The organism is Streptomyces sp. NRRL S-1813, from assembly GCF_000719605.1.
GTDB classification, from domain to species: domain Bacteria; phylum Actinomycetota; class Actinomycetes; order Streptomycetales; family Streptomycetaceae; genus Streptomyces; species Streptomyces decoyicus.
In genome coordinates, this window is record NZ_JOHB01000011.1 from 114168 (window position 1) to 164706 (window position 50539).

49 protein-coding genes, 1 tRNA gene, 1 pseudogene and 1 riboswitch (1 of these 52 running past the window's edge) are annotated in these 50539 nt (G+C 71.3%); of the genes and pseudogenes, 33 read left to right on the plus strand and 18 right to left on the minus strand.

Annotated features, from left to right (window positions below):
- A protein-coding gene (locus IF67_RS0118260) for an MBL fold metallo-hydrolase (RefSeq protein ID WP_030986909.1) crosses the window boundary here: on the plus strand, window positions 1–707 show its 3' portion. 46 nt of this gene lie to the left of the window's left edge; 707 of the gene's 753 nt are visible here — the last part of the coding sequence; its start codon lies off the left edge, out of view; it ends in the stop codon at window positions 705–707.
- A gap of 76 nt (window positions 708–783) precedes the next feature.
- Here IF67_RS0118260 and IF67_RS0118265 read toward each other — a convergent pair whose 3' ends face one another.
- Window positions 784–2055, minus strand: coding sequence for a PTS transporter subunit EIIC (locus IF67_RS0118265; protein ID WP_030986911.1), 1272 nt, complete (start codon window positions 2053–2055; stop codon window positions 784–786).
- 264 nt (window positions 2056–2319) lie between these two features.
- On the minus strand, window positions 2320–3633 hold the full coding sequence (locus IF67_RS0118270) for a PTS transporter subunit EIIC (RefSeq protein ID WP_030986912.1): 1314 nt from the start codon (window positions 3631–3633) through the stop codon (window positions 2320–2322).
- Window positions 3634–3848: 215 nt separating this feature from the next.
- Here IF67_RS0118270 and IF67_RS0118275 point away from each other — a divergent pair, with 215 nt between their 5' ends.
- The 5 genes from IF67_RS0118275 to rdgB all read left to right on the plus strand — a co-directional run bounded on the left by IF67_RS0118275 (window position 3849) and on the right by rdgB (window position 6524).
- Complete coding sequence (locus tag IF67_RS0118275; protein ID WP_208683897.1) at window positions 3849–4088, plus strand: glucose PTS transporter subunit EIIB; 240 nt, start codon at window positions 3849–3851, stop codon at window positions 4086–4088.
- 98 nt (window positions 4089–4186) lie between these two features.
- Window positions 4187–4918, plus strand: a complete 732-nt coding sequence (gene rph, locus IF67_RS0118280; RefSeq protein WP_030986915.1) for a ribonuclease PH — start codon at window positions 4187–4189, stop codon at window positions 4916–4918.
- Window positions 4919–5037: 119 nt separating this feature from the next.
- Entirely contained in the window at window positions 5038–5181 is a 144-nt protein-coding gene (locus IF67_RS43050) for an SCO1431 family membrane protein (protein ID WP_107050244.1), read from the plus strand.
- Between the two features lie 290 nt (window positions 5182–5471).
- Window positions 5472–5879 (plus strand): hypothetical protein, encoded by a 408-nt coding sequence (locus IF67_RS0118290; protein ID WP_030986917.1) that lies wholly within the window; start codon window positions 5472–5474, stop codon window positions 5877–5879.
- Window positions 5880–5888: 9 nt separating this feature from the next.
- Entirely contained in the window at window positions 5889–6524 is a 636-nt protein-coding gene (gene rdgB, locus IF67_RS0118295; protein WP_030986918.1) for an RdgB/HAM1 family non-canonical purine NTP pyrophosphatase, read from the plus strand.
- 58 nt (window positions 6525–6582) lie between these two features.
- Here the strand turns inward: rdgB and IF67_RS0118300 are convergent.
- The 4 genes from IF67_RS0118300 to IF67_RS0118310 form a co-directional block, all read right to left on the minus strand.
- Window positions 6583–6666, minus strand: a tRNA-Leu gene (locus IF67_RS0118300).
- Between the two features lie 50 nt (window positions 6667–6716).
- Window positions 6717–7394: an HNH endonuclease signature motif containing protein gene (locus tag IF67_RS41630; protein ID WP_037839534.1), complete on the minus strand. Its 678-nt coding sequence runs from the start codon at window positions 7392–7394 to the stop codon at window positions 6717–6719.
- Entirely contained in the window at window positions 7391–8056 is a 666-nt protein-coding gene (locus IF67_RS0118305) for an HNH endonuclease signature motif containing protein (protein WP_107050246.1), read from the minus strand. The genes IF67_RS41630 and IF67_RS0118305 overlap by 4 nt, the downstream gene beginning before the upstream one ends.
- A gap of 153 nt (window positions 8057–8209) precedes the next feature.
- Window positions 8210–9748: an MFS transporter gene (locus IF67_RS0118310; RefSeq protein ID WP_030986922.1), complete on the minus strand. Its 1539-nt coding sequence runs from the start codon at window positions 9746–9748 to the stop codon at window positions 8210–8212.
- A 341-nt stretch (window positions 9749–10089) separates the two neighbouring features.
- Here IF67_RS0118310 and IF67_RS0118315 point away from each other — a divergent pair, with 341 nt between their 5' ends.
- Entirely contained in the window at window positions 10090–10596 is a 507-nt protein-coding gene (locus IF67_RS0118315) for a hypothetical protein (protein ID WP_030986924.1), read from the plus strand.
- Window positions 10596–11867 (plus strand): sensor histidine kinase, encoded by a 1272-nt coding sequence (locus tag IF67_RS0118320; protein ID WP_037839535.1) that lies wholly within the window; start codon window positions 10596–10598, stop codon window positions 11865–11867. Before IF67_RS0118315 ends, IF67_RS0118320 begins: the two co-directional genes overlap by 1 nt.
- On the opposite strand, the gene bcp is transcribed toward IF67_RS0118320, so the two are convergent.
- Window positions 11848–12315, minus strand: coding sequence for a thioredoxin-dependent thiol peroxidase (bcp, locus tag IF67_RS0118325; RefSeq protein ID WP_030986927.1), 468 nt, complete (start codon window positions 12313–12315; stop codon window positions 11848–11850). The two genes, IF67_RS0118320 and bcp, sit on opposite strands and share 20 nt — an antisense overlap.
- A 224-nt stretch (window positions 12316–12539) precedes the next feature.
- Between bcp and IF67_RS0118330 the strand changes: the two genes are divergently transcribed.
- From IF67_RS0118330 to IF67_RS0118340, 3 genes are all read left to right on the plus strand, one after another.
- Complete coding sequence (locus IF67_RS0118330) at window positions 12540–12860, plus strand: DUF3618 domain-containing protein (protein WP_030986929.1); 321 nt, start codon at window positions 12540–12542, stop codon at window positions 12858–12860.
- Window positions 12861–13002: 142 nt separating this feature from the next.
- Window positions 13003–13305 carry a GroES family chaperonin gene (locus IF67_RS0118335; protein ID WP_048828920.1) on the plus strand — a complete coding sequence of 101 codons (303 nt, stop codon included), beginning with the start codon at window positions 13003–13005 and terminating at the stop codon, window positions 13303–13305.
- 84 nt (window positions 13306–13389) lie between these two features.
- A riboswitch (guanidine-III (ykkC-III) riboswitch) is annotated at window positions 13390–13462 on the plus strand.
- A 33-nt stretch (window positions 13463–13495) separates the two neighbouring features.
- Complete coding sequence (locus tag IF67_RS0118340) at window positions 13496–13816, plus strand: DMT family transporter (RefSeq protein ID WP_030986932.1); 321 nt, start codon at window positions 13496–13498, stop codon at window positions 13814–13816.
- 140 nt (window positions 13817–13956) lie between these two features.
- Here IF67_RS0118340 and IF67_RS0118345 read toward each other — a convergent pair whose 3' ends face one another.
- Window positions 13957–16164: a transglycosylase domain-containing protein gene (locus IF67_RS0118345; protein ID WP_037839536.1), complete on the minus strand. Its 2208-nt coding sequence runs from the start codon at window positions 16162–16164 to the stop codon at window positions 13957–13959.
- Window positions 16165–16451: 287 nt separating this feature from the next.
- On the opposite strand from IF67_RS0118345, the gene IF67_RS0118350 reads away from it, so the two are divergent.
- The 4 genes from IF67_RS0118350 to IF67_RS0118365 all read left to right on the plus strand — a co-directional run bounded on the left by IF67_RS0118350 (window position 16452) and on the right by IF67_RS0118365 (window position 19868).
- Window positions 16452–17249 (plus strand): ABC transporter permease, encoded by a 798-nt coding sequence (locus IF67_RS0118350; RefSeq protein WP_030986935.1) that lies wholly within the window; start codon window positions 16452–16454, stop codon window positions 17247–17249.
- A gap of 79 nt (window positions 17250–17328) precedes the next feature.
- Window positions 17329–18093, plus strand: coding sequence for an ABC transporter permease (locus tag IF67_RS0118355; RefSeq protein ID WP_107050247.1), 765 nt, complete (start codon window positions 17329–17331; stop codon window positions 18091–18093).
- Between the two features lie 59 nt (window positions 18094–18152).
- On the plus strand, window positions 18153–19178 hold the full coding sequence (locus IF67_RS0118360) for an ABC transporter ATP-binding protein (protein ID WP_107050245.1): 1026 nt from the start codon (window positions 18153–18155) through the stop codon (window positions 19176–19178).
- Window positions 19179–19187: 9 nt separating this feature from the next.
- Window positions 19188–19868: a DUF1707 SHOCT-like domain-containing protein gene (locus IF67_RS0118365; RefSeq protein ID WP_030986941.1), complete on the plus strand. Its 681-nt coding sequence runs from the start codon at window positions 19188–19190 to the stop codon at window positions 19866–19868.
- A 26-nt stretch (window positions 19869–19894) separates the two neighbouring features.
- Here the strand turns inward: IF67_RS0118365 and IF67_RS0118370 are convergent, their stop codons facing one another.
- Window positions 19895–21205, minus strand: a complete 1311-nt coding sequence (locus IF67_RS0118370; RefSeq protein ID WP_030986943.1) for an SGNH/GDSL hydrolase family protein — start codon at window positions 21203–21205, stop codon at window positions 19895–19897.
- A 301-nt stretch (window positions 21206–21506) separates the two neighbouring features.
- On the opposite strand from IF67_RS0118370, the gene IF67_RS0118375 reads away from it, so the two are divergent.
- From IF67_RS0118375 to IF67_RS0118390, 4 genes are all read left to right on the plus strand, one after another.
- Window positions 21507–22859 (plus strand): DUF445 domain-containing protein, encoded by a 1353-nt coding sequence (locus tag IF67_RS0118375; protein WP_030986945.1) that lies wholly within the window; start codon window positions 21507–21509, stop codon window positions 22857–22859.
- A gap of 69 nt (window positions 22860–22928) precedes the next feature.
- Window positions 22929–23714, plus strand: a complete 786-nt coding sequence (locus tag IF67_RS0118380; protein ID WP_158713111.1) for a class E sortase — start codon at window positions 22929–22931, stop codon at window positions 23712–23714.
- A gap of 32 nt (window positions 23715–23746) precedes the next feature.
- Window positions 23747–23980, plus strand: a complete 234-nt coding sequence (locus tag IF67_RS0118385) for a DUF3311 domain-containing protein (protein WP_051818229.1) — start codon at window positions 23747–23749, stop codon at window positions 23978–23980.
- Window positions 23977–25554, plus strand: coding sequence for a sodium:solute symporter family protein (locus IF67_RS0118390; protein ID WP_037839539.1), 1578 nt, complete (start codon window positions 23977–23979; stop codon window positions 25552–25554). Before IF67_RS0118385 ends, IF67_RS0118390 begins: the two co-directional genes overlap by 4 nt.
- On the opposite strand, the gene IF67_RS0118395 is transcribed toward IF67_RS0118390, so the two are convergent.
- From IF67_RS0118395 to IF67_RS0118405, 3 genes are all read right to left on the minus strand, one after another.
- Window positions 25532–26488 carry an SCO0930 family lipoprotein gene (locus IF67_RS0118395; RefSeq protein ID WP_030986952.1) on the minus strand — a complete coding sequence of 319 codons (957 nt, stop codon included), beginning with the start codon at window positions 26486–26488 and terminating at the stop codon, window positions 25532–25534. The two genes, IF67_RS0118390 and IF67_RS0118395, sit on opposite strands and share 23 nt — an antisense overlap.
- 186 nt (window positions 26489–26674) lie before the next feature.
- Window positions 26675–28225, minus strand: a complete 1551-nt coding sequence (locus IF67_RS0118400) for an NADH-quinone oxidoreductase subunit NuoF family protein (RefSeq protein ID WP_030986954.1) — start codon at window positions 28223–28225, stop codon at window positions 26675–26677.
- Window positions 28222–28911: a hypothetical protein gene (locus tag IF67_RS0118405; RefSeq protein WP_234341181.1), complete on the minus strand. Its 690-nt coding sequence runs from the start codon at window positions 28909–28911 to the stop codon at window positions 28222–28224. The genes IF67_RS0118400 and IF67_RS0118405 overlap by 4 nt, the downstream gene beginning before the upstream one ends.
- A 637-nt stretch (window positions 28912–29548) precedes the next feature.
- On the opposite strand from IF67_RS0118405, the gene IF67_RS0118410 reads away from it, so the two are divergent.
- Entirely contained in the window at window positions 29549–30349 is an 801-nt protein-coding gene (locus IF67_RS0118410) for a PucR family transcriptional regulator (protein WP_078889493.1), read from the plus strand.
- Between the two features lie 344 nt (window positions 30350–30693).
- On the opposite strand, the gene IF67_RS0118415 is transcribed toward IF67_RS0118410, so the two are convergent.
- The 3 genes from IF67_RS0118415 to IF67_RS0118425 all read right to left on the minus strand — a co-directional run bounded on the left by IF67_RS0118415 (window position 30694) and on the right by IF67_RS0118425 (window position 35077).
- Window positions 30694–32175 (minus strand): DUF1996 domain-containing protein, encoded by a 1482-nt coding sequence (locus IF67_RS0118415; RefSeq protein WP_063754363.1) that lies wholly within the window; start codon window positions 32173–32175, stop codon window positions 30694–30696.
- Window positions 32176–32319: 144 nt separating this feature from the next.
- A complete protein-coding gene (locus tag IF67_RS0118420; protein ID WP_030986961.1) occupies window positions 32320–32967 on the minus strand; it encodes a DUF4142 domain-containing protein in 648 nt (215 codons plus the stop codon).
- 211 nt (window positions 32968–33178) lie between these two features.
- Complete coding sequence (locus IF67_RS0118425) at window positions 33179–35077, minus strand: AMP-dependent synthetase/ligase (protein WP_030986964.1); 1899 nt, start codon at window positions 35075–35077, stop codon at window positions 33179–33181.
- A 161-nt stretch (window positions 35078–35238) separates the two neighbouring features.
- Between IF67_RS0118425 and IF67_RS0118430 the strand changes: the two genes are divergently transcribed.
- The 3 genes from IF67_RS0118430 (at window position 35239) to IF67_RS0118440 (ending at window position 37731) form a co-directional block, all read left to right on the plus strand.
- Window positions 35239–35544: a DUF6412 domain-containing protein gene (locus IF67_RS0118430; protein WP_030986965.1), complete on the plus strand. Its 306-nt coding sequence runs from the start codon at window positions 35239–35241 to the stop codon at window positions 35542–35544.
- A gap of 101 nt (window positions 35545–35645) precedes the next feature.
- A complete protein-coding gene (locus IF67_RS0118435) occupies window positions 35646–36734 on the plus strand; it encodes a YidC/Oxa1 family membrane protein insertase (RefSeq protein ID WP_030986967.1) in 1089 nt (362 codons plus the stop codon).
- Between the two features lie 139 nt (window positions 36735–36873).
- Window positions 36874–37731, plus strand: a complete 858-nt coding sequence (locus IF67_RS0118440; protein WP_030986968.1) for a fumarylacetoacetate hydrolase family protein — start codon at window positions 36874–36876, stop codon at window positions 37729–37731.
- Between the two features lie 169 nt (window positions 37732–37900).
- On the opposite strand, the gene IF67_RS0118445 is transcribed toward IF67_RS0118440, so the two are convergent.
- Together IF67_RS0118445 and IF67_RS0118450 are read right to left on the minus strand one after the other, a co-directional pair.
- Window positions 37901–38389: a heme-degrading domain-containing protein gene (locus IF67_RS0118445; protein WP_030986969.1), complete on the minus strand. Its 489-nt coding sequence runs from the start codon at window positions 38387–38389 to the stop codon at window positions 37901–37903.
- Window positions 38386–39498, minus strand: a complete 1113-nt coding sequence (locus IF67_RS0118450) for a Gfo/Idh/MocA family oxidoreductase (RefSeq protein WP_030986970.1) — start codon at window positions 39496–39498, stop codon at window positions 38386–38388. The genes IF67_RS0118445 and IF67_RS0118450 overlap by 4 nt, the downstream gene beginning before the upstream one ends.
- 65 nt (window positions 39499–39563) lie before the next feature.
- Here IF67_RS0118450 and IF67_RS0118455 point away from each other — a divergent pair, with 65 nt between their 5' ends.
- The 8 genes from IF67_RS0118455 to IF67_RS0118490 all read left to right on the plus strand — a co-directional run bounded on the left by IF67_RS0118455 (window position 39564) and on the right by IF67_RS0118490 (window position 47771).
- Window positions 39564–40697, plus strand: a complete 1134-nt coding sequence (locus tag IF67_RS0118455) for an ROK family transcriptional regulator (protein WP_078889495.1) — start codon at window positions 39564–39566, stop codon at window positions 40695–40697.
- Between the two features lie 165 nt (window positions 40698–40862).
- Window positions 40863–41645 carry a GntR family transcriptional regulator gene (locus tag IF67_RS0118460; RefSeq protein WP_030986973.1) on the plus strand — a complete coding sequence of 261 codons (783 nt, stop codon included), beginning with the start codon at window positions 40863–40865 and terminating at the stop codon, window positions 41643–41645.
- Window positions 41646–41824: 179 nt separating this feature from the next.
- Complete coding sequence (locus tag IF67_RS0118465; RefSeq protein ID WP_030986975.1) at window positions 41825–42946, plus strand: TIGR03364 family FAD-dependent oxidoreductase; 1122 nt, start codon at window positions 41825–41827, stop codon at window positions 42944–42946.
- 5 nt (window positions 42947–42951) lie between these two features.
- Window positions 42952–43698 (plus strand): phosphonatase-like hydrolase, encoded by a 747-nt coding sequence (locus IF67_RS0118470; RefSeq protein WP_078889501.1) that lies wholly within the window; start codon window positions 42952–42954, stop codon window positions 43696–43698.
- 1 nt (window position 43699) lies between these two features.
- The gene (locus IF67_RS0118475) at window positions 43700–44890 is read left to right on the plus strand and encodes an ABC transporter ATP-binding protein (RefSeq protein WP_030986977.1); all 1191 of its coding nucleotides are present in this window, start codon (window positions 43700–43702) and stop codon (window positions 44888–44890) included.
- The gene (locus IF67_RS0118480) at window positions 44874–45842 is read left to right on the plus strand and encodes a 2-aminoethylphosphonate ABC transporter permease subunit (protein ID WP_420708683.1); all 969 of its coding nucleotides are present in this window, start codon (window positions 44874–44876) and stop codon (window positions 45840–45842) included. The genes IF67_RS0118475 and IF67_RS0118480 overlap by 17 nt, the downstream gene beginning before the upstream one ends.
- Entirely contained in the window at window positions 45829–46626 is a 798-nt protein-coding gene (locus IF67_RS0118485; RefSeq protein WP_030986981.1) for an ABC transporter permease, read from the plus strand. Before IF67_RS0118480 ends, IF67_RS0118485 begins: the two co-directional genes overlap by 14 nt.
- A gap of 44 nt (window positions 46627–46670) precedes the next feature.
- The gene (locus IF67_RS0118490; protein ID WP_030986983.1) at window positions 46671–47771 is read left to right on the plus strand and encodes a 2-aminoethylphosphonate ABC transporter substrate-binding protein; all 1101 of its coding nucleotides are present in this window, start codon (window positions 46671–46673) and stop codon (window positions 47769–47771) included.
- A 68-nt stretch (window positions 47772–47839) separates the two neighbouring features.
- Here IF67_RS0118490 and IF67_RS39320 read toward each other — a convergent pair.
- Window positions 47840–48315: pseudogene (locus tag IF67_RS39320) on the minus strand (GntR family transcriptional regulator); the annotation flags it as partial.
- 379 nt (window positions 48316–48694) lie between these two features.
- Between IF67_RS39320 and IF67_RS0118500 the strand changes: the two are divergent.
- Complete coding sequence (locus tag IF67_RS0118500; protein ID WP_030986985.1) at window positions 48695–49474, plus strand: HAD-IIA family hydrolase; 780 nt, start codon at window positions 48695–48697, stop codon at window positions 49472–49474.
- Between the two features lie 178 nt (window positions 49475–49652).
- Window positions 49653–50099 (plus strand): hypothetical protein, encoded by a 447-nt coding sequence (locus IF67_RS40350; RefSeq protein ID WP_030986988.1) that lies wholly within the window; start codon window positions 49653–49655, stop codon window positions 50097–50099.
- Window positions 50100–50539: the final 440 nt, after the last annotated feature.

A 50539-nucleotide genomic window follows, 5' to 3' on the forward strand; every position in this document is an offset into this window, starting at 1 on the left:
AATCGCCCTGTTCGAGCTACCTCCTGGAGGCCGACGGCTTCAGGCTGCTCCTCGACATGGGCAACGGCGCCCTGGGCGAGCTCCAGCGCCACATCGGCCTCTATGACCTGGACGCCGTACTCCTGTCGCATCTGCATGCCGATCACTGCATCGACCTGTGCGGCTATTTCGTGGTGCGCTATTACCGCCCGGACGGCGGCCGTTGCGCGCCGATGCCGGTCTACGGGCCGGCCGGCACCGAGCGCCGGCTGACCGTCGCGCACGCCGATCTGCCGTACGACGGCGCGATGAGCGAGGTCTTCGAGTTCCGCACCCTGACGCCGGGCACCTTCACCATCGGGCCGTTCACGATCCGCACGGAGCGGGTCAGCCACCCGGTGGAGTCCTTCGCCTTCCGCATCGAACACGGCGGCCGGTCCCTGACGTACTCCGGGGACACCGGCCCCTGCGACGCGCTGGAGAGCCTCGCCGCGGGTGCCGACTTCTTCCTGTGCGAGGCGTCCTTCACCTACGGCAAGGAAGACATCCCGGACCTGCACCTCAACGGCCGGGAGGCCGGCGAGATCGCCCAGCGGGCCGGTGCGGGGCGGCTGGTGCTGACCCACATCCCGCCGTGGACCGACCCGGGCATCAGCGTCCGTGACGCCCAGAAGGTCTATGACCGGCCGGTCGAGGTGGCCAAGGCGGGCGCGGTCTACGAGATCTGAGCGGGCGTCCCGTGGAACGGCGAAGGGCCCCGGAGTCTCTCGGCTCCGGGGCCCTTCGCTGTGCCGTACGGGTGGCTCAGGCCTTGAACTGCGCCTTGTCCAGCTCGGCGATCTCCTCGTCGGACTCGCGGCCCGGTGTGGGGAGGTTGAACTTCGTGATGGCGAACCGGAAGACCACGTAGTACAGCGCGGCGAAGCAGAGCCCCACCAGCGCCAGCAGCCACGGCTTGGTGGCGATGCCCAGGTTCAGCACGTAGTCGATGGCGCCGGCCGAGAAGCCGAAGCCGTCCTTCATGCCCAGGGCCCAGGTCAGCGCCATCGAGACGCCGGTCAGCACCGCGTGGATCGCGTACAGCACCGGGGCGATGAACATGAACGTGAACTCGATCGGCTCGGTGACGCCGGTGACGAAGGCGGTCAGCGCGAGCGAGAGCATCATGCCGCCGACGACCTTGCGGCGCTCGGGGCGGGCGCAGTGCACGATCGCCAGGCAGGCGGCCGGGAGCGCGAACATCATGATCGGGAAGAAGCCGGTCATGAACTGGCCGGCGTGCGGGTCGCCGGCGAGGAAGCGGGCGATGTCACCGTGCTTGCCGTCGAAGTCACCGGCCTGGAACCACGGGAAGGAGTTCAGCAGGTGGTGCATGCCGACCGGGATCAGCGCGCGGTTGGCGACACCGAAGATGCCCGCGCCGACGGCGCCGGAGCCGACCAGCCACTGGCCGAAGTCGTGCAGGGCCGTGCCCAGGACCGGCCAGATGTAGCCGAAGACGATGCCGATCACCAGGCCGGCGAACGAGGCCAGGATCGGTACGAGGCGCCGGCCGCTGAAGAAGCCCAGCCAGTCCGGGAGCTTCTTGCGGCTGTAGCGCTGGTAGAGCAGGGCGACCACGATGCCCATCACCACACCGCCGAGCACGCCCGCGTCCACCGGGGGTGCGACGTCGGCTATCTTTCCGTCGACGACCTTCTGGATCTTCGGCAGACTGGCGTCGCCGAAGGTGCCCAGCACCTTGCTGAAGACCAGGTAGCCGACGACGGCGGCCAGCGCGGTGGAGCCGTCCGCCTTCTTGGCGAAGCCGATGGCGATACCGACCGCGAACAGCAGCGGCATGTTGTCCAGGAGCGCGCCGCCGCCCGCCGCCATGAACTCGGCGATCTTGTTCAGGAAGGCGGGGAACGACTCCCGGCCGAGCATGTCCGGCTGGCCCAGGCGGACCATCAGCGCGGCGGCGGGCAGCGTGGCGATCGGCAGCATGAGGCTGCGGCCGATGCGCTGGGCCACTGCCATGGCGCCGGAGCCGCGGCCCTTCTTCTCGGGGGCCGCCGTGGCGGTGGCCGAACTCATCGGATTCCTCCTGGTGAGGCGGGCACTCGCAAGGGGGGACGGCCCGCTCGTTGGTCTACACCTTGGTCTACACCACTGGTGGTTTAGACCATTCTTAGCACGTAGAGCCGACATAAAGGAATCCATTCTTCCAAGTGGTGTGGACCACATGGAGACCGGCCCCTGGGTCACGGGACCCAGGGGCCGGCGGATGCGCCAACAAAGGCTGAGGTGGGGGCCGGTACGGCTGCCCCGGCGGGGGATTCCCGCGGAGTGCGCGCCGTCCTACTTCACGTTCTCCCGCTCCATCGCGTCCCCCACTTCATCCGGCTCGCGGCCGGGCGTCGCCAGCTTGAATTTCGTGATGACGAAACGGAAGAGGGCGTAGTAGACCACCGCGAAACACAAACCGATGGGAATGATCAGCCAGGGCTTGGTCGCCAGCCCCCAGTTGATGACGTAGTCGATCAGACCCGCCGAGAAGCTGAAGCTGTCGTGCACCCCCAGCGCCCAGCTCACCGCCATCGACACACCCGTCAGCACGGCATGGATCGCGTACAGCGCCGGCGCCACGAACATGAACGAATACTCGATCGGCTCGGTCACACCCGTCACGAACGACGTCAGACCGACCGACAGCATCATGCCCGCGATCTCCTTGCGGCGGTGCGGCTTGGCGCAGTGCGCGATCGCCAGCGCCGCGGCCGGCAGCGCGAACATCATGATCGGGAAGAAGCCGGTGGTGAACTGCCCCGCATCCGGGTCGCCCGCCAGGAACCGGTTGATGTCACCGTGGACGACCGTGCCGTCCGGTTTGGTGAAACTGCCGAACTGGAACCAGACGAAGGTGTTCAGGAACTGATGCAGGCCGATCACCAGCAGCGCACGGTTGGCGACACCGAAGATTCCTGAACCCCCCGCGCCCAGCCCTGACAGCCACTCGCTGAAGCTCGTCAGCCCGTCACCGACCGGCTGCCAGACGAACAGGCACAGCACCGCGAACACCAGGCCCACGAAGGCCATGATGATCGGGACCAGCCGGCGGCCGTTGAAGAACCCCAGCCAGTCCACCAGCTTCACCCGGTGAAAGCGCTGCCAGAGCCAGGCCGTCAGGAACCCCATGACGATGCCGCCGAACACCCCCGGGTTCTGGAAGGCAGCCGGCGTCACCGTCTGCGTCTTGTCCACGCACACCCCGCTCCACAGGCCCGCCTGCGTGTACGTCTGGCCCGAGGCGCAGCCGGACGGGAACGCGTGCAGCACCGAGAAGTAGACGAGGAATCCGGTCACCCCGGCCAGCGCCGTCGACCCGTCCGCCTTCTTGGCCATACCGATCGACACACCGATGCAGAACAGCAGCGGCAGCCCGAGCCCCGAATCCAGCAGCGCACCGCCCGCGGCCGCGAAGACCTTGCCGACGGCGTCCCAGCCCAGCCCGTCCGCGCCGAACACATCCGGCTGGCCAAGACGGTTGAGAATCCCCGCAGCGGGCAGTACGGCAATCGGCAGCTGGAGACTGCGCCCCATCTTCTGCAAGCCCTGGAAGAGATTCGACGCCCAGCCCTTCCACGGTGTCGCCGCCGCTGCGTTCGAACTCATCGGTGTCCTCCCGGCAGTCGGCCCGTCGGCAACCGACCTCGTGCTTGCCGCATACTGGTGGTGTAGACCACTCGTGGTGCACGCCGTTCCGGTGCGCACTCCGATGATCGCCATCCTTCGTCAGACAGCGGACAAACGCCCACATAGTTGGGCTGAACGTGCGTTACGGTGTGAAAACCGCACGGCGGGACCGCCGGCGGCCGAGACAAGCAGGAGTGGACATGGCCAGCAAGGCTGAGAAGATCGTCGCCGGGCTCGGCGGACTCGACAACATCGAAGAGGTCGAGGGCTGCATCACCCGCCTCCGCACCGAGGTCGTCGACTCCTCCCTCGTCGACGAGGCCGCCCTCAAGGCCGCCGGCGCCCACGGCGTCGTCAAGATGGGCACCGCGATCCAGGTTGTCATCGGCACCGACGCGGACCCCATCGCCGCCGAGATCGAAGACATGATGTGAGCTGACGAGCCGGCCTCCCGGCCGCTCCCGAAGGCCCCGCCCCGGACGATCCACCGCCCCGGAGTGGGGCCCTCGTCGTTCCCGATAGGGTCTACGCCATGTCTCGCATCGACGGCCGCACCGCCGAACAACTCCGCCCGGTCACCATCGAACGCGGCTGGAGCAAGCACGCCGAAGGCTCCGTCCTCATCTCCTTCGGCGACACCAAAGTCTTCTGCACCGCAACCGTCACCGAGGGCGTACCGCGCTGGCGCAAGGGCACCGGCGAAGGCTGGGTCACCGCCGAATACTCGATGCTGCCCCGCTCCACCAACACCCGCGGCGACCGCGAATCCGTACGCGGCAAGATCGGCGGCCGCACCCACGAAATCAGCCGCCTCATCGGCCGCTCCCTGCGCGCCGTCATCGACTACAAGGCCCTCGGCGAAAACACCATCGTCCTGGACTGCGACGTCCTCCAGGCCGACGGCGGCACCCGCACCGCCGCCATCACCGGCGCCTATGTCGCCCTCGCCGACGCCATCACCTGGGCCCAGGGCAAGAAACTCATCAAGCACGGCCGCAAGCCCCTCACCGGCACCGTCTCCGCCGTCAGCGTCGGCATCGTCGACGGCGCCCCCCTCCTCGACCTCTGCTACGAGGAAGACGTCCGCGCCGACACCGACATGAACGTCGTCTGCACCGGCGACGGCCGCTTCGTCGAGGTCCAGGGCACCGCCGAAGCCGAACCCTTCGCCCGCGAGGAACTCAACTCCCTCCTCGACCTCGCCGTGGCCGGCTGCGCCGAGCTCGACGAGGCCCAGCGGGCGGCGCTGGCCCGCACGCTCTGAAGCCACCCAGGGACACAGGGGGAGGACCCGGAGAACCCCGGAAACCTCCCCCTGTGACCCTTTTCTCATGGGACATCCATCTCTGGAAAACCCTCCCCGGCCCGTCGCATGGTGGAGACATGCCCACGACTGCTGTGACCGCGCCCCGCGTCCGCGCCCGCACCGGCGGGCCGCAGGACGACTCCCGACTCCTCGAGCACGTCCTCGGCTGGACCCTCGTCGTCGTCCTCGCCATGCTGCTCACCCAGACCGGGCTCGTCTGACGGCTGGGTCTGTCTGACGGCGGGCCTTGCCTGATCGCGGGTCCTGTCTGACGGCGGGCCTTGCCTCACCGCGGGTCCTGTCTGACCGCGGGAGTGATTCGCGGCGCCCGGTCCTGCTGCTGTCCGGTCCCCAGCTGCCGGGCCCCGCCGCCCTGCTCCTGCTGAGCGTCCCTGCCGTCCGGCTCTGTTGTCCGGTCCTCGCCCCTTGTCGCGGCGTCGGGGCAACCAAAACACCCCCGCCCGGCGTTTCTTCCTTTGCCCGAGCATGACCCAAGGGAAGGAACCGCACCATGGCCCCGCGTACGCGCCGGCACCGTCGCCCCGCCACCACCGCACTCGCCGCATTAGCTGCCGCCACCCTCGCGATACCGCTGCTCTCCGCCTGCGGAGCGGTCGAGAAGGCCATGGACTGCGCCAAGACCGCCACCTCCGTCGTCAACGCCGTCGACAAGCTCCAGCAGGCCGCGGACAACTCCCTCACCGATCCGCAGAAGGCCGAGCAGGCCCTCGACAACATCGACACCAACCTGAAGAAGCTCAGCAAGGACGCGCACGACCCGGAGCTGTCCAAGGCCATCGACAAGACGAACAACGGCATCAAGGCCGCCCGCAAGGACCTCGACAACAACAAGGCCCCCGACATTCAGCCGATCGTCGACGGGACCAGTGCAATGACCAAGATCTGCACACCGGGATAATCACTCCCCATGCAGCCTCACACCGGTGGACGTTCCACAGCCCCCCGTCGCCTCATCCTCGCCACCCGTAATGCGGGCAAGGTCATCGAACTCCGGGCCATCCTGGAGGCCGCCGACCTCGACGTCGACCTCGTCGGCGCCGACGCCTACCCCGACATCCCGGATGTCAAGGAAACCGGCGTCACCTTCGCCGAGAACGCGCTCCTCAAGGCCCACGCCCTCGCCGAGGCCACCGGCCACCCCGCCGTCGCCGACGACTCCGGCCTCTGTGTCGACGTCCTCGGCGGCGCCCCGGGGATCTTCTCCGCCCGCTGGGCCGGCACGCACGGCGACGACCAGGCCAACCTCACCCTGCTCCTCGCCCAGCTCGCCGACATCGCCGACGAACACCGCGCCGCCCACTTCGCCTGCGCCGCGGCCCTCGCCCTCCCCGACGGCACCCAGCGCGTCGTCGAGGGCAGGCTCGAAGGCACCCTCCGCCACACCCCCGCCGGCACCGGCGGCTTCGGCTACGACCCCGTCCTCCAGCCCCTCGGCGACACCCGCACCTGCGCCGAACTGACCCCCGACGAGAAGAACGCGATCAGCCACCGAGGCCAGGCCTTCCGGGCACTGGCACCGGTGGTGCGGGAGTTGCTGGGCTGAGTTTCGTCCTACGGAAATGGCCTGCGAACCGAACCTTCGATTCGCAGGCCATTCAGCGTGCGGCCGGAGGGACTCGAACCCTCAAGGGATTTCTCCCACAGCATCCTAAGTGCTGCGCGTAGGCCAATTCCGCCACGGCCGCCAGCCATCAGTCATCGTACCGGCCCGGCTGCCGAGGGAAGCGGGTGTGGGCTATCGGCCCTTGCGGCCGTTCCGGACAGGGCGGCCTCCGCGGCACCAAGTAGTAGTGATCGCATGGCAGTTGGGGCAGAGGAGCCGGAGGTTTTCCGCGCGGTCGTCGCTCCAGTCGCCGTTGATGTGGTCGACCTCAAGGGTCATGGGCTTGCCGTGCCACACGGGGGCTGTGTCGCACTCGGCACACCGCTCGGGTATGCCGATCTGTCGGAGCGCCCGTCGTAACTGCACGCTCCTCGTCCGGCGTGCGCCGCGGTGCTTGACGAGGATCTGCTCCGGAGACTTGGCGGGGGTGGGGCCGGGTCTGCCGCGCCGATGAGCCTGTCCCAGGAAGTGCGCGGTGCTGATGCCGCTTTCGGCCAGCCACTGCCGGAACTGTGAGCGCGTGCGCGCATTGTCCGGTCGACCCAGCCTGCGTAACGCACCGGCGAGGGAAGTGGACTCCGCGACTGCCTGGCGCAATTCGCTGTGGGGCGGAGGCGGGCAGGCCCGATGAGGGCTGCGTCGGCGTAGATGGGAGACGTCGATGCCGAAGTGGGCGAAGCGTTTGAAGAGGTATCGCTGGACTTGCCCGTAGGGACGGGTGCCGAGGAAGGCGACGACTTCGTCGATGTCCGTACAGGCATCTGCCGCTGCTTGAAGGGCTTCGTGTGTGTAGCGGACGCCGCCGCTCACTGCTGTGATCCCGCCGTGGTGCGGGGCTTCTTGTTGCGGCCCCGGTAGGTGTCGGTCGCCGAGTGGCAGTTGGGGCACAGCAACCGCAAATTCTGCGGGCGATTGTCCCGCCAGTTGCCGTCGACATGGTCCACTTCGAGCGGGAGCGGATGGCCGCGCCAGCACGGTTCCGTCCCGCAGAGAGCGCAGCGTTCGGCCGTGCCGAGGGCCAGCAGCGCGCGCTTGAGCCGGTCGCTGTGGATGCGACGACTGCCGACGGCATCGTCCTGTTTCCTCAGGATTTCGCCGGGAGTGCGCCGGCGGCGCGCCGAAGGGCCTGACCTGCTCCGCGGAGAGAAGTGCGAGATGTCGATTCCGAAGGCCCGGACACGTCGGCTGATGTGGGTGTGATGGCCGCCGACAGGGTCGAGTCCGAGCCGTCCCAAGACCTCATACATGTTCGTGGACCGCGCCACCGCTTCTTCGAGGATCTCTTTGGTCCAGCGCGCGCCCTCGCGTGCGAAGTGCGAGGTGTCGACGCCCATTGACCTCATCCGTTCGCGGAGATAGGGCCGCGACGCCCCCTTAGGATCCACGCCGAGCTTGATTAGCGCCTCCGAGAGCGTCCGCGAAGACGAAGCCGCCTCCACGAGCCGTTCCCGGGTATACGGACTGACCGGCACCATCCCCCCGTCCCGCGCACCAGGCCCACCCCCGCGCGCCCCTCGAACAGAACAACGATCGAACGTGGGGGCGGTTACGGCGGGTGGCGGAAAAGGAGGAAGGGGCCTCGGGGAGGATTCCCCGAGGCCCCTTGTTGTGCTGTGCCAGACAGGTCAGAAGCGCGGTTCCGGTGTCTGGGACTCGATGAGTTCGACGGCTTCTTCCTTGGTGGCCACGGAGGGCGGGGAGCCTTCGAGGGGCTGCTGGGCGGTTTCCTTCATGCAGGCCACGGCGATGACGCCGACGAGGGCGGCGCCCATCGTGTAGTAGGCGGGGACCATGACGTTGCCGTGGAAGGCGTCCATGAGGGCGGTGATCACCAGGGGCGTGGTGCCGCCGAAGAGGGAGACCGCCAGGTTGTAGCCGATGGAGAGCGAGCCGTAGCGGACGCTGGTGGGGAAGAGGGCGGGCAGGGCGGCGGACATGGTGCCCAGGAGGCAGACCAGGGAGAGTCCGAGCAGCGCCATACCGCCGCAGACGGCGGGGATGCTGCCCTGCTTGACCAGCAGGAACGCCGGGATCGCGAAGATGAAGAAGCCGAGCATTCCGGCCATCAGGAGGGGCTTGCGGCCGTAGCGGTCGTTCAGTTTGCCGACGGTGCTGATGACGCACATCAGGGCGAGCATCGTGCCGAGGAGGATCAGCAGACCGTGGGACTCCTCGTAGTGGAGGGTGTCCGTCAGGTACGTCGGCATGTACGACAGCAGCATGTAGTCGGTGATGTTGTACGCGCCGACCAGGGCGATGCAGAGGATGAGGGTGGGCCACTGCTGGGTGAAGATCTCGCCGATCTTCTTCTTGGGGGCGTTCTCGGAGAGGTGCGAGAACTCGGCCTCGGCCTCGACGACGGAGCCGGTGGCGCTGTGGGTGTGGGAGGCCTCGAACTTCTGGAAGGCCGGGGTCTCGTCGAGCTTGACCCGGAGGTAGAGACCCACCAGGCCGAGCGGGCCGGCGATCAGGAACGGGAGGCGCCAGCCCCAGTGGAGCATGGCGTCGTCGCCGAGGGTGGTGTTGAGCAGCAGCACGATGCCGGCGGCGCCGGTGTAGCCGATGAGGGTGCCCATCTCCAGGAAGCTGCCGAAGTAGCCGCGCTTCTTGTCGGGGGCGTATTCGGCGATGAAGGTGGAGGCGCCGCCGTACTCGCCGCCGGTGGAGAAGCCCTGGACGAGGCGGAAGAGGATGAGCAGGACGGGCGACCAGAAGCCGATGGTGTCGTAGGACGGGATCAGGCCGATGCAGAAGGTGCCCAGCGCCATCATGATCATGGTGAGGGCGAGGACCTTCTTGCGGCCGACGCGGTCGCCGAGCGGGCCGAAGTAGGCGCCGCCGATGGGGCGTACGAGGAAGGCCACGGCGAACGTCGCGAAGGACGACAGCAGGCTGGCGGTGTCGCTGCCGCCGGGGAAGAAGACCTTGCCGATGGTGACCGCGAGATAGCTGTAGATCCCGAAGTCGAACCATTCCATGGCGTTACCGAGCGCGGCGGCCTTCACGGCGCGCTTGACGGTGGGTTCGTCGGTGACGGTGATGTCGGTGCGCCGCAGTTTGGGGTTCTTGCGCCGGGCGACGGCACGGAAGAGCACCCGGTGGCGCTTGAGCGCTTCCCGGTCCGGGTCGGGAACGGGTTCTGCTTCGGTGCTGCCGGTCGGCACGAGGCGGTCCTCTCGGTCGGTCACCGCGCGGTGCGCGGTGGGGATACGACAGGTGCGCCTGCGCAGTGGAGCGCCACTTAAAACCACTCTGGCCGGACGAAGCGAGATACGTCACGCGCGGCTGGCCCTCCCGGAGTACCGGAAGGCGCTCTGAGCAGGGGCGGAGCGGGGCAGCGCCAGAGGTGCGACAGGGCTTGTTACAGGACTGGTACACAGCCGAGCGGTCACCGCAGCGTTGGGGCAATCAGCCTGTGTCCGGGGCACGGGAGAGTGGGGCGCCGGGTGCGGCATTCGTGTTGCGGGGTGGGGGTACGGGGCGTGGTCCCCGGGAGGAGATCGTGATGACCGACCGCGAAGGGTCCCGCTGGATCCGGGGGCGCACCGCGCTGGTGGCCTTTGCCGTGGTGACGGCGCTGACGGCCGGCGGGGTGTGGTTCGGCCAGGCGTCGGACCGTGCGTCGGCGGTGGATGCCGCGCCGAAGACGTCCGCGGTGCAGGACGTGAAGGAGGACGGCAAGCGGTCGGGGGGCCTGCCGGGTGTCCGGGACTGCGGGGTCGGCGCGCCGGAGTCCAAACCCCATGTGATTACGCTGACCTGCAAGGATGCCGGCATGGTGGCGACCGGGATCGCGTGGAAGTACTACGGTTCGCGCGAGGCTCTGGGGGTCGGTGTGGTGCAGGTGGAGAAGGCCGGTGCGGGCGTGGGCAGGGACGGGGGTTTCCCGGCGACCTTCCGGCTCTACGGGCCGAAGGCGGTCGACGGCGGGCAGGTGTTCACCGGTCTCGAGGTGACCTACGAGGGCTCGACGCCGCTCGGTGACACGACGGAGATGTACACCCTCGCGTGATGGGCATTCGAGGCCGGATCGCCCTGGCCATTTCGTGTATGACGGCGCTGGCCGTGGTGGTGCTCGGGTTCGCGGTGCAGCACATAGCGGATGTCGAGCGCGAGCGGTCGGCGCGGGCGTATCAGGACGACCGGCTGAGTTCGGCGCTACAGATCTACGAGCGGGACGGCACGCGTGCGCTGGGCGCGCAGCTGGACGATGCGACGCTGCCGTCGCCGTTGCGCGAAGCGGTGTTCAGGAAGCAGTCGGGGACGTACATCAGCGGCGGTGAGGATCCGCGGGTGTGGGCGGCGACCGGGGTCGGCGACGGCGGCGAGGGGGCTTCGATGCGGACGCTGTCGGTGTCGGCGCCGTATCCGGACGACGATCCGACGCAGCTGGCGCTGAACCGGGCGCTGCTGATCGCGGGGTGCGGCACGGTCACGCTGATGGCGGTGGTGTCGTGGTTCGTGTCGCAGCGGCTGTCGCGGCGGCTGCGGATGAGTGCGGCGGCGGCGCGGCGGATCGCGGCGGGGGAGGCGCCCGACGCGGATGCGCTGGCGAGTCACGGCCGCGACGAGGTGGCCGAGTTGGGCCGCAGTGTGCATCACATGGCGACGTCGCTGGCGGCCCAGGCGCAGGCGGAGCGGGAGTTCACCGCGGATGTGGCGCATGAGCTGCGGACGCCGGTGGCCGGTCTGGTGGCCGCCGCGGAGCTGTTGCCGCAGCCGCGGGCGGTGGAGATGGTGCAGGACCGGGCGCAGGCGATGCGGCGGCTGGTGGAGGACCTGCTGGAGGTTTCGCGGCTGGACGCGGGGGTGGAGCGGGCGGATGTGGACGCCTGTGAGCTGCCGTCGCTGGTGCGCGGGATCGTGAAGCGGGCGGCGCGGCAGCGCGGGGTGGACGAGGTGTCGGTGACCGTGGAGGGGGAGCCGCGGATCGTGGAGACGGACCGGCGGCGGGTGGAGCGGGTGCTGGTGAATCTTCTGGCCAACGCGGCCAAGCACGGCAAGCCGCCGATCGAGGTGGTGGTGGCGGGGTCGCGGATCGTGGTGCGCGATCACGGCCTGGGCTATCCGGCGGAGCTGTGTGCGGAGGGGCCGCGGCGGTTCCGTACGGCGGCGCCGGAGCGGGGGACCGGGCACGGTCTGGGGCTGACGATCGCGGCCGGGCAGGCACATGTGCTGGGGGCGCGGCTGGACTTCGGCGCCGCCGCGGAGGGCGGCGCCGAAGCGGTGCTGGAACTGCCGGACCGGGTGGGGACGGCGTGCCCTACAGCCCCAGGTCCTTGATGATCTTGGCGACATGGCCGGTGGCCTTGACGTTGTAGAGGGCGCGCTCGACCTTGCCTTGCTCGTCGAGGATGACGGTGGAGCGGATGACGCCGGTGACGGTCTTGCCGTAGAGCTTCTTCTCGCCGAAGGCGCCGTAGGCCGTGAGGACCTCCTTGTCGGGGTCGCCGAGCAGGGTGACCTCGAGCTCTTCCTTCTCGCGGAACTTGGCGAGCTTCTCCGGCTTGTCGGGGGAGATGCCGATGACGTCGTAGCCGTGGCCGGCGAGGAAGTCGAGGTTGTCCGTGAAGTCGCAGGCCTGCTTGGTGCATCCGGGGGTCAGGGCGGCCGGGTAGAAGTACACGATGACCTTGCGCCCCTTGTGGTCGGCGAGCGAGACCTGCTTGCCGTCCGCGTCGGGCAGGGTGAAGGCGGGGGCGGTGTCGCCGGGCTGTAGTCGCTCGCTCATGGCTCTCCTTAGCGTGGGTCCGTACGCCCCGACACTAGCCAGCCGGGGCGCGGAACGGTGCCGGGGGCGTCTCGGGGGTGCGAAACGGGGGTGCTGTGGGGCGCAGGGGGGCATGAGCTGACAGACTGTCCATCACGAATCGGCAGTCAGCCAGGTGGCCGGTTCCGTACGGGGCTCGTGCCCGGCCCTCGTACGCATCGGCGCGAGACGACGGAGGCAGCGCGGTGGCGGAAGCCAGGACCCCGACGCAGATCGAGGCGGATATCGTCCGCAGGCGGCAGGAGCTCGCCGTCACGCTCGACGAGATCGGTGTGCGGCTGCACCCGAAGACGATCATGGACGATGCCAAGGCGAGGGCGTCGGCCGCCGTGGACCGTACGGCGGGGCGGGCGTATGTGGCCGCCAATCGTGCGCTCACGGACGTGCGGGCCCAGTTGGTGTCGGAGGACGGGGCGCCGCGACTGGAGCGGATCATTCCGGTGGCGATGGTCGGTGTGGCCGTGGTCGGCCTGCTGACGCTGCGTGCCTCCAAGCGGCGCTGCTGAGGGCGCTCCCGCAGCGCGCGCCTGACGGATCACGGCCGGCCCCGGGGCGGCCCGTGGTGCGTGCCGGGCGTCGCCGGGCAGGTACGGTCATGCCGTGAGCCCGAATAACACCAAGGACACCCACGACAAGCTGCCGATCCGGATGCTGCACGACCGTGTGCTGGTCCGGACGGACATCCCCGAGGGCGAGCGCCGCTCGTCGGGGGGCATCGTCATTCCCGCGACCGCGGCGGTCGGCCGTCGCCTGGCCTGGGCCGAGGTGGTCGCGGTCGGGCAGAACGTGCGGACCGTGGAGGTCGGGGACCGGGTGCTGTACGACCCGGAGGACCGGGCCGAGGTCGAGGTGCGCGGGGTGGCGTATGTGCTGATGCGCGAGCGCGATCTGCATGCGGTGGCCGCGGAGCGGCTGGAGGGCGCGGAGGACGCGACCGGGCTGTATCTGTAGCCCCCGGGACCTGTGGCCCCCGGGACCTGTGGCCCCATAACCTGTAGCCCCCGGAACGGGCGGTGACCGCGGTCACCGCCCGTTCCGCTGCCCTTTGCTAGCCTCGGGACGCACCCGACGAGACGCGCCGTACCGGGTCAGGACAAGACGACGCACCCCTGTTGAAGCTCTTTTCGCGGAGGTGCCCGTCATGGCATGGATCCTGCTCATGGCCGCCGGCCTGCTGGAGGTCGGCTGGTCGGTCGGAATGAAGTTCACCGACGGTTTCACCCGACTGTGGCCCAGCGTTTTCACCGGCGCGGGCATCGTCGCCAGCATGCTGCTGCTCTCGTACGCGGCCCGGACCCTGCCGATAGGGACGGCCTACGGCGTGTGGGTCGGCATCGGCGCGGCCGGTGCGGCGGTGGTCGGCATGATGGTGCTCGGCGAGCCGGCCACGGCGGCCCGGATCTTCTTCATCTGCCTGTTGCTGGTGGCGGTCGTCGGGCTCAAGGCGACGTCCGGGCACTGACGGTAGGTCCGCGCACTCCTGGCGGCCGCCACCCGTACGGCACTTCCCGCGTCCCCCGTATGGCGCTCCCCGCGTCCCTCTGCGGCTCCCCGCGTCCCCGTACGGCGCCCCCCTACGGGCGCACGCCCTGCCTCCGGCCCTTACCCGTCGCCCCACCTCCACCGCATCCGCTGCTCCAGGTCGTCGCCGCTCTGGGGCGCCACCGTCGGGAAATCGTTGGTGGGCTCGGTGGTCGGTGCGGGCTCGGTGGCGGGGGTGGGGGTGGGCGGTTCGACGGTCGGAGGGGTCGTCGGGGCGCCGGTGGGCGGCGTGGGGAGGGTGGTGGATCCGGTCGGGCCGGTGGACGGCGCGCCCGACGCGCTGGGCGAGGCCGAGTCGCTGCCGGACGGCGAGGGTGACACCGGCTCCGCGCCCTCCGCCAGTTGCAGGTCGAAGTCGCGGACCGGGCGCCCGTTCAGCGCGGCCGCGGTGTAGTCGGCCCAGATCTGGGCGGGGTAGTCGCCGCCGTTGACCCGGGAGAGGCCCCCCGCGCCGTACAGGGGCTCCTGGGCGGCGCTCTTCGGGTTCTGTCCCAGCACCGCGACGACCGTGGCGAGATCGGGGGTGTAGCCCGCGAACCACGCGGCCTTGTCCTCTTCGGCGGTGCCGGTCTTGCCGGCCGCGGGCCGCCCGGCGCCCTGCGCGGCGGTGCCGGTGCCGCCGTCGACGACGCTGCGCAGGATCGAGGTGGTGGTGTCGGCGGCCGCGCGCGGGATCGCGGTGGTCTCCTCGCGCTCGGGCAGTTCGAGGTCCTCCTCGCTCTTGGTGACCTTGTCGACGAGGCTGTACGGCCGGTGGGTGCCGTGGTGGGCGAGGGTGGCGTAGACCTGGGTCATGTCCAGGACGCTGGGGGTGGCGGTACCCAGCGAGATCGCGCCCTCGGACGAGGCGAGGCTGGGGGTGTCGGCGGGAATGCCCAGGTCGACTGCGGTGGCCTTGACCTTGGCGGGGCCGACGTCGATGCCCAGCTGGGCGTAGACGGCGTTGACGGATTTGTCGGTGGCCTCGGTGACGGTGATCGGGCCGTAGGAGCGGTCGTCCTCGTTGGCGGGCGCGAAACCGGTGCGGGAGCCGTGACTGACCGTCATCCGCTTGTTGGTGCCGTCGTAGACGGTGTTGGGGGTGATCCGCTCGCCGTCCTGGGTGGTGGAGTTGTTCTGTACGGCGGAGGCGAAGACGATCGGCTTGAAGGTGGAGCCCACCTGGTAGTCGCGGCGGGTGGCGCCGTTGACGAACTGCTGGGCGTAGTCGATGCCGCCGTAGAGGGCGACGACCCGGCCGCTCGCGGGGTCGATGGAGGCGCCGCCGGCCCGGACGTAGCCGTCGACCTTCCGGGAGTCGTCGAGGCGGTCCATCACCCGGGTGTTGACCGCTTTGACGAAGGCGTTCTGGCGCTTCTTGCTGATGGTGGTGGTGATGCGGTAGCCGCCGGCCCGCAGGGTGTCCTCGTCGAGGATCTCGTTGTCGGTGAGGTAGTTCTTGACCGCCTCGACGAGGTAGCCGCGCTGGCCGGACAGCCCCGCGGAGGGCTTGGCGGGCTGCGGCATGGGGAACTCCAGCGCGGCCCGGTCGGCCTTGCTGAGCCACTTCTGCGACACCATGCCGTCCAGGACGTAGTGCCAGCGCGCCAGTACCCGTGCGCGGTTGCCGGGGTGGGCGCTGATGTCGTAGGCGCTGGGGGCGTTGAGGAGGGTGGCGAGATAGGCGCCCTGGGCGAGGGTCAGCTGCTCGGCGTTGCGGCCGTAGTAGGACTGGGCGGCGGCCTGGATGCCGTAGGCGTTGCGGCCGTAGTAGCTGGAGTTGAGGTAGCCCTCCAGGATGTTGTCCTTGCTCACCTCGCGGTCCAGCTTGATGGCGATGAAGAATTCCTTGGCCTTGCGGGTGACGGTCTGTTCCTGGCCGAGGTAGTAGTTCTTCACGTACTGCTGGGTGATGGTGGAGCCGGACTGTTTGCCCTTGCCGGTCACGGTGTTCCAGGCGGCGCGCAGCATCGCGGCGGGATCGACCGCGGACTCGGAGTGGAAATCCCGGTCCTCGGCGGCGAGTACGGCCTGCTGGACGGACTTCGGGACCTGGCTGAGTTTGACGTTCTGCCGGTTGACCTCGCCGTCGCGGGCCAGCTCGGAGCCGTCGGAGTAGAGGTAGACGGTGCTCTGGGCCTTGGCGGCGCTGTTGGCCGCAGGGATGCCGACGAGCAGATAGCCGGCGACCAGCCCGCCGACGACGAGCAGCAGGAACAGCAGCACGGTGCCCAGCACCATGCGCCAGGTGGGGAGGACACGGCGCCAGCCTGTGCGTTGTCCGCTCATGTCGGTAAGGACTCCTCGGCCGCCGCCGAAGGTTGTACTGCGGCGGTCGTGTCGTGTCGGGGGTTTCGCGCGGTACGCCGCCAGAGCAACTGCCGCCCGTTGGGAAACTCTCGCATCATGTGCCCCGGTCGGGCGGGTTGGCACACACCGAAGTCCGTAGGCCGACCGGCTGAACGGCCGCCACGGCTCACCCGAAGCGGTGATAATGCGATGGCGCCCGCCGCGCCCGCGACATTAGGCTCCGGTGTTTTGTCCGTCCGACGACAACGGGGCTGGGGGAACGGGTCGTGTGGTACGTCGCGGTGGCGGCCGGCAGCTTCCGGCGGTACGCCACCTATCGGATCGCCACCGTGGCCGGCGTGTTCACCAACACCGTCTTCGGCTTCATCGTCGCCTACACCTATATCGCACTGTGGGACGAGCGGCCGCATCTGGGCGGCTACGACCAGGCGCAGGCACTGGCCTTCGTGTGGACGGCGCAGGCGCTGCTGGCCACCGCGGCGCTGATGGGCGGCGGCGGCCTGGACGAGCTCCAGGAGCGGATCCGCACCGGCGACATCGCGGTGGACCTCTACCGGCCCGCGGATCTCCAGCTGTGGTGGCTGGCCGCGGATCTGGGGCGGGCCGGGCTTCAGCTGATCGGCCGCGGGGTGGTGCCGATGGCGGTGGGCGCCCTGGCCTTTCCGCTCGCGCTGCCCGGTGATCCGCTGACCTGGGGCTGTTTCCTGCTGTCGGTGCTGTTCGGGGTGCTGGTCAGTTTCGCGCTGCGCTATCTCGTCGCGCTGGCCTCGTTCTGGCTCCTCGACGGTGCGGGGCTGGCCCTGATCAGCGGCCTGGCCTGCATGTTCTTCTCGGGGATGGTGCTGCCGCTGCGGGTCTTCCCCGGCGCCCTGGGCGAGGTGGCCCAGGTGCTGCCGTGGGCGGCGGTCCTCCAGGTGCCGGCCGATGTGCTGGTGGGTGCGCGCAGCGGGGGCGCGCTGTGGCGGGGCCTGGTGTTCCAGGCCGCGTGGGGGGTGGCGCTGCTGGCGCTGGGACGGCTGGTGCAGTCGGCGGCGACCCGCAAGGTGGTGGTGCACGGTGGCTAGCGGCGGGCCGGGGGAGTGGGCCGGCGACGGGAGGGGCCGGGTCGTCCAGGGGCTCTTCGCGTACGGGCTGATCGTACGGATGTGGGTACGCTCGGCCCTCGCCTACCGGACCTCGTTCGTGATGATGGCGGTCGGCAACTTCGCGGCCAACGGGCTGGACTTCGTCGCGATCATGCTGATGTTCTCGCGGATCGATGCCCTCGGCGGGTTCTCGCTGCCCGAAGTGGCCTTTCTGTATGGGACGTCCGGTGTCTCGCTGGGGCTGGCGGATCTGCTGCTGGGCAGCGTCGAGGGGCTGGGCCGGCGGGTGCGGGACGGCACCCTCGACACCCTGCTGCTGCGCCCCGTACCGGTCTTCGCGCAGATCGCGGCGGACCGCTTCGCGCTGCGCAGGCTGGGCCGGATCACCCAGGCGCTGCTGGTGCTCGGCTGGTCGCTGCCCCTTCTCCAGGTGGACTGGACGCTGGGCCGGGTGCTGATGGTGCCGCTGATGGCGCTGTGCGGAGCGGCCATTTTCGCGGCGGTCTTCACGGCGGGCGCCGCCTTCCAGTTCTGGGCGCAGGACGCGGCCGAGGTGCAGAACTCCTTTACCTACGGGGGCAACGCGATGCTCCAGTACCCGCCGACGGTGTTCGCCAGGGAACTGGTGCGCGGTGTCACCTTCCTCGTCCCGCTGGCCTTTGTGAACTGGCTGCCCGCGCTGCGGCTGCTGGGCCGGCCCGATCCGCTGGGGCTGCCGGGCTGGGTGGACTTCATGGGGCCCGTGGTGGCGGCGCTGATGTGTGCGGGGGCGGGGCTGGCGTGGCGGCTGGGGCTCCGGGCGTACCGCAGCACGGGCAGCTGACGAAACGTCAAGTCAGGGCGTACGAACGCACACGAACGGGATGACGGAGGAGGCACGTGGTGAGCGATACCGCCGGGGCACCGCAGCTGATCGAGGTGGACGGCGTCGAGAAGGTCTTCTCGGTGCGGCGCAAGGCGGGCCGGCTGCGGCGGGTGCGGCAGGAGGTCCGGGCGGTGGACGGCATCTCCTTCCGGGTGCCGCGCGGTGAGATGGTCGGCTACATCGGCCCGAACGGCGCCGGGAAGTCCACCACCATCAAGATGCTGACGGGCATTCTGGTGCCCAGCGGCGGCAGGCTGCGGATCGCCGGTATCGACCCGGCGCGCGAACGCACCCGCCTCGCCCGCCGGATCGGGGTGGTCTTCGGGCAGCGCACCACCCTGTGGTGGGACCTGCCGCTCAAGGACTCCTACGAGCTGGTGCGGCGGATGTACCGGGTACCGGACGCCCTCTACCGCGCCAACCTGGAACGCTGTGTCGAGCTGCTGGACCTGGGCCCGCTGCTGGCCGTGCCGGTGCGGCAGCTGTCGCTGGGGCAGCGGATGCGCGGCGATATCGCGGCGGCGCTGCTGCACGACCCCGAGGTGCTGTATCTCGACGAGCCGACCATCGGCCTCGATGTGATCAGCAAGGCGAAGGTGCGGGGGTTCCTGCGCGAGGTGAACGCCGAGCGGGGCACCACGGTCCTGCTGACCACCCACGACCTCACCGACATCGAGCAGTTGTGCCGCCGGGTGATGGTCATCGACCACGGCCGGCTGGTCTACGACGGCGGGCTCGACGGGCTGCGGGCGGCCGGTGACGGGGAGCGCACGCTCGTGGTGGACCTGGAGCGGGAACTGCCGCCGATCGAGGGCGTACCGGGCGCCCGTACGGTCAAGGTGGACGGGCCCCGGCAGTGGCTGGCGTTCCCGGCGTCGCAGAGCGCGGCGCCGCTGGTCGCGGCGGTCGCCGCGCGCTATCCGCTGGTGGATCTGTCGGTGCGGGAGCCGGAGATCGAGACCTTGATCGCCGAACTGTACGCGGGCGGCGGGATGCGGGCGGATGCCGGGCGGAGCGGGAGCAACGGGGGCTCGGCGCTCTAATGTGTCCGTATGACTGAAGACCTCCCTGAATTGCGCGCCTCCGACGCCGACCGTGAGCGGGTCGCCGAGATCCTGCGGGACGCCGTCGCGGAAGGGCGGCTGGCGATGGAGGAGTTCGACGAGCGGCTCGACGCGGCGTACAAGGCCCGCACCTACGGGGAGTTGGAGCCGCTCACCGCCGATCTGCCGGTGGCCGCGGCCGGCCCCGCGCCGCTGTCGCTGCGCAAGGAGAGCGGGGCGCCGACGCCGTGGTCGGAGCGGATCGTCAGCGGCACGGAGGGCTCCGCGGTCGGCATCGCCCTCCTGGGCGGCTTCCAGCGCAAGGGCCGGTGGACGATCGGACGCCGGTTCACGGCCGCCTGCCTCATGGGCGGCGGGGAGATCGATCTGCGCGAGGCGAACTTCGCCGGGCCCGAAGTCGTCATCACCTGCTGGGCGGTCATGGGCGGGGTGAACATCGTGGTGCCGCCGGGCGTCGAGGTCGATGTGCGCGGACTGGGCATCATGGGCGGCTTCGACGCGGGTGAGGACGGGGTGCCGGGCGATCCGGGCGCGCCCCGGGTGATCGTCAAGGGGCTGGCGCTGATGGGCGGCGTCGGCGTCGAACGCAAGCTGCTCAGGGCCGAGAAGCGCCGCCTGAAGGAGGAGCGGCGCCGCCTGGCGGACAGCCCCCGCAAGGAGTTGGACTGAGGTGGCGTGTGCTCCGGACAACACACCTAGAGCGAGGCGGGCGCGGCCAGCTTGAGGTGGGCGAGGTTCACTGCGGCGGCCATCGCCCGGAAGCCCTCGTCGCTCGGGTGGAGATGGTCACCGGAGTCGTAGGAGGGCCGCAGCCGCACCGGTGCCGACGGGTCGCGCAGCGCCTTGTCGAAGTCCACGACCTCGTCGTAGACGGCGCCGGAGCGGATGATGCGGTTGACCTGTTCGCGCACCGAATTCAGCAGGTTGGAGTAACCGCGGTGCCCCCCGAACGGCGTAAGGGTGCTGCCGGTGACGCGCAGTCCGCGCGCGTGCGCCTCCCGGACGACCTGCCGCATGCCCTCGGCGATCTTCTGCGGGTCGAGCTGGCGCGGCGTCTTGAACAGGTCGTTCAGCCCGATCTCGACGATCACCGCCTTCACTCCGGTACGCGACAGCGCGTCGCGTTCCAGGCGGGAGAGCACGCTGGGCCCGTTGTTCGGGGAGAACTTGGAGCCGTTGACCAGCAGACGGTTGCCGCTGATGCCCTGGTTGAGGACGCCGTAGCGGGGCGCGCCGGGCTCGGTGCGCAGCCGCGCCGCGAGGAAGTCCGTCCAGCGGTGGTTGGCGCCGGCGGTGGAGGTGATGCCGTCGGTGATCGAGTCGCCGATCGCGACGACCGAGCCCCGGGCCTGGGTGCTCCACACGTCCACACCGGTCAGATAGCGCCAGTACGGGCTCTGCTCGGTGTAGGCCGCGCCGGTGGCGTCCTCGGCCCGGTCGCCGCGCGCCAGGTAGGAGGTCTGCCGGGCGTACGGGTGATAGGTGGCGGGCCCCGAGGGGGACGGGGAGTACGTCGTGACCAGCAGGTCCGCGTCGCCCGGCACCTTCAGCCGGGTCGGGTCGCTGGTGACCGCGCCGCCCGCCGGGATGGTCACCGCGGGCTTGCTGCCGAAGGACAGCCGCCGCATGGTGCCGCTCGCGGCCGTGGGGTTGCTGGGGGCCGCGGCCAGCGCCAGGGTGGCATGGCTGACCACCAGCGGGCGGGTGCCGTAGAGGTTGGAGAGCTGGATGCGGACACCGGAGCCGCCGACGCTGGTGTGCACGACGTTGCGTATCGACATGCCCGCGTAGCCGTTGAGGGTGCCGGGCTCGGCCGCCGCCGCGGCCGCCGACCAGGTGCCGACCCACTGCCCGGAGACCGCCGGCGCCGCCGGGTCGCGCGGCTTGTGCGAGGAACTGCCCAGCCCGTCGTCATCGCTGCCGAAGCCGACGAATATCGCGGTCGAGATCAGCACCACCACTGCCGCCAGACCGGCGAGCAGGGAGTAACCCACACTTTTCTTCATGCGGGAGGGGTCTCCTGGGTAAAGCGGAGCAGCACGCTCCGGGCGGGCAAGGGCAGCGGATGATCAGCGGCACCGTTGCGGTCCGATCGGTCCCTCATGATCCCACGGACCTCAGGTGTGCCGCAGGGCGCCCCGTCGATGCCGGTCGATGCCGGTCGATGCCTCCATGGCATGGACGCGGGGAACTCGTGGTTCGTTCCAGGAGTAGGTCACAGTGGGACTACGGCCGGACCGTCGGCCGGTGCGGGGAGCAGGACGGTCCGGATGGATGGCGGGGGGCACGGTGGGAGCGGTGGAGCGGATGGAACGCACAAAAGCGGATACGGCGCCGAGAGCGGAACGGGCGCAGGCGCCGGACGTGGCGTCGGCGGGCCGGCCCGCGGCGGCCGGTGGTTTCACCTACGGCGCCGCCGACGAGGAGCGCCGGCGTGCCGTACGCCGGATGAAGACACTCGCCACCGGTCTGCTGCTGGCCGTCGCGCTGGTCTACGTCCTGGCGAAATGGGCCGGGGCCTCCGGGGCGGGCGGCTGGACCGGGTTCGTCGCGGCGGCCGCGGAGGCCGGGATGGTCGGTGCGCTGGCCGACTGGTTCGCGGTCACCGCACTGTTCAAGCGGCCGATGGGCCTGCCCATCCCGCATACCGCCATCATCCCCACCAAAAAGGACCAACTGGGTCAGAGCCTGGGTGATTTCGTCGGGGAGAACTTCCTCTCCGGTGAGGTCGTCCGCCACCGCCTGCGCTCCGTCGGCATCGGCCGCCGGGTCGGCGGCTGGCTCGCCGAACCCAAAAACGCCGACCGGGTCACCGCCGAGCTCTCCACCGCACTGCGCGGCGCGCTGACCGTGCTGCGCGACTCCGATGTGCAGGCGGTGGTCGGCGAGGCGATCACCCGCCGCGCCAACGCCCAGGAGATCGCGCCCGGTATCGGCACGATGCTGGAGAGGATCGTCGCCGAGGGCGGCCACAAGCGGGTGGTGGATCTGGTCATCTCCCGCGCCCACGACTGGCTGGTCGAGCACGGCGACTCCGTCATGAGCGCGGTCTCCGGCGGTGCGCCCGGATGGACCCCGAGGTTCGTCGACCGCAGGGTGGGCGACCGGGTCTACAAGGAGCTGATGCGCTTCGTCACCGAGATGCGGGACATGCCCGAGCATCCGGCGCGCGGCGCGATCGACCGTTTCCTGCGGGACTTCGCGGGCGATCTTCAGTCCGACGCGGAGACCCGGGCCAAGGTCGAGCGGCTGAAGTCCGAGGTGCTGGGGCGCGGCGAGGTGCAGGATCTGATCGCCTCGGCCTGGGGCTCGGTGCGCGCGATGATCGTTGCCGCCGCCGAGGACGAGCGCAGCGAACTGCGGCTGCGGGTGCGGGCGGGGCTGCTGTCCCTCGGCCGGCGGCTGGCCGCCGAGGAGCGGCTTCAGGACAAGGTGGACGGCTGGCTGGAGGGCGCGGCCGTCTATGTGGTGACGACCTATCAGAGCGAGATCACGTCCCTGATCACCGACACCGTCGCCGGCTGGGACGCCGAGCACACCTCGAAGAAGATCGAGGCGCACATCGGCCGTGACCTTCAGTTCATCCGCATCAACGGCACCGTCGTCGGCGCACTGGCCGGGCTCGCCATCTACGCCGTCTCGCAGGCCTTCGGCGGCTGACCCCCCGTCCGCCGGCCGGACCGTGCGCCGCCTCTGGTGGCTTGTGCCCGCAGGGCTTACGGTGCCCGCGTGCGGGAGCGGATACCGGTAGTCGTACAGGGGCGGCGCACCCGTCGCTCCCGTGCCGCGCGGGCGCTGTGGACGGGTGCGGAGCTGGCCGTGACGCTCGGCGCCGTCCTCCTGCTGCTCGTGGTGCACCAGCTGTGGTGGACCAACCGTCAGGCGCAGCACGCGGCACACGACCAGGTGACGCGGCTGGAGCGGCAGTGGGACGCGGGGCCGCCGTCACCCGCCGCGCCCCGGGCGGCCGGTGACGACGAGGCAGCGGCGCGGACACCGGAGAGCGCCCCGCCGTCCGGTACGCCCGCCCACCGCACCGCCGGCCGGCCCCTGCCGCCCGGCCGGAACCTCGCCTACGCCGTCCTGCGCATTCCCCGGATCGGCCTCACCGCGCCCGTCGCCCAGGGCGTCGGCAAGGCCGCGGTCCTCAACAAGGGCTATGCCGGCCACTATCCGCACAGCGCGCAGCCCGGCGAGGCCGGCAATGTCGCGCTGGCCGGGCACCGCAACACCCATGGCGAGCCGTTCCGCCACCTCGACCGGCTGCGGACCGGCGACACCGTCCTCATCGACACCGCCGAGGCCCGCTACACCTATGCCGTCCGGCGCATCCTGGCGCGGACCACACCCGCCGACGGCACGGTCCTCGCCACGGTCCCGTACAGCAGCGTGCACCCCTCCTACCGCTTCCCGGCGCCCGGCTCCTATCTCACCCTGACGACCTGTACGCCCGCCTACACGTCCACCTACCGGCTGGTGGTCTGGGGAGTGTTGCGGTCGACACAGTCACGGTGAGGGCGGCGGCGCGTCGCCTAGGCTCTCGCCCCGTGCGAAACGAGTCCCGCGCCGGGCGGACCCCGGGTTCGAGAAAGCGCCCCGCGCTGCTGTGGCTGCTGCTGCCGTATGTGCTGTTCCTGGCGGCGCTGCCGCTGGTGAACCGGGTGACACCGACCGTGCTCGGTCTGCCGTTCCTGTTCTTCTGGATGCTGGTGGCGACGCTGGCGACACCGCTGTCGGTGTGGCTGGCGCGACGCGGCGACCTGAAGCGGGGCCGGGTATGAACGCCACGGTGGCCACCGCCGTGTTCGGCGGGTTCATGGTGCTCACCGTCGTCCTCGGCCTGCTCGCGGTGCGCGGCCGCGGCTCCGGCGGGGGGCTGACGGAGTGGTCGGTGGGCGGCCGGAGCCTGGGGACCGTCTTCATCTGGGTGCTGATGGCCGGTGAGAGCTATACGAGCTTCAGCTACCTCGGCGCGGCCGGCTGGGGCTACAACTTCGGCGCCCCGGTGCTCTACGTCCTGGCCTATATGTCCTGCGGCTATGCGCTCGGGTACGTCGTCGGGCCGATGCTGTGGGCCTACGCCCGCCGGCACGGCCTGGTCGGCATCACCGACATGATCGCGCACCGCTACCGGTCGCCCTGGCTCGGCGCCGCCGTCGCCCTGCTGGCCACCGTCTGCCTGCTGCCGTACATCCAGCTCCAGATCACCGGCATGGGCGTGGTCGTGTCCACGATTTCCTACGGCGCCATCAGTCTCAACTGGGCTTATTTCCTGGCCTTCGCCGTCACCACCGGCTTCGTCGTGGTGAGCGGACTGCGCGGCAGCGCCTGGGTGTCGGTGCTCAAGGACATTCTCGTCATCGGCACCCTCGGGTTCCTCGCGGTCTATGTGCCGCTGCACTACTTCGACGGCTACGGCCCGTTCCTGGACCGCATAGTCGCCGAGAAGCCGCAGTGGCTGGCCTTCCCGGGCCACGCGTCGGGCGGTCTGGGCTCGGTCTGGTTCATCACCACCACCGTGGTCAACTCCCTTACCGTGGTGATCTTCCCGACGACCGTGGCGGGCTATCTGGGCGCCCGCAACGCCGATGCGCTGCGCCGCAACGCGATGTACCTGCCCTTCTACAACGTGCTGTTGTTCGTGCCGATGCTGCTGGGGATGGCGGCGCTGTTCGTGGTGCCCGGGCTGGTGGGCGCGGACTCCAATCTCGCGTTGTTCAAGCTGGTGGTGGACTCCCTTCCGGCCTGGGCCGTGGGGCTGATCGGGGTGGCCGCCGCCCTCTCCTCCATCGTGCCGATGGCCGTTTTCATGCTGGTCATCGGCACGATGTGGGGGAGGAGCGTGCTGGGCGCGCTGTCGCGTCCGGGTGGCGGGGCAGCCGGGGAGGCTTCCGGGGAAGGACGCCCGGGGGCGTCGGGCGGGCGGCAGAAGCTGTGGTCGCAGCTGGTCGTGGTGGTGGCCGGCGCGCTGGCGCTGCTGCTGACCTACACCGCCCCCGACACCCTCGTCCGGCTGTCCTTGATTTCGTACGAGGGCATGGCGCAGCTCGTGCCGATGCTGCTGCTGGGGCTGGTGTGGCGGCGGCTGACGCGATGCGCCGCGGTGAGCGGCCTGGTGGCGGGCTTTGCGCTCGTCTGTGTCCTGGTCTTCGGGGGACACGACCCGGTCTGGGGGATGAACGCGGGGATCGTCGCTCTCGCCGTGAATGTGGCGGTGGCGCTCCTGGTCACCTGGCTGGGGCCGCGCGATACGGACGAGAGGCCGGACGCCGAGGTGCTGGCGCTGGAGGACGAGTTCCCCCGGGACGGTGCGTTGCCGCAGGGCGGGACGGTCAGCCCTCCGGTGTCGTCGTGATCTTCTTGCCCTCCTTGGAAACCGCGAACCACAGGCCCATCTTGCCCTGGCCGTTGATGTCACCGGGCTGCTCGTCGCCGGTGAACCAGTAGACCGGCCAGCAGTCGACGGCCAGCTGACGGGTGCCGTCGGGGCGGGTGACGGTGCTGATGAGCTTGGGGGCGATGCCGTTGAGCTTGGAGCGGTCGGCGGGCTTGGCGGGCTTCCAGGTGTCCAGGCAGGCGTCGTTGCAGCCGAACTTCATCGGCCAGGCGCTGTCCTTGTTGAAGCGGTAGAGGGTGCGGCCCTTGCCGTCGACGAGGAGGGAGCCGAGCTGGGGGTGGTCGAACACCGAGACATCGCCGGGCTTCTGGGCGCCGGCCTTCTTGCCGTCGGCGGCCAGCGCGTTCCAGGTGCCGCCCACGCCCTGGCCCTTGGTGTCGCCGGGCTTGGTGTCCTTGGCGAAGCGGTAGGCGGGCCAGCCGCCGATGGTGAGCTGCTTGGTGCCGTCGGCGCGGGTGACCGAGCCGAGCTTGCTCTTGTCGATACCGGCCGGGGCGTTGGCGCCGTCGGCGGGGACCACCGGCCAGGTGGTGGCGCAGGAGCCGGAGCAGTTGGACTTCGACGGGTCCGGGGTGTCCTTGTCGAAGCGGTAGAGGGTCATGCCCTTGGAGTCGGTGACGACCGGGCCGAGCTTGGCGTCCTGGTGCAGGGCCAGCGTGCCGGCGCTGGGCGCGGCCTGCGGGGCCTTGCCGCCGGTGTTGGCGGTGTCGCCGCCCGCCTGGCCGCCGCCTGAGGAGCCGTAGCCGTAGTCGCTGGTGCCCTGTCCTGCGGGCTGGACGTTGTCGGTGGTGGGGGTGCCGGCGCTCTGGTTGCCGCTGCTGCCGCAGGCGGCGGTCAGGGCCAGGGTGGCGACCGCCGTGGCCGCGAGACCCGCACGACGTCGAGTGATCATGATGTCTCCTCTGTCGGGTGGTGATTTCGTCGCTTGCTGAGGTGGTGGCTGAGAAGGCGGCCCGGGTGCCGTGGTGGCCCGGGGCCCCGGCGGGGTGCCGTCGCCGGGGGAATACGGGCTACGGGGTGCCGGGCGTTCAACGGAGCCGAAGAATTTTCTCCGCGGGCAAAAACCCTGCCCCACGCCTCAGTTGCCGCCCTGTACCCGCAGCGCGAGTGCCGGGCAGCGGCGCACCGCGAGCTGCGCACGGCGCCGCATCCGGGCCGGCAGCGGCATGCTGGCCTTCTCCGGATAGCCGTCCGGGCCCAGCTTGATGATGCCGGGCACCACATCCGCGCACAGGCCGTGGCCGCGGCACAGCGTCCAGTCGACCAGCAGCCGTTCCTGCGGCGGCGCGGCGGTCTTGTGCGGGGCGGACGGCGGCGTGGGCACGGTGGACGGCAGCGGCCGGCTCCCGGTGACCGGCAGCGCGCCGGTCACCTGGCGGCCGCATCCGAACCCCTGCGCATGACGCTCGAACTCCTCGGGGAAGGCGCCGAGGGCCGAGGCGACGAAGCGCGAGGTGCCGTCCGGATGGCTGCACGCGCCGCGCTTCTCGACGGCCCGCATCCGCGTCTGTACGGCTTCCAGGGCGCCGGCACCGCCGCCCCGTACGGCGCGGTCGAGCTGCTCGGCGAGCGCGGGCAGCCCCAGCACGCAGGGGCCGCACTGGCCGGCCGATTCGGCGCCCATCCACTGTGCGACGCGTACCGTCTCGCCTGCGGGGCAGGTGTCGTACGGCAGCGGCAGCACCGCACCGGCACCGAGCACCGCCTTGTACTCGGCCAGCGACTCCTTCGACAGCTTCGCGGTCAGTGCGTCGGTCGGGGACACGAAGGTGCCGTGGTAGCCGCCGATCAGCACGCCCTGGCCCTGGTCCATGCCGCACAGCGCCAGGACCCGGGCCAGCGAAACCCCGTAGGGGACCTCCACGACCATGCTGCCGGCGACGGTCAGCAGCAGTGTGCCGGGCTCCGTCGGCAGGCCCGCGGTGCGGTAGCCGAGCGCGCCGAGCCGGGCGGCCACGGCGAGCTGGGCGTAGGTCTCGGTGTTCGACAGCAGGGTCGGCACACCGTTCAGGCCGCGTTCGCTGGAGCGGATCTTGCGGCCCGAGGGGAGGCCGGGGCCGCCGCTCAGCCCGTTCGTCATCGCGGAGCCCTCGCCGGTGACGAACCGTTCGGTCAGCAGGCTGACCCGTAACGTCGGCCGCACCGGGCCCCGTTCGTCGATCGCGCGCTGCACGGAGCTCAGGACGTCCATACGGGTCACCCCGATGGCGACCTCGTGGGCGCCCAGGGCGTCGGCGGCCAGCAGGGCGCCGTCGATCACCAGGTGCGGCGCGTGCAGCAGCATCGCGGTGTCCTTGAGGCAGCTGGGCTCGCCCTCGCTGCCGTTGACGACCACCGCGCCCTTGCCGTCGGCCTTGTGCATCCCGTCCATGACGGCGGTCAGCTTGCGGGCGAAGGGGAAACCCGCACCTCCCCGGCCGCGCAGATCGATGTCCTCGGCCAGCGCCACCAGCTCCGTGGAGTTGAGCTGGGGCAGGCTGCCGTGCCGGGACAGATGCGCCACCCGGTCCATGCGCGGCATCTCGTCGAGGCCGGCCAGCAGCCGGGGCGGGCCGAAGGACGCCAGCGTCGGTACGGGCTCCGGGCCGGGGACGGCCGGGAGCGGGCGGGTAGGGGCGGGGGCGGTCATGGGAGTTCTCCTGTGTTCCTGCGTGAGTCGCGCATCCGCAGCGCGAGTCGTACGGCCACCGCGACGAGGCAGATGGCATAGCCGACGAGGGCATAGCCGGCCGCGGGGCGGCCCGCCCTGAGGCCGTGCACCAGGGCCAGCCCCCAGGCGGCGTACGCGCTCATGTGCAGCGCCCGCCACCACCGGGAAGCGGTGATGCCGGTGAAGGCGCCGCGCACCGCGCCGGTCACCGCGACGGCGATGAACACGTAGGCGGCGAGGGTGCCGAGGCCGATGAGGCCGGGGCGGGCGCCATCGGTGAAGGGCACCGCGGCGGCCATCGCATCGGTGTGGCCCTCGGTGACCTTGACCCAGATGTGCAGGCCGAGGAAGCCGAGGCCGGCGACGCCGGTGCCGCGGTGCACGGCCTGGGCGAGCAGCCGGTGGCCGGACTTCAGCACCATCCGGTCGGTGGCGGCCAGGCCCCACAGCACGGTGACCGACAGGGAGACCAGCGCGAGCACCCCGGCGCCGAAGTCGAGGAAGTTCATCAGGCCGTCCATCGCGCCGGAGCGCAGCATGACGGCGAGGAAGAGCAGCAGTGCGGCCGGAAGCGCCGGGCGGAGCGCGGCAGTTCCGGCGAAGCCGCCGGCCGGTCGGCGGGCCGACGGCCCGGGTTCGTTCGGGGGGCGCCGGGGGCGAGGCACGAAAGGCGAAGGCCGGGCTCGGTGTGCGGCGCGTCGGCTCTGCATACGCGGTGCGGACATCGGACCTCCCGGTGTCAGGGCGCGGGTGCGGGATGCGAATTTCGATGAAATCTCCCGGGGGCGTAATTTGCCCGGGGCTTTTGTTCCGGTGACCCCCGGTAACACTAAACATTCTGTAACCGGTCGGATACGCAGGGCCGTAATCCGGATGTGTAAAAGCATCTCCGAACGCGTTCAGGCTTTCGTAAGGTTTATCGCGCTGTGACAAATTCCTGCACTGGCATCGCGGTCCCGCGGGGTGACTCCGGATGATGCCGACTCAGGCGCACGGGGGGCGCCAATCCCCAGTAACAGCCGCATCCCCGCCAGGATCGAGGTAGCGATGTGTGATCTCCTGAACCGCATCTGGTCGCGTCCACGAGGCGAGTGGAACCGGGTAGTCAGAAATGAACTTCCGGATCTCGCCGACAAGTTGGTCGCGGAGTTGCAACGCGGATTTCCCGCATTGTCCGCACTTCTCGGGGATACTCCCGTAGAAGAGGCACAATGGGCACTTGAACAGGCCTTGCTGACAGTTCTTGGGTACCAAAAAGAGTCGGAGAGTAAACCTCGGGCAGTACCGTCCGTTGTGACTCCGATGCCTGTTGCCCGGGCCCGTCAGGACCTGTTCGATGTGCTCGCCGGACAACGGGAGCTGCCGGAGGAGGGCTTGGCCGACCTGTCCCGCGCGGCGGGCTGGCCGATCCCCGAGACCCTCCAGGCCGTGGTCCTCGCCACTCCCGCAGAAGCCGCCCAACTCGCCGCGGCGCTCGGGCATGCCCTCATCGGCTCCGTCGACGGGTACACCTGTCTGTTCGTCCCCGACCCGGCCACCCAGACCCGGGCCCGCCTGGAGGCGGCGCTCAAGGGCAGGCCGGCCGCGGTCGGACACGTCGTCCCGGCCACCGACACCGCGTCGTCGCTGCGGTGGGCCCGCTATCTGCTGACGCTGGCTCCCGGCCGGGTCGGCCCGGAGTCGCGGCCCGCGTTCGTCGACGACCATCTCTCGGCGCTCCTGCTGCTCCAGGACGAGTCGCTGGCGGACGCGCTGACGTCCCGCTGGCTGGGCCCGCTGGAGGAGCTGACGCCCCGGCAGAGCGAGCGGCTCGAAGTCACGCTGCTGGCGTGGCTGGAGGGCGGCGGAGCACCGGAGGCGGCGAAGCTGTTGCATGTGCACCCGCAGACGGTGCGCTACCGCCTGCGCCAGATCGAGAAGCTCTTCGGTCCGGTGCTGCGTGATCCGCGTACCCGCTTCGAGCTGGAGATGGCGCTGCGCAGCCGCCGTCTGATGGCGCATGTCCGCAGCTACCGCGCACGGGCCGGCCGCCGGGCGCGGGCCGTCGCCTCGTCCATACGCCCGCTGGGCGTTGCCCGCGAGGCCCGCGTCAACGGTCTTTGAGGCACGGTTGACCCACCGAGCCCGTTGAGCTGACGGCCGGCCGGTACGGCGAGAGCCTTCCGGTACCGCGACAGCCTCCAGGTGCAGAGCGGCGGCCCCGACCCCCGGGAATCCGGGTCGGGGCCGCCGCTTTGTCATGTCCCAGGGGGCCGTGAGTCCTTCAGGGGGCACGTCTCCGGGGACGCCCGTGAGTCTCTTAGGGGATACCTCCTTGGGGAAGCCCCTGAGTCCCTCAGAGGGCGCCTCCCCGAGGTAGCCGGTGAGCGCCCCAGGGGACACGTCCCCCAGGGCGCCCGTGAGCCCCTTGGGGAATATCTCCTCCAAGGGGCTCACGGGCGGGATCCTCAGGTGCAGTTACGGCCGCCGTTGATGCAGTCGACGGCCTTGCTCATCAGCTGGTCCGGCATCACGTTGATGAAGTCACCGTGGTCGGTCACCGGTTTGTGCAGCTGTTCGGGGAAGCTGTCCACCGCGAAGCTCTGGCCCTGCGGGACGTCGTAGGTGATCCGCTGGACGAGCTGCGGGATGGCCTTGAAGCCGTTGGGGCAGGCGCCGTTCTGGTCCGAGAACGTCACGTGGTCACGGTGGTTGCCGCTGTCGATGTCCTGGCCGTTCCAGCAGTTCTGGAAGGCGAAGGTCCGCACGACCTGCGAGCCCTCCGGGCACAGCGGGTACTTGTCCTTCAGCTGCCGGTCCTCGAAGCCGGTGCAGCTCCAGGAGGCGTTGGCGTTCTTGGTGCCGTTGGTGAACGCCTTGGCGTCGCCGGTGATGATCTTCATGAAGCGCGGCATCGCCTCGACCTGGCCGACCTGGCTGCCGCGGAACGTCAGGGTCACCGTGGCCGGGGTCAGCGTCGTGCCGACGTTGGCGTCCTGCGCGGCTCCCGGCTTCTGCTCCGCGTTCCCGTCCAGCTTGCGCAGCACGGGCCAGTAGTGGGTCGACTGGTCGCCGTTGCCGCAGGTGGTGTCGGAGGCGGCGAGCTTGTTGTCGTCGGCGAAGGCGTCGGTGGCCTTGTTGCCGACGTAGTCGTGGGTGTGGTGGGCGCCGTTGCTGACCCCCGGCGTCACGATGACGTTGTCGGAGTTGAAGTGGCCGTCCTCATTGCGGCCGCACTCGGTGGTGAAGGTGCCCGTCGAGGCGTTGCCTCCCTGGGGGGCGGCGAACGGCGGGGCGTCCGCGTTCGGCTGGACGTTGTTGATGTCGACGAAGTCGTCGGGGGAGGGGCCGCCGGCCTGGCCCTGCTGGCCGCCCTGCTGACCCTGCTGGTCCTGGCCCTGCTGGTTCTGGCCCTGCTGGTTCTGGTCCTGCTGGTTCTGGTCCTGCTGGTTCTGATCCTGGTTCTGGTCGGCGCCCTGGGTCTGGTTCTGTCCCTGGTACCAGCCGTCCTGCACGGACTTGGTGGAGTCGGTGCCGCCCGCGCCGGCGCCCTCGTCCACCGGCTTGGTGGTACAGCCGCTCATCTTCAGCAGATAGCTGGGCCGCTTGGTGTTCTTGGCTATCGCGCTGACCATCATCTTGATGGTCTTCTGCCGCTGCGCCTTGAGCGGGTTCAGCACGTCGGCGCCGCTGCCGCCCATCATCTTGTGGTAGGCGTCGTGCACCTGCTTGTCGAGCGAGGACAGCCCCTTGGAGACCGAGAGCTGTGCGCTGCGCGGAACGGTGCGCAGCCGTTCCCCCACATCGGGGCAGGAGATGGTGATGGCGGACGCGGTGTGCTGCTGGTGGCCGGACATCGTGTCCGGCGTGTTGTTGCCGGCCAGCGCCGTGGTGGCGTAGGCGGCCAGTCCGCCGCCGCCCAGCAGCAGGGCGGTGCCGCCGATGAGCATTCTGTTTGTCAAACGCGAGCGTTTATGGGCCTGTTGCCGTTGCCTCATGAGATCACTTCGCTTCGTCCGATGTGAGGGGTGTCGTCCTGTTTCGGTACACAGAGGGTCGTGATGGGCGCCTCCCAACGGGGTACCTGCGCCAGGTCAGCTGGTGTGCAGGGTGTTGAAGTCGACGTTTCCGGTCTTCTCCAGCACCGTGATGTGGTCCAGCACGACGTCGTTGGCGCGGTCCGCCAGGGCGCGCACCATGGTGTTCGTGGTCTGGTCGCGGACCAGGGCCACCAGCCCGAAGACCTTGCCGTGGGCGCGGCGCAGCAGCTCCGCGAGCGTCCGGTCGAAGTCCTTGCCCTGGGCGGCGTTGAGCTGCCCGAGCCAGCCCTGCTGGGCGGCGTTGGGCTCACTGGGCAGGTCGACGCCCAGCGCCCGCCCGGCCTCGTTCGACCGCCGGTCCAACTCGGTGTGTCCCGCGATGAGATGGGCGCCGGCCGTGCGGACGGCGGCAGTCGTGCCGCGCTGCTGCGCCATGCGGCCCGAGGGCAGCTCCCACAGCCCGGCCAGCTTGACCTTGCGCACGAAGTCCCGGTCCATCGCGGTGAGCGGACCGTAGCGGGTGCCGACCGTGCCCCCGCCGTCGTCGTCGTACGTGAGGGTGGTGGTCGCCGCGGCCGCGGTCTCACCGAAGAGCTGGACGGGCAGCAGCAGCGCCCCGAGCGTGGCCACGAGCGCGGCTACCACCAGTCCCGTGGCGATGGTCCGCCCGGATGTTGCGGAATTGCTGAGGATGGACCGCACACGGCCTCCCGGTTCGTCACTACTGGAATCCCACCGGACGCTAAGTGCCGCACCGGGCCGGCGGGCCCGGGTCCTCACCCCTGGACAAATAACGGCCGGGTCCGCCGCGGCACTGCTACGGTGCCGCGTGCGGGCCCGGCCGGGGGAACGGGTGACGTGCGTCGGATTTCGTATGCCCGGCCGGGCCCGTCCAGCGCGGTGTGCGCCGCGCTCAGCGCGCGTACAGCCCGGCCGTCGCCCATCTGCGGCGGTCCCGCCGCGTGCCGGGCTCCTCGTGCTTGCCCTCCGCGTACAGGGCGTCGATCTCCGCCGCATACGTCCGCACGATCGCCGCGCGCCGCAGCTTCAGCGACGGTGTCACCAGCCCCGACTCCTGGCTGAACTCGCCCGGCAGCACCCGGAAGGCGCGGATCGACTCGGCCCGCGACACCGACGCGTTCGCCCGCGCCACCGCCCGCCGCACCTCCGCCTGCAACTGCGCCTCCGGCGACGGTGCCGTGCTGTCCGCGCCGGGCTCGTCACGCAGCCTGCGCCAGTGCGCCAGCGCCTCCGGGTCCAGCGTGATCAGCGCGGTGACATACGGCCGGTTGTCGCCCACCACCACACACTGCGAGACCAGCGGATGGGCGCGCAGGCGCTGCTCCAGCCCCTGCGGGGCCACGCTCTTGCCGTTGCTGGTGATGATGACGTCCTTCTTGCGGCCGGTGATGACGAGATAGCCGTCCTCGTCCAGATGCCCCAGGTCGCCGGTCGGCAGCCAGCCGTCGTACAGTCCGCTGCCCGGTGAGCCGCCCTCCTCCAGGTAGCCGGCGAACACCACCGCACCGCGCACCCACACCTCACCGTCCAGCGCCAGATGCACCGCGCTGCCCGGCAGCGGGAGGCCCACCGTCCCGAACCGCACCCTGCCGGGCGGCTGTACGGTGATCGCGCCGCTGGTCTCCGTCAGGCCGTAGCCGTCATAGACGGTGATACCGATCCCGGCGAAGAGCAGCCCCAGCTCGCGGAAGAGCGGCGAACCGCCCGAGACCGCGGTGCGCACCCGGCCGCCCAGCGTCTCCCGGATACGGGAGTACACCAGCCGGTCGTAGAGCGCGTGCCGGGCCCGCAGGAACGGGTCGGGACCGCGCCCGGTGCCCCGCGCCTCCTCCGCGAGCGCCTCCGCGTAGCGCACCGCCACCGTCATCGCCGCGTCGAACGTCCGCTGCCGGCCCGCCGCTTCCGCCGCGAGCCGGGCGCGGGCGCAGATCTTCTCGAAGACGTACGGCACCGCGAACAGGAACGTCGGACGGAACGAGGCGAGGGCCGGCAGCAGCTCCTCCGACGCCACATCCGGCTGATGGGCGAGCTTCACCCCGCCGCGCAGACACGCCACCTGCACCATCAGCCCGTAGATATGGGCGAACGGCAGAAACGCCAGCAGCGACGGCCGCTCGCCGGGCGCGGCCAGCAGCCCGCCCCAGCCCGCGTACAGGGTGTCGCACTGGGCGGCGAGATTGGCGTGGGTGATCACACAGCCGCGCGGGCTCCCGGTGGTCCCCGACGTGTACACGATCGCCGCGACGCTGTCCGGGTCGACCATGTGCCGCAGCCGGTGCACGTCCGCCTCGGGCAGCCGGGTGCCCTCCTCCGTCAGCCGCCGGACGCAGTCCAGGTCCAGCTGCCAGAGCCGGCGCAGCGTGGCCCGCTCGTTGCAGGCCTCGGCCACGGTCATGGCCTGCGCCTCGTTCTCGACGATGATCGCGGTGACCTTCGCCCCGACGAGGATGCAGCGCAGCTGTTCGGCCGATGCGGTCGGATAGACCGGTACCAGCTGCGCGCCCACCGCCCACAGCGCATAGGTGAACAGCGTCCACTCGTAACGCGTCCGGGACATCACCGCGACCCGGGTGCCGGGCCGGACCCCGTCCGCCAGCAGCCCCCTGGCCAGGGCCATGACTTCGTCCCGGAATTCCGCCGCGGACACCTCCTGCCAGCCGCCGGACGCTCTGCCGTCACGGCGGGCGAGCTGAGCGAAGTCCGGCTGGTGCGTGGCGGTGTCGAATACGGAGTCGGCGAGACCGCCGGTCCGCAGTGGCGCCGCCAGGGCCGGAACGCTGATGTCGCGCACAGCACCTCCTAGGTGTTCCCCCTTGGTCCCCCTGCTCCGCCGTACGTCCCGACGGCAGGGGGGCAAGTTATCGGCCGGTCTCCCGGCTGCCCAGATGTGTGGCTACTCTTGAGCGGAAGCCGATAAGTCTTGACGACCGGACAACCTGAGGAGGGCGCTGGATGTACCGCATCGTCGATGCCTGGCGCCTGTACACCTCGGCACTCCTCGTCGTCCTGGCGGGTTTCCTGCTCACGCAGACGGGGCTCACCACCGCGCTGACCGCCGCCGCGACCACCGGCGCGCTGCTGCTCCTGTGCCGCGCCTTCCTGATCGCGGCCTGCGCCCGGCCCGTACCACCGGGCCGGATCCGTACGGCCCTGCGCGACCGCGAGCGGCGTACGGCATTCCTGCCCCAACGCGATCCCGACGCGGCCGGCCGGCCGCGCCCGCGAGCACCGGGCCGTCCCCTCCCGACGGCCGCGTAGGCGCACGGTCCGGTCACCGCACCGCACCGAAATGCGCGTCCGCGCGGCTCGTCACGCCGAATCCACATCCCGGCACGACGAGACCCGTGGAGGGCTCACCCATGTCCATGTTCGGCTTTCTCGGCGACGCGCTGGCGCACGGCGCCGAGGCGCTCGCCCCGCTCTTCGGCCCCGCGGCCATGGCCGCCACCATCGTTCTGTGCACCCTCGGCGTCCGCGCCGCGCTGCACCCGCTCGCCCGCGCCGCGGCCCGTGGCGAGAAGGCCCGCTCGGCGCTCGCCCCGCAGCTCGCCGCACTCCAGCGCAAACACAAGGGCCATCCCGAGCGGCTCCAGAAGGCGACGTCCGAGCTGTACGCCGAGACCGGCTCCTCGCCCCTGGCCGGCTGTCTGCCGACCCTGCTCCAGCTGCCCGTCTTCTTCGTGATGTACCACCTGTTCTCCACCGGGGGCGGCGGTCTCCTGGACCACACGCTGCTGGGCGCGCCGCTCGGCGGTCACTGGAGCCAGGCGCTGGCCGACGGCGGGGTCTTCGGGCCGCACGGGCTGGTCTATCTCGCGCTGTTCGTGGTGATCGCGGTGGTCGCCACCTGGAACTTCCGGCGGGCCCGGGCCACGATGGCCAAGACCCCGCAGCCGGCCCCGGGCGGCAGTGCCGCGGTGCCCGGCATGGCCTCCATGGCCAAGGTGATGCCGCTGCTGTCCTTCGGCACGCTGATCACGGTGGCCGTGGTGCCGCTGGCCGCCGGGCTCTACATGGTCACGACCACGGCCTGGACGGCGTGCGAGCGGGCGCTGCTGCACCGGGACCGGGGGAGCGAGGACCGGGAAGCGGCCGCCGTGGCGGCCCGCGCCAAGGGGAAGCCGGCAGGCGGCAAGGCGAAGACGGCTGTGGCCCCCGCCAAGGGGAAGCCGGCCCGCGCCGGGAGGACGGCGGAGGCGGGCGTGGCGCGGACGGCGCCGTCCGGGCCGCAGGCGCCCGTACCGGCTGACGGTGCGTCGGGTGCCGGCGATCCGCGGCAGGGCCCGGTGCCGCAGCGCGCGGGCCGCAAGGGTGCGCCGAAGAGCCGCGCGGCACGGCAGCGGGAGGCCCGGGCGCGGGCCAACTCCCGGGCCGCCGCCCGCCCGGCCGACGGGGCGGAGCCGCAAGGGGGCGGGGCTTCCGGGGAGATCGTTACTACCGCTCAGTAACGGTCCAGTCCTTGAACGGGGTCTTGCGGACTGGACCCCGTTCTTGGACGATCAGCCAAATCGCTCGATGGCCGTCCCCCATCGGCCGGCCCGGAAATCCCTTTCCAGGGCCGACCCTTCGACCACGGGAGTGGAACCGATGAAGCTGCTGCGTGTCGGAACTGTGGGGGCGGAACGCCCGGCGCTGCTCGACGGGGACGGGGTCCTGCGGGACCTGTCCGTCCTGGTGCCGGACATCGACGGAGCGCTGCTCGCGGACGACGGGGCGCTGGCCCGGATCCGTGCCGCGGCCGCGTCCGGCGACCTGCCCCGGCTCGACGCGGCCGGACTGCGCACCGGTCCGCCGCTGGCCCGGATCGGCAAGATCGTGTGCATCGGGCTGAACTACCACGACCACGCCCGGGAGACGGGGGCCGCGACCCCCGAGGAGCCGATCCTCTTCATGAAGGCCCCGGACACGGTCGTCGGCCCCGACGACACGGTGCTGGTCCCGCGGGGCAGCGTGAAGACCGACTGGGAGGTCGAACTGGCCGTCGTCATCGGCCGCAGGGCCCGCTATCTGGAGAGCGACGAGCAGGCGCTGGCGGCGGTGGCCGGCTATGCGGTGGCGCACGACGTCTCCGAGCGCGCCTTCCAGATCGAACGCGGCGGCCAGTGGGACAAGGGCAAGAACTGCGAGACGTTCAACCCGCTGGGACCGTGGCTGGTGACCGCCGACGAGGTGCCCGACCCGCAGGCCCTCGGCCTGCGGCTGTGGGTCAACGGCGAGCCGAAGCAGGACGGCACGACCGCCGAGCAGATCTTCCCGGTGGCCGAAGTCGTCCGCTACGTCAGCCAGTTCATGACCCTCCACCCGGGCGATGTCGTCAACACCGGCACCCCGGCCGGCGTCGCCATGGGCCGGCCGGAACCCAAGCCGTATCTGCGGGCCGGTGATGTCGTGGAGCTGGAGATCGACGGCCTGGGCCGCCAGCGCCAGGAACTCAAGGACGCCTGAGCGGCACGGCGGTGCGGCAGCACGGCAGGGAGAGGCCCCGGTCGGCCCGGGTTCTCTCTCCCGCCGTGCACGGGCATTCGGGCCGTGCCCACGTACGGGCAGTTGGGCCGTCCGTGCCATGACGGCCATTGTGGGCCGTGCCCACGACGAGCAGCTGGGCCGGGCCCCCTCAGCCCGCCGCCAGGAACCGCTCCAGCCCCTCCACCACCAGCGCGTGATCGTCGGCCTGGGGCAGTCCCGAGACCGCGACCGCGCCGACCACACCCGTCCCGCGCAGCCGGACCGGGAACGCCCCGCCGTGTGCGGCGAAGCGGTCCGGGTCCAGCCGGGAGGACTCCTCGAAGGTGCGGCCCTTGGCGCGGAAGCGGGCGCCGACCAGGAACGAGGACTCGCCGTAGCGTTCGACGACGGCACACTTGCGGGCGATCCAGGCGTCGTTGTCGGCGGAGGTGCCCGCCGGCGCACAGTGGAACAGCTGCTGGGCGCCGCGCCGGATCCCGACCGTCACCGCGGCGCCGCGCTCGCGCGCCAGCTCCACCAGCAGCGAGCCCAGGTGCCAGGCGTCCTCGTTGCTGAAGGCGTCGAGGACCAACCGGTCTTCCTGCGCCGCCAGTTCGCGGATCTCCTCGTCCGTCGTCCGCGGACCGGCCGGGCTCATGCGCGCTCCTCGATCCGGACCGTACGCCCTTCGGCGGCGGAGAGCTTCGCGGCCTCCAGGACGCGCAGCGCGGCCGCGGCCTCGGTGGCGGTGACCGGCGGCCGGCCGCCCTCGCGCAGCGCCCGTGCGATCGCGGCGTAGTACGCGGGGTAGTCGCCCGGCAGGGTCGGTACGGGCTCGCCGCCCCCGGCCCGCGGGGACGCCCCGGCGCCCAGCCGGCCGCATGCGGACTCCGGCTCCACGCCCCACTCGGCGCCCTCGTCACCCGGGCGGCGGCCCTCGCGCAGCGCGGCCTCCTGCGGGTCCAGACCGTGCTTCACATAGCCCGCCCTGCTGCCCAGCACCCGCAGGCGCGGGCCGAGCATGGCGGTGGTGGCGCTCATCCACAGGTGGGAGCGGACGCCGCCGGCGTGGGTGAGGGCGATGAAGGAGTCGTCATCGGCCTCCGCTCCCGGGCGGCGGGCCTCGGACTCGGCGTAGACGGAGACGGCCGGGCCGAACAGGACCAGCGCCTGGTCGACGAGGTGGCTGCCGAGGTCGTAGAGGAGTCCGCCGATCTCCGCCGGGTCGCCGGACTCGCGCCAGCCGCCCTTGGGCTCGGGCCGCCAGCGCTCGAAGCGGGACTCGAAGCGGTAGATGTCGCCGAGCGCGCCCTCCTCGATCAGTTTGCGGGCGGTACGGAAGTCGTTGTCCCAGCGGCGGTTCTGGAAGACGGAGAGCAGCAGGCCGCGGTCCTCGGCGAGCGCGGCGAGCTCCTCGGCCTCGGCGGCCGTCGCGGCCAGCGGCTTGTCGACCACCACCGGCAGACCGGCCTTCAGCGCGGCGGTGGCGAGCGGGACGTGCGTCTTGTTCGGCGTCGCCAGCACGATCAGATCGAGGTCCGCGGCGCGTGCGAGCACCGCCTCGGGGGTGCCGACCGTACGGACTCCCGGGTGCTCGGCGCGGGCCTGTGCCTGCCGCTCCGGGTCGGCCGTCGAGACGGTGTCGAGCCGGAGGCCTTCGGTGGCCGCGATCAGCGGGGCATGGAAGACCGAGCCCGCCAGGCCGTAGCCGATGAGGCCGACGCGGAGCGGGTCACGGGGGGCGGCGGTGCCGGGGGAGTCACTCATCTCGCTCATGGCTCCCACTTAAGCAACGGTGTTGCCAAAGTGCAAGCGATGCGGACAATGGGTGGGTGAGCAGCAACGACATCTCCCACGGCGGCTTCGCCGGCAACCCGGGCGCCAACCTCCCCGCCCTGCGCGGCCACAACGCCGCACTGGTGCTCGGGCTGCTGCGCGCGGCCGGCGAGGAGGGCGTCAGCCGGCTGGAGCTCGCCGACCGCATCGGGCTGACCCCGCAGGCCGTCAGCAAGATCACCGCCCGGCTGCGGGCCGACGGCATGGTCGCCGAGGCGGGCCGCCGTGCCTCCACGGGCGGTAAGCCCGCCACCGTCCTGCGGCTGGTCCCCGGCGCCCGGCACGCCGTGGGGCTGCACCTGGACCGCGATGAGCTCACCGCCGTACTCGCCGACCTCGCGGGCGAAGCGGTCGCCGTACGCCGCGCCCCGCTCGCCTTCGAAGCGGGCGCCGGGCAGGTGCTCGCCACCGCCGAACGGGAGGTCACGGCGCTGCGCGCGGAAGCCGGCGGGCCGCCGGTCCTGGGCGCCGGGGTGGCCTGCCCGGGCCCGCTGGACCACACCGCCGGCGTCCTGCACCGGGTCACCGGTGCGCCCCGATGGGACGGCTTCCCCCTTCGGGACGCCCTCGCCGAACGGCTCGGCCTGCCCGTCGTCCTCGACAAGGACACCAATGCGGCGGCACTCGGCCTGGCCCACGGCATACCGTCGGGCGCCGGCTCGTTCGGATATCTGCATCTGGGCACCGGCCTCGGCGCCGGCCTCGTCCTGGGCGGCAGCCTCTATCGCGGCGCGCGCACCGGCGCCGGGGAGTTCGGCCACCAGATCGTGCAGTGGGACGGGCCGCGTTGCGGTTGCGGGCGGCGCGGCTGCATCGAGGCGCTGTGCCTGGCCGCGGTGGCGCGCGGCGATCTGCCGGGCGCGGCCCGGGCGCTGGGCGTGGGCGCCGCCAACCTCGTCGAGCTGCTGGACATCGACCGGGTGCTGCTCGGCGGGCGCACCGTCCTGGAGCATCCCGGAGCCTTCCTCGGGGGCGTGGCCCAGGCGCTCGACGAGCAGGCCGGCACCCGCGGCGGAGCCGGCGCCGGGCGCGCCGTGCCGGTGGCGCTCGCCCGGGGCGGTGCGCGGGCGGTCGCGGACGGGGCGGCGGAACTGGTGCTGGCGCCGCTGTTCGGGGCGCGGCAGTCCTGAGCCCCGGGGGGCTGCGGCCGGGGGCGGGAGGCTGGGGCCCGCCGGGGGCCGGGGCGCAGGTGTCCGCGCCCCGGTGCCCGGCTGCTGCCCTCCGGCTGCCGCCACCTGACGGCCGCCCCCCTGACTGCCGCTCCCCCGCCTCGCGCGTGATGCGAAGATCGCGGCGTGGAGTTCCCGTACGGCCAGGATCCTGGCGCACCCATCCGGTCCGGCGTCCCCGAGCACGGACGCATTCCCAAGTACTACGCGGCCAAGGTGGAAATCGCCGCGCTGCTGGAGGAGTTGGGCGAGGGGGGAGTGCTGCCCGCCGAGCGCGAGCTGGCGCAGCGCTTCGAGGTCTCCCGCGAGACCCTGCGCCAGGCGTTGCGGGAGCTGATCCTGGAGGGGCGGCTGCGGCGGCTGGGGCGCGGCACGGTCGTCGCGGGCCCCAAGATGGAGCAGCCGCTGTCGCTCGCGAGCTATACGGAGGGCGTACGCGGCCAGGGCCGCAAGCCCGGCCGGCACCTCATCGGCCTGGACCGGTTCCCCTGCCCGCCGCAGCTCGCGGGTGATCTGGGGCTCGAAGTGGGCGACGCCGTATGGCACATGGAGCGGGTGCTGCTCGCCGACGACGAGCGGGTCGGCCTGGAGAGCACCTATGTCGCGGTCGAGCGGGTGCCGGACCTGGCCGCCGACTTCGCACCGGACTCGTCCTTCTACGCCTACCTCCACCAGCGGCTGGGCATCGGCTTCGGCGACGCGGACGAGCGCCTGGAGACCGTCCTCGCCACCCCGCGCGAGGCGCTGCTGATCGGCACGCCGGGCGCGCTGCCGATGCTGCTGATCCACCGGCTGTCGCGGGACACCCAGGGCCGCCCCCTGGAGCGGGTGCGCTCGCTCTACCGGGGGGACCGGTTCTCCTTCACCACCCATCTGGGGACGCCGACGCCGACACCGACGCCGGGCTGATCGGCGGGAGCGTCCCCGGCGCGCCCGGCGTCCAGGGGGCATCCCGGCCCTTCACCCCGGACCCGAACCCACAAAGGTCACGAGAAGATAACGGGTCTAGGCCAACTTTGGGGCCCTGTTCACCGTCGCGTCGCCGCGTCACCCCCGATGAGTCACCCACCGCCGCGACCGTCTGGGGCATGCGAGTCATAGTTGTCGGAGCCGGTGTGCTGGGGACCATGCACGCCTGGCACGCAGTCGAGCGGGGCCATGACGTCCTGCACATCGAGCGCGAGGCCGAGGCCCGCGGCGCCTCGGTCCGTAACTTCGGACAGATCTGGGTCAGCGGCCGGGCCGGCGGCGAGGAGCTGACGACCGCTCTGCGCGCCCGCGAGCTGTGGGAGGGCATCGGCGCCCGCGTCCCCGGGCTCGGCTTCCGGGCCATCGGCTCGCTGACCGTCGCCAGGAACGCCGCCGAGCTGGCCGTCGCCGAGGCCGCCACCCGCCGCCCCGACGCCGCCGCCCGCGGCTACCGGCTGCTGGAGGCCGGCCAGGCCCGCGACCGCAACCCCGCCCTGCGCGGCGAGTTCGCCGGTGCGCTGTGGTGCGAGCGGGACGCCGCCGTCGAGCCGCGGACCGCCCAACGCGTCCTGAAGGAGGTGCTGCTGGGCTCCGGCCGGTACACGTACCTCGGCGGCCGTGAGGTCCGTGAGGTGGTCGGCGAGCGGGCCGTACGCGACGATCACGGCGACGTCCACCGCGGCGACGCCGTCCTCCTCTGCACCGGCGCCTGGCTCGGCGGTCTGGTCCGTGAGCTGGTGCCCGATCTGCCGGTGCGCCGGGTGCGGTTGCAGATGATGCAGACCGACCCGCTCGGCGAACCGCTGACCACCTCCGTCGCCGACGCCGACAGCTTCCGCTACTACCCGGCGTACCGGAGCGACGCCCTGGACGCCCTCAACGCCGGCCAGGCACAGGCGCCGACCGCCGCCGCGCACAAGATGCAGCTGCTGATGGTCCAGCGGGCCGACGGCGGACTGACCATCGGCGACACCCATGAGTACGCAACGCCGTTCGCCTTCGACACCGTCGAGGAGCCGTACGAGCACCTGACCGGTGTCGTCGAGTCGATCCTCGGCCGCCCGCTGCCCCGTATCCGCCACCGCTGGGCCGGGGTCTACGCACAGTGCACCGACACCGCGCGCGTGGTGCACCGCCAGCAGGCGCGCGACGGCGTCTGGCTGGTCACCGGGCCCGGCGGGCGCGGCATGACCTGTTCCCCGGCAATCGCCGAGACCACCGCGAACGAACTGGGCTGGTGAGAAAGTTGACGCACCCCGGCAGCACTCCGCACCCCGGCGGCACCCCGGGCGCCCACAGCGCCCCGGACCCTCGCCACATCCGGCTGGTCGTCCTCGACATGGCCGGTACCACCGTCGCCGACGGCGGCCTGGTCGAGCAGGCCTTCGACGCCGCCGCCCGCCGGCTGGGCGTCGAACCGGGCAGCCCCGACCACGCCGAGAAGCTCGCGTACGTACGGGCCACCATGGGCGAGTCCAAGATCTCCGTCTTCCGTCATCTCTTCGGCGACGAGGCCGCCGCCCAGCGCGCCAACACCGCCTTCGAGGCGGCATACGGGGAACTGGTCGACGGCGGACGGATCGCGCCCGTACCCGGCGCCCGCGAGGCCATCGAGGCGCTGCGGGCGGCCGGCCGCACCGTCGTGCTCTCCACCGGCTTCGCCCGGGTCACCCAGGACGCCCTCCTCGGCGCGCTCGGCTGGCAGGACCTGGTCCCGCTCACCCTCTGCCCGGCCGACGCGGGCGGCCGTGGCCGCCCCTACCCCGACATGGTCCTCACCGCGCTGCTGCGCACCCGCGCCACCGACTCCGTCCAGCGGATCGCGGTGGCCGGCGACACCTCGTACGACATGCTCTCCGGGCGGCGGGCCGGTGCCTCGGTCGTCGCCGGTGTGCTCACCGGTGCGCACGACAGGGCGCAGCTGGTATCCGCCGGTGCCACCCACGTCCTCGGCTCGGTCGCCGAACTGCCCGCGCTGCTGGGGGTGGTGTGAGATGCCCGCCCCGGCCACCACGGCACCCGGCCGGGCCGCCGGACGGCCCACGGCCCCGGCCGAGCCCGTATCGGGCATCCGCTTCGACCACGTCTCCGTGGCCTACGGGAAGCACGGGCAGCACACCGTCCTGGACTCCTTCGACCTGGCCGTCGAACCGGGCGAGGTGATGGCCCTGCTCGGCCCGTCCGGCTCCGGCAAGACCACCGCGCTGCGGGCGGTCGCCGGCTTCGTCCGGCCGGTCTCCGGGCGGGTGCTGATCGGCGGCCGGGACGTGACCGGGCTGCCGCCCTACAAGCGCGGGATCGGCATGGTCGTCCAGCAGTACGCGCTGTTCCCGCACATGAAGGTCGCCGAGAACGTCGCCTTCGGACTCAGGGCGCAGAAGACACCGCGCGCCGAGATCCCCGGACGGGTCGCCGAGGCGCTGGAGATGACCGGGATGGCCGCCTACGCCGGCCGGCACCCGAGGGAGCTGTCCGGCGGACAGCAGCAGCGGGTCGCCATCGCGCGGGCGCTCGCCATCCGCCCCGGCGTGCTGCTGCTGGACGAACCGCTGTCCGCGCTCGACGCCCAGCTGCGTTCCGGCATGCTCGCCGAACTCGCCAGGCTGCACCGCGAGTTGCCCGATGTATCGATCCTCTACGTCACCCATGACCAGGTCGAGGCGCTGACCCTGGCCGACCGGATCGCGGTGCTGGACCGGGCCCGGCTCCAGGACTGCGGCACCCCGCAGCAGCTCTACCGCCGCCCGCGCACCGAGTTCACCGCGTCCTTCGTCGGCACGGCGAATCTGCTGCCGGTGACGGTGCGCCGGGGCGGCGACGGCAGGAGTGACGGAAACGGTGGCGGCGTCGACTTCGCCGGCCGGACGCTGACCGTGCCCGTCGGCGACGGCGTGGCCGAGGGCGCCACCGCCACGCTCTGCCTGCGCCCGCACCTCATCGGCCTCGGCGGGAGCCCGCACGGCGACGGCCACGGCACCACCCTGCGCGGCACGGTCACCGAAGTGCAGTGGCGCGGCTCGACGCACCGTCTGTACGTGGCGGTCGACGGCCACCGCGTCCTGGCCGATGTGCGCGAACTGCGCCAGACGCCGGCGCCGGGCGAGCAGGTCGCCCTGCACTTCGCGCCCGAGGACGCGGTCCTCATCCCGGCGGGGCTCACCGAGGACGGTGTCCACCATGCCTAGGACGGTCAGGGCGGACAGGGCAGTCAGCGCGGATATGGCGGATATGGCGGATGAGGTGCAGGGGGCCCGCCCGCCGGCCCGGCCCCGCCGCACCCGGGCCGCCCTCTGGGCCCTGCCGCCCGTCGCCGCCCTCGCCCTGGTCTTCCTCTACCCGCTGGCCCTGGTGGTGTGGCAGTCCTTCACCCCGGAGGACGGCGGCCACTCCACCGCCCCCTACACCGCGGTCCTCGCCGAGGCATCCTTCCGCGAGGCGCTGACGAACACCGTGCTGATCGCCGTCGGCGCCACCGTCGGCGCACTGCTCCTCGGGTCGGCGCTCTCCCTCGTCATCGCCTTCGTCCCGTTCCCCGGAGGCAGGGCGCTCAGCCGCTTCATCGACATCTTCCTCGCCTTCCCCTCCTTCCTGATCACCCTCGCCCTGCTCTTCCTCTACGGCACCGTCGGCATGGCCAACGGCCTGTGGACGGAGATGACCGGCGCCGCCCGCGGACCGCTGGACTTCCTCCACACCCCCTGGGGCGTACTGCTCGCCGAGATCACCTACTTCACCCCGTTCGTGATGCGGCCGCTGCTCGCCGCCTTCTCGCAGGTGGAAACCGGGCAGTTGGAGGCCGCCGCCTCGCTCGGCGCCCGGCCCTGGCGGATCGTGCGGAAGGTGATCCTGCCGGAGGCGCTGCCCTCGCTCGCGGCGGGCGGCGCGCTCGTCCTCGTCCTCTGTCTCAACGAGTTCGGGATCGTCCTCTTCACCGGCGCCAAGGACGTCGTCACGCTCCCGATGCTCGTCTACACCAAGGCGATTCTCGACGGCGACTACACCGGAGCCTGCGTCGTCGCCGTCGTCAACGTCGCCCTGTCGGTGGCGCTCTACGCCCTGTACCGGACCGTGGCGTCCCGTACGGGCGGCGGCGCCGGCCCGCGTACAGGAGGTGCGCCCCACCGTGCTGGTGCATAGCAGGCCCGCCCGCCGGGCCCTCCACATCCTCTTCTTCGTCCTCTTCCTGCCCGTCTTCGCGCTGCCGCTGCTGGTGATCGTCGCCGCGTCCTTCGCGAGCAGCTGGAGCGGCCCACTGCCCTCCGGCGCGACCCTGACGCATTATCAGGACATGGCGCACGGCGAGGCGCCGACCGCCCTGCTCACCAGTGTCCTGACCGCACTGGCGGCGAGCGTCATCGCACTCGCCGCCGGCACCTGGGCGGCCCTGGCCGCCGAGAAACTCGGCCGCCGCGCCCGCCGCCTCCTCGACGGGCTGTTCCTGCTCCCCGTCGCCGTCCCCTCCGTGGTCGTGGGCCTCTCCCTGCTCGTGGCCTTCTCCCAGCCGCCCTTCCTGCTCAACGGCACCCCCCAGATCGTGATCATTGCCCACACCGTGCTGGTCACCGCCTTCGCCTACCAGTCCGTGACGGCCGCGCTGACCCGCCTCGACCCGGCCTACGAACAGAGCGCGGCCGGCCTCGGCGCCCGCCCCGCCTACGTCCTGTGGCGGGTCAAGCTCCCCCTGCTGCTGCCGTCCCTGACCGCGGCCGCGGGTCTGTGCTTCGCCCTGTCCATGGGCGAGTTGAGCGCCACGATGATGATCTACCCCCCGGACTGGCTGCCGCTGCCGGTCCAGATCTTCGCCGCCACCGACCGCGGTTCCCTCTTCACCGGTGCCGCACTGGCGGTGGCCTTGATGGCCACCACCCTGCTCGTCCTCCTGGCCGTCTCCCGTATCCGCACCAAGGCCTCCTACCGCTGACCCCCGCAACAGCCGTGCCCGTCCTCCCGAGGAGCCATCGCGCCATGTCCAGCCCCAGCCCCAGCCCCAGCCTCCGCCCCCGCCCCCGCTCCTTCCTCAAGCCCCTCACCGCCTGCTGCGGCGCCCTCGCCCTCGGCGCCCCGCTCACCGCCTGCGGCACCTCCACCGCCGACCCCGACGCCAAGGAGATCACCGTCTACAGCGCCGACGGCCTCAAGAGCGAGAAGGGCGACGGCTTCTACGACACGGTCTTCAAGGACTTCGAGAAGAAGACCGGGATCAAGGTCCACTACGTCGAGTCCGGCTCCGGCGCGGCCGTCCAGCGGCTGGCCCGCGAACGGGCCAACACCAAGGCGGATGTGGTCGTCACCCTCCCGCCGTTCATCCAGCAGGCCGACGGCAAGGGTCTCCTGGACACCTACCGACCCAAGGGTTCCGACCAGGTGGCCGCCGCGGACAAGGACCCGTCCGGTAAGTGGACCTCGATCGTCAACAACTACTTCTGCTTCATCCACCACACGAAGGAGCTGAAGCAGGCCCCCGCCACCTGGCAGGACCTGCTGGACCCCAAGTTCAGGAACAAGCTCCAGTACTCCACCCCCGGCGTCGCCGGTGACGGCACCGCCGTCCTCATCAAGGCCCTGCACGACTTCGGCGGCAAGGGTCCGGCCATGTCCTTCCTCAAGAAGCTCCAGGCCAACAACGTCGGCCCGTCCTCCTCCACCGGCCAGCTCGCCCCCAAGACCGACAAGGGCGAACTCCTGGTCGCCAACGGCGATGTCCAGATGAACTACGCCAACATGAAGTCGATGCCGCACCAGGGCATCTTCTTCCCCGCCGCCGAGCCCGGCGGCAGGCCCACCACCTTCGCCCTCCCGTACGCGGCCGGCCTGGTCAAGAACGCCCCGCACAGCGTCCACGCCAAGAAGTTCCTGGACTACCTGCTCTCCGCCCCCGTCCAGCGCCAGGTCTCCGCGGTGGGCGGCGGCTTCACCTCCCGCAAGGACCTCAAGCCCACCGACGCGAACGCCACCGCACTCGCCAAGATCATGAACGGCGTCGAGATCTTCCGCCCCGACTGGAACGACATCGACAAGAACCTGGACTCGTACGTCGACGCGTGGCGGACGGCTACGGGGAGCTGACCGTAGGTCGGCCGGAGTGCCCGTACCGAAGCGCATGCGCGGGTGGGCCTGAGCCTCGGGCCCCGGGCTCACCCGGCCGTGAACTCGTACCGCAGCTCGTAGAGATGGCCCGCCTTGACCATCACCGTGACCTCGATGGGGCGGTCGCCGTCGCCGTGGACGACGCGCAGCGTGCGCAGCACCGGGAGATCGCCCGGGAGCCGGAGCGCGGTGAACTGCTCCTGGGTGGGCACCCGTGCCGAGACCCGGTCCACACTGAGCCGTGGTGGATGCCCCAGCTCGGCAAGAAGGACGGGCGTCCCACCCCTGATCTTCCGGCGCTTCTCGATCGCCGTGCCGCGGGCGATCTCCAGCGGGTAGTAGGAGCTGACCAGCTCCACCGGCTCGTCATCGATCAGCAGGAGCTGATGGCGGAGGACGGCCGTCCCGTCGTGCGGGAGCCCGAGCGCCGCAGAGACATCGGCCGGCGGTGCAACTTCCGCCACCCGCAGGAGCTTGCTCCGCGCATGGGTCCCAGCTTCTCCGCCTCGGACAGCCAGCGATAGCGGGGGCGGTCCTGTGTCGTGCCTGGCCGAAGAGGCGGAGGCGACGCAACTGAGGATGGGAGTCGCATTACTCGGGCATGCGCGAGTAATGCTCAACGACAGCCGGGTGTCGAACGGCGAGCTGCGCTTCCTCGGAGAGCGGCTCACCGAGGCGCTCCGTGACGTACTGCGGATTGCCGAGAGCCGAGAGCCGAGGCGCGGAGGTTCCGGTGGCCGCCGAAGATCGCGGGTGATCGCCGGGGTCAGGGGCGTGGCCTGCTGACCTAGGGTGGGGGTGTCGGCCGTACGTACGACAAGTGGACCATGTCCGCATGGGTCACGACGCGTGCGGGAGACGGGCCGACGCCCCTCGTCAACGCGTACGGCAGGAGTCCGGCAGTGGCAGAGCGCAAGCCGATCGAGTCATGGCTCACCGACATGGACGGCGTCCTGATGCACGAGGGCGTTCCGGTCCCCGGGGCGGACGCCTTCATCAAGCGGCTGCGCGAGTCGGGCAAGCCCTTTCTCGTGCTGACCAACAACTCCATCTACACCCCGCGCGACCTGCACGCCCGCCTGAACCGCATCGGGCTGGAGGTGCCGTGGGAGTCGATCTGGACGTCCGCACTGGCCACCGCGCAGTTCCTGGACGACCAGCGGCCCGGCGGCACCGCGTACGTCATCGGGGAGGCGGGCCTGACCACCGCCCTGCACGACATCGGCTACGTCCTGACCGACCACTCTCCTGACTATGTCGTCCTCGGCGAGACCCGCACCTACAGCTTCGAGGCGCTGACGAAGGCGATCCGGCTGATCAACGAGGGGGCGCGGTTCATCGCCACCAACCCCGACGAGACCGGTCCCTCGCCGCAGGGCGCGCTGCCCGCGACCGGCTCGGTGGCCGCGCTGATCACCAAGGCCACGGGCATCGCCCCGTACTTCGTCGGCAAGCCCAACCCGCTGATGATGCGGCACGGGCTGAATGTCATCGGCGCCCACTCCGAGACCGCCGCCATGATCGGTGACCGGATGGACACCGATGTACTGGCCGGCCTGGAGGCGGGCATGGAGACCTTCCTCGTACTGACCGGGCTGACCCGCCCCGACGAGATCGAGCGCCACCCGTTCCGGCCCTCCCGCGTGGTGGACTCGATCGCGGACCTCATCGACCTGGTGTGAGCGGGGCCTGGGGCGCATGACCGGGCCACCGACGCCCTGAACCCCCACCCGAACGGCGCAGCCTCGGGCCGCACCGGATGCGGCCGGGCTCGTGCGGGCGGACCTTCGGAATTATCGGAGGTTCACCATGCGCTCACGGCAACTTGCTCTCTGTGCCACGGTCGCGGCTTGCGCGGTGATGACGACGCCCGCCTACGGCGGAGAGGCACGCGCCACCGGGACCGGAACGGTCTCCGTCACCCCCGCGTCGGCCGCCCCCGGCGGCGCGGTCACCCCGCGGCTCGCCGACCGCAGTGACGGGCGAGCAGCCCTGCGATCGACGGCCTTCGCCGACGCGGTACCGCTCGTCCGGCCCGCGACGGGGCTGTCCGGCGGCGTCCGGATACGTTCCGGCGCCGCTCCGCTCACCCACCCCGGTCAGGCCGCCCCTGTCGCTGCCCCTGGCGCCGCGACCGTCCACCCTGCCTCGGCCGCCGAGGCCTCCCCGCGTCGCGAGCTGAGCAGCACCTCGGCCGTCGGCCTGGTGCTGGCCGGCGGCGCCATCCTGGTCATCGCGGGGCAGCTGCTCCGGCTCCGGCTCCGACTGCGCCGCGAGCGGCGGGGCGACGAAGCCGATGAGCACTGAGGGTCAGGGGCGGGCCGAGGCCGCGGTCGGGGTGCCTGCCCTGTCCGGTGTGGGCGGCAGGAGCGGTGTACGGAGCAGGGACGGTGTGCGCGGCGCGGACGGCGTACGTGGCACGGCCGCTGTGCCCGTCACGAGCGTCGTATCGGGCACTTCCGGCACGTCAGGGACGCGCGCCCGGCCCGAGCCGTCCACCGGTGTGCCCGAGGAGCGTGGAGCGTCCGGCACAGGAGATACATCTGACGCATCGGACAGACCAGGCACGTCAGACGCGTCACACGCATCAGCCGTATCTGGACCACCTGGCGCACCACATACATGCGGCACCTATGGCCCTCTAACCCCCCTCGCCCGCCCCCACGCAAGGATCAGCCCCGGCCCCCCCCTGGCCCTCAGGGCTTATCGGCTTCCTCCCCCCCGCCGCTCGCGGGGCAGTCGGAGCC

Bases quoted from the DNA above. Each gene is read 5' to 3' on its own strand.
- IF67_RS0118400 (WP_030986954.1), bottom strand. From the start codon at position 28,225: ATGACCGCCCCCGCCCCTACCCGCCCGCTCCCGGCCGTCCCCGGCCCG.
- IF67_RS0118270 (WP_030986912.1), bottom strand. From the start codon at position 3,633: ATGAGTTCGAACGCAGCGGCGGCGACACCGTGGAAGGGCTGGGCGTCG.
- IF67_RS0118490 (WP_030986983.1), top strand. From the start codon at position 46,671: ATGTCCAGCCCCAGCCCCAGCCCCAGCCTCCGCCCCCGCCCCCGCTCC.
- IF67_RS40350 (WP_030986988.1), top strand. From the start codon at position 49,653: ATGACGACGCCCGCCTACGGCGGAGAGGCACGCGCCACCGGGACCGGA.
- IF67_RS0118340 (WP_030986932.1), top strand. From the start codon at position 13,496: ATGGCATGGATCCTGCTCATGGCCGCCGGCCTGCTGGAGGTCGGCTGG.
- bcp (WP_030986927.1), bottom strand. From the start codon at position 12,315: ATGAGCGAGCGACTACAGCCCGGCGACACCGCCCCCGCCTTCACCCTG.
- IF67_RS43050 (WP_107050244.1), top strand. From the start codon at position 5,038: ATGCCCACGACTGCTGTGACCGCGCCCCGCGTCCGCGCCCGCACCGGC.
- IF67_RS0118370 (WP_030986943.1), bottom strand. From the start codon at position 21,205: ATGAAGAAAAGTGTGGGTTACTCCCTGCTCGCCGGTCTGGCGGCAGTG.
- IF67_RS0118430 (WP_030986965.1), top strand. From the start codon at position 35,239: ATGTACCGCATCGTCGATGCCTGGCGCCTGTACACCTCGGCACTCCTC.
- IF67_RS0118320 (WP_037839535.1), top strand. From the start codon at position 10,596: ATGGGCATTCGAGGCCGGATCGCCCTGGCCATTTCGTGTATGACGGCG.
- IF67_RS0118290 (WP_030986917.1), top strand. From the start codon at position 5,472: ATGGCCCCGCGTACGCGCCGGCACCGTCGCCCCGCCACCACCGCACTC.
- IF67_RS0118365 (WP_030986941.1), top strand. From the start codon at position 19,188: ATGACTGAAGACCTCCCTGAATTGCGCGCCTCCGACGCCGACCGTGAG.
- IF67_RS0118395 (WP_030986952.1), bottom strand. From the start codon at position 26,488: ATGATCACTCGACGTCGTGCGGGTCTCGCGGCCACGGCGGTCGCCACC.
- IF67_RS0118465 (WP_030986975.1), top strand. From the start codon at position 41,825: ATGCGAGTCATAGTTGTCGGAGCCGGTGTGCTGGGGACCATGCACGCC.
- IF67_RS0118315 (WP_030986924.1), top strand. From the start codon at position 10,090: ATGACCGACCGCGAAGGGTCCCGCTGGATCCGGGGGCGCACCGCGCTG.
- rdgB (WP_030986918.1), top strand. From the start codon at position 5,889: ATGCAGCCTCACACCGGTGGACGTTCCACAGCCCCCCGTCGCCTCATC.
- rph (WP_030986915.1), top strand. From the start codon at position 4,187: ATGTCTCGCATCGACGGCCGCACCGCCGAACAACTCCGCCCGGTCACC.
- IF67_RS0118445 (WP_030986969.1), bottom strand. From the start codon at position 38,389: ATGAGCCCGGCCGGTCCGCGGACGACGGACGAGGAGATCCGCGAACTG.
- IF67_RS0118345 (WP_037839536.1), bottom strand. From the start codon at position 16,164: ATGAGCGGACAACGCACAGGCTGGCGCCGTGTCCTCCCCACCTGGCGC.
- IF67_RS0118410 (WP_078889493.1), top strand. From the start codon at position 29,549: ATGCCTGTTGCCCGGGCCCGTCAGGACCTGTTCGATGTGCTCGCCGGA.
- IF67_RS0118355 (WP_107050247.1), top strand. From the start codon at position 17,329: ATGTGGGTACGCTCGGCCCTCGCCTACCGGACCTCGTTCGTGATGATG.
- IF67_RS0118435 (WP_030986967.1), top strand. From the start codon at position 35,646: ATGTCCATGTTCGGCTTTCTCGGCGACGCGCTGGCGCACGGCGCCGAG.
- IF67_RS0118335 (WP_048828920.1), top strand. From the start codon at position 13,003: ATGCTGCACGACCGTGTGCTGGTCCGGACGGACATCCCCGAGGGCGAG.
- IF67_RS0118390 (WP_037839539.1), top strand. From the start codon at position 23,977: ATGAACGCCACGGTGGCCACCGCCGTGTTCGGCGGGTTCATGGTGCTC.
- IF67_RS0118475 (WP_030986977.1), top strand. From the start codon at position 43,700: ATGCCCGCCCCGGCCACCACGGCACCCGGCCGGGCCGCCGGACGGCCC.
- IF67_RS0118375 (WP_030986945.1), top strand. From the start codon at position 21,507: ATGGAACGCACAAAAGCGGATACGGCGCCGAGAGCGGAACGGGCGCAG.
- IF67_RS0118450 (WP_030986970.1), bottom strand. From the start codon at position 39,498: ATGAGTGACTCCCCCGGCACCGCCGCCCCCCGTGACCCGCTCCGCGTC.
- IF67_RS0118440 (WP_030986968.1), top strand. From the start codon at position 36,874: ATGAAGCTGCTGCGTGTCGGAACTGTGGGGGCGGAACGCCCGGCGCTG.
- IF67_RS0118415 (WP_063754363.1), bottom strand. From the start codon at position 32,175: ATGCTCATCGGCGGCACCGCCCTGCTGCTGGGCGGCGGCGGACTGGCC.
- IF67_RS0118265 (WP_030986911.1), bottom strand. From the start codon at position 2,055: ATGAGTTCGGCCACCGCCACGGCGGCCCCCGAGAAGAAGGGCCGCGGC.